Below are 57671 nucleotides of genomic sequence, written 5' to 3' on the forward strand. Positions count from 1 at the left end.
TATATAAATATTTATTTAAATTAAATGCTAAAGACTAAAAAATACCCGCGAAGCAGCAAATATAAATAACTTTGTACATCGTTTCCATCTTAAAAGACGTGATATCAATCAAATCACAAAGACTTTTTATAGCTATATTACCCAGTATTATTTGCTTTCGACGATTGAACTGACTGTATGAGGCCTTCATTTTGGTAGGGTCGACTAATGATTCAGTGGTCGCCAAAGCTTAATTTTTAATCTAGGGTTTAGTGTTTAGTTAAGAGTATATTTTGCTATACCATTTAATTTTACGAGCACCATGTTTTTAAAATGCTGTTTAAAATGTAAACAAATCTAAAAGAATACGTTTAATTATGTTGTCATAGGGCATGCTTCAATCCTAATGATCGAAATAGATCACAAATATAAGTAAAACCTAGCCACAGTTCGGTTTTGACTCAATCATTCTAGCGTTTTATAGTGATTATTATTGATTAAAAAGTAGGTAATTTAAGCAATTCTGAGATGAAATCGTTCGATTATAAGTATGGTCATAACTTAGATTTTGAAGAAGACAAGCCGATCAACAAACAGAAGAGGACATAGTAGGATCAAAAAAATTAGAAAAATCGAAGTTTAATTGGTCATGTTGGGTAAGATGAAGGAGGTAAAGTTCTATTTTAATTAAAAATTTCTCTGGTCGTAATTTTAAAAATTTAACACATGAGTTCCTTATTATTGAATCACATTACTGTTTAAGAGGTTATGACAGAATGACCTCTTAAACATCAACTTAAGGAGTTGATTATGAGACGATATGTATTTTCTTCAAAGATTTTAGTATTTGAAATCAGTAGGGTGAGGGTCTTCCCATGGGAACAACATTAACACTGAATTCAAGATTACTCGCAATCATTGCACAGCGAAACCCAACCATTTATGACATCGTTATACCACGTTTTACTTGCCCATCTGCTGAAACTTGGATTATTGGCAAACATTCTCCAGTTGCAGTGAGTCCACAACAATTACCACCTTCAGAATTGGGTGCACTTGTTGCTTCTGAATTTATACAGATGGTTTGGTTTGCAAACCGTTTTGGATTAGATTCCAGTTCTATTTTGGATGATCTAGATGATTGGTGTCCGACCTATCCAAAATGGCCCAAAAGGATACCTTGGTTAACTCCTCAGATCGATATTTCAAGACAACCATTGCCTGAGCCTCCTACAAATTGGCTTTTAGATTTTCATCTGGGATTTGCTGCGAGGTTAGCCACAGCCCAACTAGAAGAGAGCATCATCGGTGAGATCGTGACTAAAGCATTCGAGCGATCCGCTGTGTTGATTGAGTCTGAAAAATACATATAAATACTTTGGCAATTTTTTGATGAGGTTCATTCAGCATGGATAGGCATTTAAAAGTCTAAGACTTGAAAGGACTGCCTAACTCTTTCATTCAAGAAATCCTGTTGGGGTACAGGGTCGCTTGAATGAGAGGCTTAATTGAGCATAGATGGTCATGATATTTTTTATTTTTGATATTTAATCAGTTTTTCTAATATTTGCTTTAATCCATCGATTTCAAACTGATTGGCTTCAAAGTTCTCTTCTTTATTACGTTTAAAGATGTCGCGAATTTCTAATATTGCATTCGCGTCTACCATATTCAAACTTGAGCTTACTTGACGGATCTGACTGATGCCGCGAGAGCCATTGGTCGTACCATAACCAATAAATGCGGCAGGTTTGCCTTGCCACTCTTTGCCCAGATAATCTAAGGCATTTTTAAGGGCAGGGCTATAACCATGATTATATTCAGGGCTAATAAAAATAAAGGCATCTGCTAAGGCAATTTTATTTGCCCATAGTTGTTGTTTGGGTTGATCATAAATACCCGTCGCAGGAGGATGTGAACCTGAAAACAATGGTAAATCCCACTGTTTTAAATCAATCAGTTCGATATTAATGTCATGCAGGGAAAAATTAGAAATACAATCCATGATCCAGTGCGCAACTTTAATGGCTGTGCGGCCTTCTCGGATACTACCAACAATAAGATATATAAGCATGAGAGTTCCATTTTTTATTCTTGTATTTAAATTAACCATTTATGGCATGCATTCCCAGTCAAACTTTGTTAAGACCTTGTCAAGGTTTCACATACTTATATCTTAAAGATAATAAAAGCATGAATAATGAAGTAATTGCATACCTTTGTGGCATATCTATATATGCAATCGGTTTTGGACAATAAAGCAGCTTTACCGCATTGTGTAAGTCTATTTTGGGATGACTTCACAAGTTGGAGGTGAAGCGTGAGTACACAAACTTTAAATATAAATACTGTGGTAGATGAAGCCAAATTTACGCCTTTCCATTGGAGTGTTTTAATTTGGTGTTTATTGATTATTATTTTTGATGGTTATGATTTGGTCATTTATGGCGTTGCTTTACCTTTGTTAATGCAAGAGTGGGGCCTGAGTGCGGTACAAGCTGGATTACTTGCCAGTACAGCATTGTTTGGAATGATGTTCGGTGCCATGAGTTTTGGAACCTTGTCTGATAAATTAGGCCGTAAAAAAACCATTATGATTTGTGTGGCCATCTTTAGTGGTTTTACTTTTTTAGGTGCCTTTGCTTCTTCACCCGTTGAATTTGGTATTTTAAGATTTCTGGCAGGGCTGGGCATTGGAGGTGTGATGCCGAACGTGGTTGCCTTGATGACCGAATATGCACCGAAACGTATCCGTAGCACTTTGGTTGCCATCATGTTTAGTGGTTATGCCATTGGTGGTATGGCTTCAGCTTTATTGGGGGCATGGCTGGTTGCAGATCACGGCTGGAAAATCATGTTCTTTATTGCAGGAATTCCGTTTGTAGCTTTGCCGATTATCTGGAAGTTTTTACCTGAATCATTAATGTTTCTGACCAAAAAAGGCGAAACAGCGCAAGTGGCTGAGATTGTGCAAAAAATTAGCCCTGAGCAAAAATTAAATGCAGAGACACGATTTGTATTAAATGATGTTATTGCAGGTGACGAAGCACCTTTACGTGCCTTATTTCAGCAAGGACGAATGTTCAGTACCTTGATGTTCTGGGTTGCATTTTTCATGTGTTTACTGATGGTCTATGCGCTGGGTAGCTGGTTACCAAAATTGATGATTCAAGCAGGTTATTCGTTAGGTGCCAGTATGTTGTTCCTGTTTGCTTTGAATATTGGTGGTATGGTCGGTGCAATTGGGGGGGGAGCTTTGGCAGATCGTTTTCACCTGAAACCAGTACTCAGTATTATGTTTACTGTAGGTGCTTTAGCCTTGATTTTACTTGGTTTTAATAGCCCGCAGGCAGTGCTATATACCTTGATTGCTGTGGCAGGTGCTGCAACTATTGGCTCACAAATTTTACTCTACACTTTTGTAGCACAGTTCTACCCAACCGCAGTACGCTCTACAGGCATGGGCTGGGCATCAGGAATTGGACGGATTGGCGCGATTGTAGGTCCAATTTTGACAGGAGCATTATTAACCTTGCAGTTGCCCCATCAGATGAATTTTTTGGTGATTGCGATTCCTGGCATTATTGCAGCCTTGGCGGTATTTATGGTGAATTTAAAAGTTTCGGTTGAGGGGACGCAACAAGAGCAATTACCTTCAAAGCGCATTAAAGATTCCGTACTCAGTTGATAAAGTTTGAACTGATTGAAATGTATAACTCTAAAACCATCTGTTTGATGCTACAGCATTAAGCGGATGGTTTTTTGTATATGGATGGATATGAAATAGATAAATGTAATGCAGGTGCAGGGTTTTGATTTTAGAGTAAAGAGTAATTTTTAGATGCTTGTTTTTGTATATATTTTAATCAAGCAAGATGAATCTAATTCATGGTAAAATGATCGGCTTTCATCTTTGATCTATTTTGGATCTTCCATCTGCCAGCCGAGAATTGCTAGCCATGTCTACTGCTTATACCATGCAGACTGCGCCAACAGCGTTGTTTGATTACGACAAATATTGGGCGTCATGCTTTGAACCTGCGCCATTTTTGCCGATGTCGCGTGAGGAAATGGATCAACTCGGTTGGGATAGTTGCGACTTTATCTTGGTTTGTGGTGATGCTTATATCGATCATCCTTCATTCTGTTCGGGCATTATTGGTCGTACTTTAGAAGCGCAAGGTTTCCGTGTTGGTATTATCGCACAACCTGATTGGACCAATGTTGAAGCCTTCCGCGTTTTGGGTAAGCCAAATATTGCTTGGGGTGTAACCGCGGGTAATATGGACTCTATGATTAACCGTTATACGGCAGATCGTAAGATTCGTTCAGATGATGCTTATTCACCAGACAATGTTCCGAATAAACGCCCAGACCGTGCGGCGACAGTCTATTGCCAACGTGTGCGTGAAGCATTTCCAGATGTGCCAGTATTATTAGGTGGGATTGAAGCCTCTTTACGTCGTATCGCCCATTACGATTATTGGTCAGATAAAGTCCGTCGTTCAGTACTAATGGATTCAAAAGCGGATTTATTGATGTATGGTAATGGTGAGCGTTCGATCACTGAAGTGATGCATCGTTTAGCCAAAGGTGAAAAAATCCACGAAATTACTGATGTACGTGGTACGGCATTTATTATTAATAAGCATAATCGTGCATCGAAAGCCAAATTTGTTGAAATTGCATCTAATGATGTAGATACCGTGGGGCGTGTTGATCCCATCATCAATCCTTATGTGATGACCGAAGATTTAGACGGCTGTGAAATTGAAAAAGATAAGGGTAATTCTTTAACCCAATACCAAAATTTCCAAAAAGAATTGGTTGCCAACCCGATTGTTCGTGAAGGCGATCAATTGGATGCAGACACACAAATTGTACAGCTACAGCCATCGTCAAAAGCAATTAAACATAAATTACCGCCACGTGAGTTGGCAGTGATTCGTCTACCTGCATTTGAAGAAGTGGCAAATGATCCAGTTTTATATGCCCATGCCAACCGTATTTTGCACCTTGAAACCAACCCTGGAAATGCGCGTGCTTTGGTACAAAAACATGGTGAGCGTGATGTTTGGTTAAATCCACCACCGATTCCATTAACGACGGAAGAAATGGACTATGTGTTTGATTTGCCGTATGCACGTCTACCACATCCTGTGTATGGTGAAGCCCGTTTCCCTGCATTTGATATGATTAAATTCTCTGTGAACATCATGCGTGGCTGTTTTGGGGGCTGTACCTTCTGCTCGATTACAGAACATGAAGGGCGAATTATTCAAAACCGTTCGGAAGAGTCAATTCTGCGTGAAGTTGAGAAAATTCGTGATACGGCTCCGGGCTTTACAGGCATTATTTCAGACTTAGGTGGTCCAACGGCAAACATGTACCGTTTGCACTGTAAAGACCCTGAAATTGAAAAGAACTGTCGTAAACCCTCTTGTGTGTATCCAGGCGTATGTCAAAACTTACATACGGATCATGCTCCATTAACGCAGTTATATCGTAAAGCACGCGCCATTAAAGGCATCAAAAAGATTCTGATTGGTTCAGGCTTGCGTTATGACTTAGCAGTGCTGAATCCTGAATACGTGAAAGAGTTAGTTACCCATCACGTGGGTGGTTACTTAAAGATTGCGCCTGAGCATACTGAGAAAGGTCCATTGTCTAAGATGATGAAACCTGGAATCGGGACCTATGATCGTTTCAAGCAAATGTTTGATCGTTTTAGTAAGGAAGCAGGCAAAGAGCAGTATTTAATTCCATACTTTATCGCGGCGCATCCAGGAACCACGGATTACGACATGATGAACTTGGCAATTTGGTTGAAAAAGAATGGCTTCCGTGCCGATCAGGTACAGACCTTCTATCCATCGCCAATGGCAACAGCGACAACAATGTATTACACGGCTAAAAATCCTTTGGCCAAAGTGGCACGTTATACTGAAAATGTTGATATTGTAAAAGGGGAAAAGCGTCGTCGTCTGCATAAAGCCTTCCTGCGTTATCATGATCCAAATAACTGGCCATTGCTACGTGAGGCTTTAAAGGAGATGGGGCGCCAAGACTTAATTGGTAATTCTAAGCAACATTTAATTCCAACCTATCAACCGCAAGGAACTGAAGGCCAATATCAGTCTGCGCGTAAGAAAAACTCGACTGTTGCGGGTGATTCTCAGAAACGTACTGGTTCGGCGGGCGCGCGTGGACAACAGACCCAAGGACAAAATCACCGTCCGAAAAAAGGTCAAGTGCTGACCCAACATACGGGTTTGCCACCGCGTGAAACGGGTGAGAAGCGACCTTTTAATGCCAATGCAGCAAAGAAAAGAAAAAATCCAAAAGCACGGGCCTAAAATGAACGAAAAGACGCTACGGCGTCTTTTTTTATCCTTCTATTCGTCGGAATTGTTCTGCGCTAGACTTAAGATGAATTGCAACATGTAGGGAGATTGAGCTAAAGTAATTTTATTCAATCATTTTGCATATAAAAAATATGCAATTTAATTGGCTCTCGTCAAGTGACGTGTGGTCATTTTTTATAATAATTTCGTCAAGATGAATGTAGTTTTTTAACTTGAACGTTTGAATAAAAATAGAGGCGCTATAATCGATTTTTCGGCATAAAAAATCGGTATAAAGCCGCAGGATTATAAAAATAGATTAAAGGAATAAATTTATGAGTATGTATTTACTGATAGGACTCCTATTGTTGTTCAGTTGCATGATTTTTAAAAGTTTTAATAATCAATCAAAACAACAGGATAGTGTACTTAAGCGGCGTGCAGTTTTTAGTTTAAATCAGCAGTTGACCTTTGCTCGCTTAAAAGAAATTCTTCCAAGCTATACTATCTTGGCGCAGGTTTCTTATGATGCCTTAATGACGACAAAATATAGCCGTACTCGAAATAAGTATCGTAATTTATTGGCTGATTTTGTGGTGCTCGATGCATCCCATCAGATTGTAGCGATTATTGGTTTAGATGATCCGAATGTGTTAAAGCGTTTTCAGCAAACACAGTATAAAGATGCACTATTGGCGATGGCAGGCTATCGTGTGATTCGTTACGATGAAGTGCCGAGTTATCAGCAAATTCGACGAGACTTTTTAGGTGAACTCCGTAAAGAGTGGCATGAACCTGATACACAAGAACTAGATACATCTTTGAAAAAGTATAATTTTTATCACAATCATGAAAAACGTAAGTTGAAACTATGGGGTTAAAATCAGCCTGAATGCTTGTTCAAGCTGATTTAAGTTCAGATTATTCTGGACGCACTGCGGTTACGGTCATTTCAACCAGTACATCAGGGGCGTACATTTTGGCTTCAACGCAGGTGCGAGGCAGTGCTTGCATATCTGCACACCATGCATCCCAAACTTCATTCATGCCTGCATAATCATTTTCTATATCTTTCAAAAAAATCATGACCGACAAAATATGACGTTTATCTGTGCCTGCATCGGCAAGAAAACGATCAATAATGCCTAAAGTCTGTTGGGTTTGTCCTTTAATATCGAGCGTTGTATCTGCTGCAAGCTGACCTGCAAGATGAACCAAGTTACCTGAAATGGCAATTTCAGAAAAACGCTTTTCGACATGTAAACGTTGAACCGTCATGTGATTTCCATGATGTAAAGAGAACGGTCAGTTTACGTGATCCGTGATGATCTGCAAATGGTGTTTTGTATGACCTGTACTGTAGGAGGTGAAGATAATTATTTTGGGTAAGCGTTGGAAATAGGGCTTAAAAATATGAATCAATGAGAGCTATAAAATGTTGATGCGGTTTTAAAATGAGGAAGCATTGTTTTTTGGATGAGAAGAACAAAACCCATGTAATATGTTCAGAATTGCCCTGTAATACTCGGATTGGATCGTCGCGTTCACCACAGGACAACATGCTAAAAGTAAAGGTGATTTTTAGCATTTCAGCGTTTACATGGATAATGTATCGCGTGAAATAGGTTAACCTAAAAATAAAAAAAGTGTAGGGTTAATTGTTGTATTTTTATTCTTTTGTCTAAAAAAGATACAAGAAGAGCTTACCAGAGACTCAGTTGGGGTAGATCATCGGCAGGGGCTAATTGGTAGACACCTACGCCAATCAGGCGGAATTGGTATTCGGCAGGAATATACATTTCACTGAGTAACAATTCTAACACTTGCGTCAGCTCGGTATGATTATGAAGAGGAATTTTAAAACTTTTGCTGTGCTGAAGCACCTGAAAGTTTTTTAATTTGAGTTTGACCGTTACTCCGCGTGCCATAAGCTGCTTTTTATTTAAACTTTCCCAGACCTGTGTCGTGAGTTTTGCCCAATAGGGCTGACATTGTTGTAAAGTAAAATCATCATCAAATGTGGTTTCTTTGGAAATTTGCTGCCGTTCACGTTCAGCCTGTACAGGACGTTCATCAATGCCTTGAGCATATAAAAACAGTTGGTGACCATATTTGCCAAAGTGATGAATTAGTGTACTTTCCTCAATTTTTTGTAAATCCCCTAGAGTTTCCAATTGCAGTTGTTTTAATTTTTCTTGAGTGACTTTACCGACGCCTGGAATTTTTTTAAGGGGCAAATGCTGAATAAAATTTTGTACTTGGCTGGGTTTAATTACACAAAGACCATCGGGTTTATTCCAATCCGAAGCCACTTTTGCCAGAAACTTATTCGGTGCCACCCCAGCCGAAGCAGTTAAACCTGTGTTTTGGAAAATTTCTGCGCGAATACGCTGTGCCACTTCAGTTGCACTGGCCAAACCATATAAATTTTCGGTGACATCCAGATAGGCTTCATCTAAAGATAGTGGTTCGATCAGTGGCGTGTAGCGTTGAAAAATTTGGTGAATTTGTGCGGAAACTTCACGATACTGATTAAAGTTGGGTTCAATGACCACGACTTGAGGGCAAAGTTTTTTCGCTTGAGCCATCGACATGGCGGAACGTAGCCCAAATTTCCGTGCGGGATAAGAGGCTGCGGCAATGACCGCGCGAGGATGATGCGATGAAATCACTACAGGTAAGTGTTGCAGATCGGGACGACCACGTAATTCTACTGATGCAAAAAACGCATCCATATCAATATGTATGATTTTTCTCATATCGCCCAAAATTCACTAACCTCTACTTGCGAGTATGGCATGCTCCAACAAAGTTGTGTAGCTCGACATGCATCAGCGCGACAGAACATGACGGCTAATAGAGCTAATCCGTGAATGGAGTCATAAAAAAGTCTTTAAGGTGTGGTGGGGGTAAGCGGTTGAATCCCGTTCTTTTGTAAGAAAATACTCCAGTCATACACAGAACCATGAAAGACGTTCATATCGACGGGTTTGCTGATGCCCTGAATTGTGCCTTGATTGGTATGTTGCCAAAAGGTCCATTGGGGATTGCCTTTAAGTTCAGGTTGCCCTTGATATTCACGCACCCAAAGCGGTGTATTTTTGAATTCACCGGCCAAAACTATGTTATAGAAAGTTTTTGAAATATAAAAAATCGGTTGTTTGCCATAATGCTGTTGTAGCTGATCATGCATAATTTGAATTTCAGCCAATAACTGCTCTTTGGTATAGGCATTGATACAGTTACTGTCGTATTCCAAATCAATGACTGGCGGCAAGGCATCAGGTTTATTCGGTACGGTTTCAATAAAATTTTGTGCTTGAATTTTGCCGTCGCGGCAGAGACGATAAAAATGATAAGCCCCAACCAAAAAACCATGTTCACGGGCTTTTAGCCAATTATCTTGGAATTTTCGGTCTTTAAAATCGCCCCCTTCAGTTGCTTTCAAATAGATAAACTGGAATTTTTGATGTGGTACCTGTTCCCAGTTAATGTCCCCTTGATGATGTGAGACATCGAAGCCCTGCACTGGAAATTCCTGCGCAGCAGCGGGATTTTGATGAAAAATAAAAACATACAGCATCACTGCAAGACAAACGGTCCCGACACCAATGCAGGAAGCAATGAAGGAACTGGATTTTGTTATGCGTGTTGATTTGGTCATGCGTGTTTTAATCTCATCAAGTGGCGCTATGATAACGCGAGCATAAAATTGACTCCATGTGCATTTTGCAAAAGTACTATATGCTGCTGTTTTTGGGAATTTTCCAGAAAATTGCAGCAGTGATGATATTGATGGCACCCAGACAGATAAAGGTCATTTGAAAAGCCGTCGTGACTTGTGCAACACCATAATGTGCGGTAAAGAGGTTAATTAATGTACCTGCGAGTGCGACCCCAATACTCATAGAGAGCATCATGATCATGGACAGGAAACTATTCCCGCTACTGGCATTTTGCTGAGACAGATCTTTCAATGTAAAGGTATTCATAGCGACAAATTGGGTCGAGTTCAACATGCCACAAATGAAAAAGTGTAGTGTTCTTAGCCATAGTGGTGTATCCGCCGTGGTCAAGGCAAAACTGGCGAGGGCACTCCCGACGAGAATCGTATTGACGACCAGTACGGTGCGGTAGCCAAATCTTTGAATCACAGGGCGCACAATCGGCTTAGAAACCAATGAACCTAAGACCAAAGGAATCATCATCAATCCAGTGATGAAGGGTTCAAAATGGAAAGCTACTTGCAACATTAAAGGCAGCAAAAAGGGAAAGGCATTGCCACCCAGTCGTGCAAAGAAATTGCCTAAAATCCCAATCGCATAGATGTTGTTTTTAAATAATCGACTACGAAACAGGGCATTTTGATGCGTATGGGCATGATAGGCATAAATAGCGGAGCTGAATAATCCTAGGCCAATTAAAGCGAGTCCTTGCCAATGACTATGAGCTGTACTGGCAAAGCTTTCAATGCCTAAAGACAGCCCCACCATAGCGATGACTAACCACAGGAAGCCACTAAAATCGAAAGCTTGAACGCTGGGTTCAGTGGCGTTTGGTAAGGCTTTTAAGGTCACTAAAATACCTAAAACACCCATCGGTAAATTAATCAGAAAAATCCAGTGCCAAGTGGCAACTTCAACCAGCCATCCCCCCAGAGTTGGTCCAATTAAGGGCCCAATCAACCCCGCCAGACTCATTAAACTCATGGCAGATAAAAATTGATCTCGTGGAATCAGTTTTAGCATGGCTAAACGACCGACAGGCAACAGCAATGCTCCCCCGATGCCTTGAATAATACGAAATACCAGCAATTGATTGAGGCTCTGCGATAAACCACAACCCAGTGAAGCCAGTGTAAAAATGATAATCGCCGCTAGATAGGTATTGCGTACGCCAAACCGATCGGCAAGCCAACCACTTAAAGGAATACATGCGGCGACAGCCAAGACATACGCCACCACCACACTGTGCATATTCAGGGGGTCTTCATGTAAGTGTTTAGCCATTGCAGGAATGGCGGTGTTGACAATCGTGGTATCTAAAGCCTGCATAAAAAAGCCAATCGACACCAAGAAAACCAAGAGTCGGTATTCAGGTTGTAAGGCGCGATGTGAAATGGCTTGGCTCATAGATTAGAAATGGAATGGATCAAGATAATGTTAAAAGTCATGATAGCAAAGCACAGAGAAACAGTGCTCAATAAATCACATAAATTAGCAATCAAACGAACGTACTTAGGGGGAAGCTATGGGTTTAGAGCATTTAGAAATTGCTCACCTATAGATGAGTAAATAATCTAATTAAATTCAACAATAAAGCGCTTACTTATTCAGAGAAGTGTGCTGCCCGTCACACCAGTGTCATTAAAATGAAATAAAAATGTCATAATTTAAATGCCACCCCATAAGGGTAGATTTTTCTGATAAAGGCTTAGGTGTTATGACAATTGAAATTTTGATGATTGTGGGTTTCTGTTTAGCAGCATACTCAATTGTCGGAAATGATGTGCCACAAACTTTAGGAACCTTTATTTCCTCCAATGCGCACCGACCTTGGTGGGTCCTTTGGCTGTATACCAGCAGTATTCTAGTTGTGGTGTTGCTATATGGCTGGTTTGCTTCAGGGACAGGAGACGCCTCTTATGGACGTTTAGAAACCATTCCTTTCCCAGAGACAGGCATTACTTGGCTGTATATTGTTCCCCCAATTTTATTGATTATTTTGACCAAATATGGGATTCCAGTCAGTACCACCTTTTTAGTGCTCACGATTTTTTCTCCGAGCAGCTTAAGCGCTATGTTGACCAAATCGATGATGGGTTATGCCGTTGCGTTTGTGGTCGCGATTTTGGTTTATCGCTTTGTGATGAAAGGGATTAGCATCTATTTAAGTAAAACCCGTCATAAGGAACCTTCACATATTTGGATTGGCTTGCAATGGGTGTCGACGGCATTTTTGTGGAGCCAGTGGCTAATTCAAGATTTAGCCAATATCTTTGTTTATGTCCCGCGCCAAGTGCCATTTGAATTCTTAATTTTTGGCATTTTGGTGTTTGTGGTATTGCTCGGTTGGATTTTTTACCGCCGTGGTGGAGCAATTCAAAACATTATCGATACCAAAACTGGGGTCGCAGATATTCGCGCAGCCACGATTATCGACTTTATGTATGCCATCATTTTGCTGGTGTTTAAAGAGTGGAGTAATATCCCAATGAGTACCACATGGGTATTCTTGGGCTTGCTGGCAGGACGTGAGTTTGCGTTGTCCATGCATTTGGCGGAAGTCAATAAATATCGGACTTCACGTAATGTTAGTAAAGATGCCATGAAATTAATGTTTGGCTTGGCTATCAGTGTACTGTTGGCAACTGGATTACCTTGGTTGTATCAACACATTTCAGGTTGAAATTTCGGGTAAACGTTCAATCAAGTCAAAAAAAGCGAGCATGAAGGGCTCGCTTTTTTTATAAGTAAATTTGACTAAATCACGAAATGTACAGGTGCTTGCAGGTTCTTCAGTGCATTTAAAATTTGTTCGGCATGATTACACACAATTAGTTTGGCACGATGTTGCGGCGGTAAAAAGCCTTCTTGTACAGCATGATCCAGTTGAGCAATTAAGGCATCATAAAAATTGTTGACGTTATACAGTATCATGGGTTTCTGATGTTGATTGAGTTGCCCCCAAGTGGCTATTTCTAAAATTTCTTCAAATGTGCCTAAGCCACCAGGTAAGGCAACAAAAGCGCTGGCACGCTCTGCCATCATGGCTTTACGTTCATGCATGGTTTTGACCACATGTAATTCTGTCAGTTGATTATGCGCAATTTCATAATCCAACATAAATTCAGGGATCACCCCTACGGTATCACCGCCATGTTCAATTACAGTATCGGCAACTTGACCCATTAATCCTATGCTCGCACCGCCATACACGAGACCGAAACCTTGTTCTGCAATGGCGCTTGCCAGTGCAATCGCCTTTTCTTTATAAATGGGATGATTACCAGAACGTGAACCGCAGTAGAGCGCAATGAGGGCTTGAGAAGTTTTCGTTGTTACTTTTTCATGTTTTACAGTCATTTTTAATACGCTATTCATCATTCTCTATTTTACCTTATCACTTTCTTGTTGGCTGCTCTAGCTTATGTAAGAAATATGACAAGGCGATGTTGCGTATTATTGTTGTGGCTATTTTTATGTTGTTGCTTGGTGACGCAAAATATGCATTGTCTAAAAAAAGATGAATTTAGTACTGATCTTGCCTATACTGAGCTTCTGTTTTACAACAAATGAATCAACATGAGTCGTGACTGTTGTCGCACTAAACGAACACACATTTTTGCCATAATAAGAGAGAAGATGCAGAGCCAATTTGCACTTAAACCTCGCCCTATTGATCCTGAATTCCTGATGAAGGAGAGCATTCAATGATTTTTGAGTGGATGTCTGATCCTTCTGCATGGGTAGGCTTAGCGACCTTAGTAGTGCTTGAAATTGTATTGGGGATTGATAACCTCGTTTTTATTGCAATTTTGGCAGAAAAATTACCACCAGAACAACGCAATACCGCGCGTATTCTCGGGCTGATTTTAGCTTTAGGTATGCGATTAATTTTATTGGCGTCCATTGCATGGGTGGTGACGCTCACCAATCCGTTATTCCACATTTTTGAACATCCATTTTCTGGGCGAGACTTAATCTTGCTGCTGGGTGGGGTTTTCTTGCTGTTTAAAGGCACCATGGAATTACGTGAGCGGATTGAAGGAAAGCCTGCCTTAAAGGAAGAAAATCCTGTACATGCGACTTTCTGGATGGTGATTGTCCAAATTGTGATTTTAGATGCAGTGTTCTCCTTAGACAGCGTAATTACCGCCGTGGGCATGGTGAAGCATCTGTCGGTGATGATGATTGCGGTCATTATTGCTGTGGGCATTATGTTGTGGGCATCTAAGCCACTCATGGATTTTGTGAACAGACATCCGACTGTAGTGATTCTGTGTTTGTGTTTCTTGATGATGATCGGTTTCTCTTTGGTGGTCGAAGGTTTTGGCTACCATATTCCGAAGGGTTACTTATATGCCGCAATTGGTTTCTCGGTCATGATCGAGTTCCTGAACCAAACGGTGAAGAAAAATCAGGAAAAAATGGTCACCACCAACGATTTACGTTATCGCACAGCTTCAGCAGTACTGCGTATGTTGGGGGGGAAAAATGCCAGTGATGCACCTGAACATCAAAACGAAGATGTCTTGGCAACCCGCGCTTTTGCTGATGAAGTCTTTGATCAGGAAAATGGGGTGTATCACAGTGTTATGGTGCAAGGGGTATTAGGGCTTTCCGAGCGTCCAGTCAAATCTGTCATGACTCCACGTCCTGAACTGGAATGGCTAGATTTAGATGAAGATGAAGCAGCGATCAAACAACAATTGTTGAGCATGACCCATTCTCGTTTGATTGTGGCACATGGTGAGCTGGATAATATTGCAGGTGTAGTTCTGACGCATAAAGTCATGAATGAATACATCGAAACTGGGGTATTGAATTTCGAGAAGCATTTACGTGACCCAGTGATCGTCCATGAAAATGCACAAGTGTTGATGGTGATGGAACAATTGCGTCAAGCGCCATTACAGTTGGCGATTGTATTGAATGAATATGGCTCGATTGAAGGGATTGCCACACCGATTGATGTCCTTGAAGCGATTGCAGGTGAATTCCCTGATGAAGATGAATTGGAAACCGCGGCAGAAAGCCTAGAAGATGGCAGTTTGATTCTGGATGGTTCGACCGATATTCGCCATGTTTCCCTGTTATTGGGCAAAAACTTGGTGGATGACTCAGAACAGTATTCAACTTTATCGGGTTATTTATTGTTCCATTTAGGCCGTTTGCCTGAAAATGGTTCTAGTATCGAAGCTGATGGCTTTATTTTTGAAGTCGTGACGATGGATGGTCATAAAATTGAGAAAGTTCATGTGATTCCAAAACACATCGTGGAAAAAGATGATTAACGCTGTAGAAACCCGCGTTTAAACTTCAGTTAAAATAGCCCGCAATGTTCGGGCTATTTTATTGGGAAAATGTATGTCAGAAGAACAATGCCCTTGTGGCTTAGGATTATATGCCGAGTGTTGTCAGCCTTTGCATTTAGGGCAACGTATTGCGCTCAGTGCGGAACAGTTGATGCGTTCGCGTTATAGCGCATTTGCCAAACAGCAGATTGACTATATTGTGCAGACCACGGCGATTGGGCAGCAATCTGCTTTAGATATCCCAGCGATTAAGGCATGGAGTGAATCTAATCAATGGTTAGGTCTAGAAGTGGTACAAGCGCAGGAAAAACTGGACAAGGCCCATGCCCAAGTGGAATTCAAAGCACATTATCATGATGGGCAACAGGCCCAAACACATCATGAAGTTTCACATTTTGTGAAACAGGCAGGGCACTGGTATTTCCTTGATCCAACCACAGAGCAAGTGATCACCATGAAACAGCCCTGTATTTGTGGCTCGGGTAAAAAATTTAAGCAATGTTGTGCACAATTTTTATAACGTTCAGTTTGGATTTGGCTTAGAATAGCCCGCATCTTAACCCTTCAATGGAAGCGCAGGGCGATGTTACTGACCATAATTTATATTATTGCGATTACGGCTGAGGCCATGACTGGGGCACTGTCTGCTGGTCGACGTAGTATGGATTGGTTTGGGGTAATTCTGATTGCCTGTGTGACCGCTTTAGGTGGTGGGTCGGTCCGTGATGTATTGCTTGGACATTATCCTTTGACTTGGGTCAAGCATCCTGAATATTTGGTCCTTACTTGCTGTGCAGCGTTGTTTACCATTTTGATTGCCAAGTGGATGCGCCATTTACACAATATTTTCTTGGTGTTAGATGCATTAGGTTTAATCGGCTTTACCATTATTGGTTGCCAAATTGCCTTGTCGATGGAACATGGTTTTGTGGTTTCCGCAGTGGCAGGCATTATGACAGGGGTTTCGGGTGGGATTTTGCGTGACATTTTGTGTAACGATGTCCCATTAGTATTCCGTCGTGAGCTCTATGCCAGTATTTCTTTTGTCGCAGTGATTTGTTATTGGGTCTGTCTGGAAATTGGACTATCTCTAGAGTTGACGGTGATTTCAACCCTGATTTTTGGATTTTCTTTACGTCTGATTGCGATTTATTTTGGTCTGGAAATGCCGAAATTTATTTATAAAGATGATGATGCCGATTCTGCCTCTTCAACCGATACGCATTAATCAACGATTGCAATTTTGCCAAAATTTAAAATGATAATGCCCAAAGCCAAATTTGGGCATATACTTAAAATATAAAATAAATTTCATTTCCCCATCGCTCAACAAAATTTATTAAAATAGACTGCGTGGTATTTTTTCTTCTGTAACAACATAAAATTGCATAGCAGTTCTTTTCAATGTTGTTATTTTCCTCATCTTAACTTGAGTCATCACTATGGATTTAGTTTCACGTGTACAACGTTTACCTGTTGGAAAGTTCCACTATACCTTGCTGTGGGTGATTGGCTTGGGCTGGATGTTTGATGCCATGGATACTGGGTTGATTTCCTTCATTCTAACCAAGATGGCAACCGAGTGGAGTATGAGTCCCGCAGAAAAAGGCTGGGTGGTGTCGATTGGTTTTGTCGGTATGGCGATAGGTGCGGTCTGTTCAGGAGCATTAGCTGACCGTTGGGGGCGACGCAATGTTTTTGCGGTGACTCTGGTCACTTATAGTATTGCCACAGCGTTGTGTGCCTTTGCGCCAAATCTGACTTGGTTGTTGGTATTTCGTTTTATTGTCGGCTTAGGGCTTGGTGGACAACTCCCTGTTGCGGTGACTTTGGTCAGTGAATACATTCCTGCACAGGTACGTGGGCGATTTATTGTATTGCTGGAAAGTTTTTGGGGACTGGGTTGGTTAGTCGCCGCTTTGGTGTCTTATTTTGTGATTCCGAGTTATGGCTGGCATGTCGCGTTCTTAATTGGCGGTTTGCCTGCGCTATATGTATTTATGATTTTAAAGAAAGTCCCTGAATCAGTACCATATTTAATTAACCGTGGGCGGATTGAAGAAGCCCATGCTTTGGTGCAAAAACTGGAGCGTGAATGTGGCGTGGAAGTCATACAGCAGATTGAAGTAAAACCAGTTGCTGCCAAGCAAAGCGTATCTTTTTCACAACTGTGGTCAAACCCTTTTGCAAAACGTACTTTAATGCTGTGGCTGATCTGGTTTGGCATTGTCTATTCTTATTATGGCATTTTCACGTGGTTACCCAGCCTGTTAGTCAAACAAGGTTATAGCATTGTGCAGTCATTTGAATATGTACTGGTGATGATTTTGGCACAACTTCCAGGCTATATCGCAGCCGCTTGGCTGGTCGAGAAACTAGGACGTAAATGGACATTGGCCGGTTTTATTGGCTTATGTGCTGTTTCGGCTTACTTCTTTGGACAGGCAAATACCGTCACTTTGATTATGTTTTGGGGCTGTCTGATGTCGTTCTTTAATTTAGGGGCATGGGGCGTACTCTATACTTATACCCCAGAACAATATCCGACCAATATTCGTGCCTTTGGTTCGGGTTGGGCCTCTGCGATTGGGCGTATGGGCGGCATCGTGGCGCCGTTGGTAGTGACGCAAATGATGGTGCAGAGCAATGGCTTTCATCATGTATTTATGATGTTTACCGCAGTCTTGTTTGCTGTAGCATTGGTCATTTTGGTTTTAGGTGAAGAAACCAAAGGCAAAACATTAGAATCGATTGGTATGTAGAATTTGCAGAGAGTTTGGGCGGCAAAATTGTCGCCATTCTATATTTTGGCTTATTAGCTGAACGTGTGTTAAACCCATTGCTGTGAAAATAAAAAATTATAAGTTGATCATTTATTTAAAAGTGGATAATTTTACGACATCAGAGACCCATTAAGACACAAATTGTCGTGGTAGTAGATGGCACACCCTTGTGCAGTCACAGTCTGAGACTTAGCATAAGAACTTAGATAAAAAAACGATTTGATTAGGATGAAAGGTTGTTATGACGAACCTTGCGCATCACGCAACTGAAAACCGCTCCGTCGCAGAATTTACTGAACGCGCCTACCTCAATTATGCCATGTACGTGATTATGGACCGTGCTTTGCCTCACATCAGTGATGGTTTAAAGCCTGTTCAACGCCGTATTGTGTACGCCATGAGTGAGCTTGGACTCAAACCAAGTGGTAAACCGAAAAAATCTGCACGTACTGTGGGTGATGTATTGGGTAAATACCATCCACATGGTGATTCGGCATGTTATGAAGCCATGGTGTTGATGGCACAACCGTTTAGCTATCGTTATCCATTTATCGAAGGTCAGGGCAACTGGGGTTCACCTGATGATCCTAAGTCCTTTGCTGCCATGCGTTATACCGAAGCCAAATTGTCACAGTACAGTGAGGTATTGTTGGCAGAATTGGGACAGGGCACCTGTGACTGGCAAGATAACTTTGATGGTTCAATGAAAGAACCTGTCAATTTGCCTGCTCGTGTGCCGAATATTCTGTTAAATGGTACAACAGGTATTGCGGTCGGTATGGCCACTGACATTCCACCGCATAACTTGCGTGAAGTGGTCAAAGGCACAATCGCTTTGATTCGCAACCCAAATTTAAGCGATGAGAAAGTCGCAGAATATATTCCTGCTCCTGATTTACCGACCAAAGCTGAAATTATTACCCCTCCGAGTGAATTACTTAAAATTCAAACCACAGGTCGTGGTAGTTACCGTATGCGTGCGGTGTACAGCATTGAAAAAAATGAAATTGTGATTACCGACTTGCCTTACCAAGTGTCAGGATCAAAAGTGATCACACAAATTGCTGATCAGATGCAAGCGAAAAAATTGCCATTGGTTAGCGATGTTCGTGATGAATCGGATCATCAAAACCCAACTCGATTGGTTATTGTCCTGCGCTCGAACCGGATTGATGCAGAAGCGGTGATGAGTCATTTATTTGCCACAACCGATTTAGAATCTAGCTATCGCGTCAATATGAATATGATTGGTGCAGATGGTCGTCCGCAAGTGAAATCGATTCGTCGTATTTTATTGGAATGGATTGAAATTCGGAAAGAAACAGTCACGCGTCGTCTGCAATATCATTTAAATAAAATTGAAAAACGCCTGCACATTTTGGCAGGTTTGCTCATCGCATATCTAGATATCGATACCGTGATTCGCATCATCCGAGAAGAAGAGCATCCGAAAGCGGAATTGATGTCACATTTTGGCATTGATGAGATTCAAGCCGAAGCCATTTTGGAATTGAAATTACGCCACTTGGCGAAATTAGAAGAAATGGAAATTCGCCGTGAACAAGAAGAACTGGAAGCCAAAGCTGCTATTATTCGTGAACAATTGGCGAATCCAGAATCTTTAAAATCACTGATTATTAACGAACTAAAAGAAGATGCGAAACGTTTTGGTGATGATCGTCGTTCGCCAATTGTACAACGTGCGGAAGCAACAGCCATTAGCGAGCAAGATTTGATGCCTGCTGATCCTGTAACAGTGGTGTTGTCAGAAGCAGGTTGGATTCGCAGTGCGAAAGGGCATGATATTGATGCCGAGAACCTGAATTTCCGTGCGGGCGATCAGTACCGCAGTCACGCACAAGGCAAGTCTAATCAAAAAGTTTATATTTTAGATCAGACGGGGCGCAGTTATGCGCTGGCAATTAATAGTTTGCCTTCTGCCCGTGGTCTAGGTGAACCTTTGAGTTCCAAGCTTGCGCCTGTCAGTGGGGTAGGTTTCCTTCAAGTGCTGATTGAAGAAGATGAAGCAGAAATTTTAGCAATGAGTACGAAAGGCTACGGCTTTAAGACTCAAGCCAAACAGCTTGATACCAATGCCAAAGCAGGTAAAGCTTTCCTGACAATTCCAGAGGATGCCAAACCATTACCGTTATATCCTTTAAAGGGCGCGACCCATTTGGCATTATTAAGTACGGCTGGACGGTTACTCATTATCGATTTGTCAGAATTACCAATCCTGAATAAAGGTAAAGGTAATAAATTGATACAACTTGAAGATAAAGATCAAATTATATCTATGACAACCTTAAATTTAGATGAAATAATTCAAGTGGTTGCAGGCCAGCAACAACTTAAAATAAAAGGCGATGATTTACAAAAATACATGGGCAAGCGTGCGACAAAAGGGCAACTGTTACCACGTGGATATCAAAAAGCAAATAGACTGTTGGTTCAGAGATAAAACTAGCATGTATTTGTCGAAATAAGTTATATATGTGGCTGTGTTCGTGAAAATGGATACGGGAATGTGCATCAACAAGCTAAATAAACACACACAAACCCGAAAAAAAAGCTGCATATTTTAAGGACTATAGATTGGAGAGATTGGGATTATGGAAAAGATTTGGTTCGCTGAATACCGCAAGACAGGAATTCCTGAAACTGTAGAATTACCGCCAGAGAACACCTCTTTGGTTGATGTATTTGAGCGTAATTTCCAAAAATTTGGTTCACGTGATGCTTTTATCTTTATGAATAAAGCGCTTACATTCAGTGAACTTGACGAAGCGAGTCGTAAATTTGCTGTTTATCTACAAAGTTTAGGTTTGGCGAAAGGTTCTCGTGTAGCAGTCATGATGCCAAACGTTCTCCAATATCCAGTGGTTGCTCTTGGTGTATTGCGTGCAGGTCTGGTGCTTGTGAACGTTAATCCGCTATACACTGCGCGTGAGCTTGAACATCAATTAAATGATTCAGGTTCTGAAGTTTTAGTCATTATTGAAAACTTTGCTTCGGTTTATCAGAGCATTATTGGTAAAACGCCAGTAAAACATGTCGTGGTTGCCTCTGTCGGTGACATGTTGGGTACTTTAAAAGGGACTCTAGTGAATTTTGTGTTGCGTTCAGTACGTAAGCAAATTCCTGCGTGGAATATTCCAGGTCATATCCGTTTTAACGCGGCTATGTCAAAAGTAAGCCCAAGCAACTATAAACGTCCAAATCTAACCCTCAGTGATACGGCTGTTTTACAGTACACTGGTGGTACTACGGGTGTTTCTAAAGGTGCTGAGTTAACCCATCGTAACCTTGTGGCTAACTTATTACAGTGTGATGGTATTTTCCAAAGTAAATTTGGTGCTCAAGATGGTCAGCCAGATGACCGTATTTTCTGTGCTTTGCCGCTGTATCATATTTTCGCGTTTATGGTTTGTGCTATGTACGGTATGTATAAAGGTCAAGCCAATGTTTTAATTCCGAACCCGCGTGATTTACCTGCGGTGATGAAAGAATTACGCAAATATCAACCAACATTCTTCCCAGCAGTAAATACCTTATTTAATGCTTTGGTCAATAATGAAGAGTTTAAACAGCTCGACCACAGCAAACTTAAAATGGCTATGGGCGGTGGTATGGCCGTACTTCCATCGACTGCAGAAGCGTGGAAGAAAGTCACAGGTACGAACATTATTGAAGGTTATGGCTTATCTGAAACTTCACCTGTAGCAACAGCAAACCCACCTGCTTCGGATGAATTCAGTGGCACGATTGGTATTCCATTACCATTAACTGACATTGCAATTTTAGATGATGATGGCAATCCAGTTGCATTGGGCGAGCAAGGTGAAATCTGTATTCGTGGTCCTCAGGTGATGAAAGGTTACTGGAATCGTCCAGATGAAACTGCCAAAGTGATGGTGAATGGTTTCTTCCGTACAGGTGACATCGGTGTAATGGATGATCGCGGCTACACCAAAATTGTTGACCGTAAGAAAGATATGATTTTAGTGTCTGGCTTCAACGTTTATCCTTCTGAAATTGAAGAAGTGATTGCCAAGCATCCAAAAGTGCTTGAAGTTGCTGCAATTGGTGTACCTGATGAAAAATCAGGCGAAGTACCAAAATTGTTTGTTGTGAAAAAAGATGCCTCTTTAACCACTGAAGAAGTTCTTGAATTTGCAAAAGAGAACTTAACAGGCTATAAACGCCCACGTTATGTAGAGTTTATGGAAGAATTACCAAAATCAAATGTAGGTAAAATTTTACGTAAAGATTTACGTAAGACTGCATAGAATTTTGTATAAAAAAGCGCCTCAGGGCGCTTTTTTTTGCTATGGCTTATTTTTTCTTCATCAGCCAGCGGTCAAAATAAGGGCGGCCTACACCTGCAATACCAATAAAAATAAAGATGGTGCCGAACTGACGGCTAAAGCCAGAACGATTAAAAGTGCCGTAGCTCAAGAAATTATCCACCAAGCAGTAAATCAGGGTAATCAGCACCCAATGCCAGAGGGGCAGGCGACGAATGCCTACAGCCCAAAATGCAACCCAGAGCAAAATAAAGGTACAGACAGTAGACCAAATGTTCATATTGGCGCAAATGACTGTGAGTAAAAAAGCAACAATAGGGAACACAATAGCGAGTACACGATCCATCTGCCGTTGATGTTGGCGTTGTTTTTCCAGTTCATCGAACAGTTTGTGTTGCTCCGCATTAAATGACATAGATATTCCCGAATGGCTTGGTAATCAAAACACTATATTTAACAAAAAATATTCTAGAATTGCCATGCTATGATAAGGCTAATTAATACTCTTACGAGAACTCAATTGATGCACAGTATTAGCGGTATTGTCTATCTCATCTTATTTGCATGTTTATTACCTTATGTTTTTAGTTTTATTGCCAGACTTACGAGTGGTTTTCAGGCCAAAGACAATCAATATCCGCGTGAGTTTTTGAACAATTCAACAGGTATTGCTGCACGTGCCAATGCCGCACAACAAAATAGTTTTGAAGGATTACCTTTATTTATTGCTGCTGTTTTAATGGCGGAATATATGGTTGTGTCACAATCTGTGATTATGACTTTTGGTATTGCTTATTTGGTCTTACGTGTGATCTATGGGGTGTGTTATTTGGCCAATTGGGCGACATTGCGTTCAATTGTCTGGTGTCTATCTTTATTGTGTCCAATTTCACTGCTGATTTTGGTGATCAAACTCAGCTAATGAACGTGCATATTCCCTATTTTTGCGGGGCAGATGTATAATCGCTCCGTGATTAAACCGAAGACTTTAATTTCGGTCTCAATATAATTTAAATCGTTAAAGAGTGATGCTATGAGTTACAGCAATATCCCTGCGGGTAAAGATGCACCAAATGACATTTATGTCATCATTGAAATTCCTGCAAATGCAGCGCCAATCAAATATGAAATTGATAAAGATTCTGACGCTTTATTTGTAGACCGTTTCATGGGTACAGCAATGTTCTACCCAGCGAACTACGGTTATGTACCAAATACTTTGTCTGAAGATGGTGACCCGCTTGACGTGCTTGTTGTAACACCGCATCCAGTTGAGCCAGGTTCAGTCATTCGTTGCCGTCCTGTGGGCAAATTGAACATGGAAGATGACGGTGGTATCGATGCGAAACTTATCGCGGTTCCACACGAAAAATTAACGCCAATCTATAAAGATGTTCAGGAATATACTGATCTTCCTCCGCTTTTAATTCAGCAAGTGGAGCATTTCTTTGCTCACTACAAAGATTTAGAGCCAGGCAAATGGGTGAAGTTAACAGGTTGGGAAGGTGCTGAAGTTGCTAAGCAAGAAGTGCTTAAAGCAATTGAAGCTGCAAAATAATTTCTCAATAAAATAAGGATTTGGATAAATTAATTTTTCTGAATCCATAAAAAAACCTGCACATTGTGCAGGTTTTTTTTAGATCTCTGAAAACGTCTTCAAATTAGAAGAATTTTACAGGGATATCTAACCAGATACGCCATTCGTTGGTGTCACCGATGTATGCAGATTGGTAAGCATCGCTTGCGCGGTAGTATGAGTGACGTAAACGTAAGCTTGCATCTTTCGCGAAACCAGATTGAACTGTATATTTGACTTGGTTAAAGAATTCACGTTCTTGTTCATTATCACTGATCATAGTGCCTTTATTGTCAGTTGCTTTAATGTCCCAACCATAAACAAATGCAGTAGTCCACGTTAAACCAGGTACACCATAATTCGCAAAATCTAGGCTATATTGAAGTTGAAGTGATTTTTCATCATTACCAATGAAGTCAGAAAGGTAAGAGTTTGGTAAGTAAACTGTTTGATGGCCATCACCAACACCTTTACCTAAGCCATAGTCATAACCAGTATTACCACTGTTTTGTTGGTACGCAACCATTACATTGTGTGGACCAGTGTTGTAGGTCGTAGAAAATGCAAAAATGGTGTTGTCAAAAGAATCGTTTGCTGAACCAATTTGAGAATACAAATATTTATTCGCGCCCTTATCCCATTCAGTGTGGTAACCACTGAAGTCATAAGTTAATGAGCTATTGTTTGCCAACGCTTGCTTGTAATTGGTATTGATATAATGACGCTCTAAACGGTCTTTAATGTCAGTACCATAGTAAGATGCATTTAATTGATCATTAAATTTATATTTTGCACCCCAAACCACTGCGCGATCTAATTCATTGCCATCAGTGGTTACTTGGTCTGAATATTGGTTTTTAGTGAATTTACCAGCAGTAAGCTCTAAACCTTTAATTTCACGGCTAGTCGCTAAAACACCTTCAAAATATTCAGGAACTAGACGCGCAGTATTACTTGCAAGTACTGGCAAGTCGAGTACTTGAGTACCATAACGAACTTCAGTATTAGAGATACGTGCTTTTACGATACCGCCACCACGAGCCCAGTGGTCATAAGCATCAACATGACCATTTGCATCTTTTGCACCATCATTGTGTAATGGAATCATCCCATTGCCAGCGTGGTTATTTTCGCCAAGTTTGAATGAACCATCACCAATTACACCTACACCAAAACCAACAAGGCCTTTGGTATAACCAGATTCAATTTTAACCATTGCAGTTTGAGCAGCTGAACTCGTATCTGCTGTACCATGTTTTTTGTCACGAGATAAATAACCAGTGCGGAACAACACTGATCCTTCAGCATCTTCTACAAATCCTTTTGCTTCACTTTGTTCGCTTGCATAAGCTGTAGTAATAAGGGCAGCCTGAATTAATACTGCTAATGTAAGTTTTTGCGCCTTTGGCATAAGAAACAACCTCAAAAAAAGATAGATTCAGAATTTCGTTTTTTGGCATAACTCGAAATTTTAATAAATTGTATAATTAATCTATAAAAAAGATAGATTTTTATTAATTTTATTTCATTCTTGTTACGAGCTACTTGACGAAATTGCTTTCTTGTTGTTTTGCTAGTGATAAACATTATTTATGTTTAAGCCTTTAATTCATAATAAAAATATATTTTATTAAATGGAAAATTTCCACTGTTTTTGTTTCGATCAAACACAGAAAAATCACATATTCTTTTGTTTATTTTTTCTTCATTATCGACTTAATTGATCGTTTTATATTCAGATTGTGTCTTGCTTTTATGAATCAATTCAATTTCTAAATGAAAATGAGAAATGTTTCATTTAGGTGCAGAGCAATTTGCGCTGAATGCGTAGCATGGAATGTTGGATTATATTGTGATTCGCATTAAATTCTAAATTCGGACATGGTCAGTTATAGTGCATGTATTTTGTACAATTTAGGGTGTGAAAATTAACTTGTGAACAAAAATAAAGCATTTTCATGCTCAGTTAGCGCTGTTGATTTAAATTTTGCCAATCCAATGTGTTCTTCATTGTAAAAGCCAAACAGAAATGTACCTCATCACCCCAGTCTCTTTTTTTGCTACAAATACCATGATAAATGTGAATTTAATGATATTGAGAACAATATAAATGTCATACGGGGCTTACACGACTTTATTGATTGGTAAGCTTAAAATAAATTTTATACTGTTTATTTAGCGAGTTATGCCGTTTTCAACGGAACAATATAAGAACTATGAATGGTCTGAGTGATGTATCCAACGCTTTTTCGATAGGGGGTGATGCTGATCATTTGAGCTGTCCCGATGAGAAATATTGATCAGCCTTATTAAGAAGTTTTGATAACAAGCAAAAGAATAATTTTTTTAAGTATTTATTATTTATTGTTTTATATGAAATTTACGGTCTTTTTACGTTACAGATATGTTGAGTCATTTTATGGTATGGCCGATCAAGTTCAGAACTTTTTAGACACAGCGTATGGTTTATAAAACGCTATCACTATGGAAATTGATAGTTCAGCCTGAAGTTTCTCAATATTTGACAGCGAACAGCAATGTACAAATATTTTTTAAAGTTGGCATAGCGCTTGCTAATACATTTCTGAGTTTATTAATTACAGCAAAACGTCGTAATTCGATGTGGGGGAACCTCAGAATGAAATTCACATTAAAAGTATTATCTATGGCGGTTGTTGCAGCGGCTTCAACATTTACCTTTGCGGATGATCAAGCAGCATCACCATTTGGTCTTTCTTTTAGCGGCAATGCAGCAGTAACAACAGACTACCGTTTTCGTGGACTGTCTCAAACTCAAAATGATCCAGCAGTACAAGCAGGTTTCACACTTGCACATGATTCAGGCGTGTATTTTGGGCTTTGGGGTTCGAATATAAACTTTGGTTCAGGGACGCCAAATCTAGAGCTAGATCCATCGCTTGGTTTTGCAACCACCTTGGATAGCTTTGCCAGCAAACCTTTATTGGATGTGGGTGTCCTGTATTACAACTATCCAAGCGCATCTGACTTAAGTTGGGTTGAATTTTATGGCAAATTGACTTTCGCAAGTGTGTTGGCTGAAGGAGATAGCATTCTGACCAATGTGAACTTTACCAATGACTATGCAGGTGCTGATACAAATAGCTGGAATGTGAATGCAGGTTATTCTGTTCCATTTGGTTCAACAGGTTTTGGTGGTGTAGCAAGTGTGGGCTATACCGTTGTGGATGATGAAGATAAATATTCATTCGGCGGCGACGATAACTATGTAGATTGGAAAGTCGGTGTTAACTATGCATTTAAATCAATTTCTGGGGCAACTGCTGAATTAGCAGCAGTAGGTACAAATATAGATACAGATGCTATGGATGATGCAACAGCTCGTGGTGTAGAAACAGGCGCAGTGTTTACCTTAACCAAAACATTCTAAATTTAAGGGTGTTAAAAAACCTCTAGTTCTTAGGACTAGAGGTTTTTTATTTGGAATTTAACCCTATTAAAGGCTTTGCTGCCGATACGATAGAGCTTCACTTAAATGTCCAGTTTGAATTTCAACAGAATTTGCTAGGTCAGCAATGGTTCTGGCAACTCTTAATACCCGATGATAGGCCCGTGCAGATAAATTTAAACGTTGTTGAGCCAATTCAAGCATTTTTTTGGTTTGTTCATTCAATCCTGCAAATTGTTCCAGTTGTTGTGGATTCAAAGCATGATTTAAACAATTTTGTCGTTGAATTTGTTGCTCATAGGCTTGAGTCACACGATGACGCACTTGATCAGAGTTTTCAGCAGGTGCATGTTCTTGTAATTCATGTACCGTAAGCGGTGGTACATCAATATGCAAATCTATCCGATCTAATAGGGGACCAGAAATTCGATTTTGATAACGTTTGATGGCCTCTGTGGAACATTGACAACGCTGATCCTGATTAAATGCATAGCCACATGGACAAGGATTCATTGCAGCGATTAACTGAAAATTGGCAGGATAAGTCATTTGACGGGATGCCCGAGAAATCACAATTTCTTTAGATTCTAAAGGCTGTCTAAGTACTTCCAAGACTTTACGATCAAACTCAGGAAGTTCATCTAAAAATAGAACGCCTAAATGGGCTAAAGTAATTTCGCCTGGTTTAGGATGTGAACCTCCACCCACCAAGGCAATGGCTGAAGCGGTATGATGTGGCGCGCGAAAGGGGCGGTGTCCAAAATGATGCTGCGTATTGGCAACAGAATAAATACTGGCTACTTCTAAATTCTCACTAGAACTGAGCGGTGGCAGAATACTAGGTAGACGCGATGCCAATAAGGTTTTGCCTGTGCCAGGGGGGCCGCGAAACAGTAAGGAGTGACCACCTGCTGCTGCAATTTCTAAAGCACGCCGTGGACGAAGTTGTCCTTTCACATCAGCCAGATCAAATTTATAGCGATGTAAAGGCGAGTCGACAGGCTTTTGCACTGGAGATAACGGTTTGTGTTGGCTTAAGTGTTCACAAACTTCTTTGAGATTTTTTGCTGCATACACATCAAAATGGGGTAGTTGTGCTGCTTCAAATGCATTTTGTTCGGGCAAAAACCAATTGGTGCTGAGCTTGCTGACATGCGATGGCAATACTTAAAGTCCCAGTGGTTGGACGTAATTGACCATCTAGTGCCAATTCTCCAATAAATTCAAGATGATCGATATTTTGTTCTGGGAGTTGCCCAGATGCAATTAAAATACCCAACGCTATCGGTAAATCTAGGCGTGAACCATCTTTGGGCAAATCTGCGGGTGCGAGATTAATCGTGAGTCGCTTACTTGGGAATTGAAAGCCACTATTAATAATGGCTGAACGAACCCGATCTTTACTTTCCCGAACAGCAGCTTCTGCTAATCCTACAATAGTAAGTGATGGTAATCCTTGACTTAAATGAACTTCGACTTCAATCAGTGGGGCGTGCAGACCCAATAGCCCTCGCGTATTTATTTTGGCAAAAGACATGTTATTGTTCCATTTTGGTGCATTATTTTTGATCGTTATTGGTTTTCTATTGCACTAATAATGTGCTTATTTTTTGTTCTGAATTTTTTGTTCAAGAGCTTCGACTTGCAGGAGTAATTCGGTTAAGCGTTGATTGGCATTGTTAAGCGCAGTTTTCTGACGTTCAATTTCGTCACGAGAAACCAAATCCATTTTCGTCACGGCCTCATTTAATAGGGCTCTTAAATTATGTTCCAAATCGGTTTTTGGTTGTTCTATTTGTTCTAGAATGGCTTGTAATAAAGTTTCAATCATTGTTGTATCCACATTGCTGAAGAAGAGCGGGAGCAGTGTAGCACTGCTTCGACAGAGACTATAGTGCTATCTCAATAATCCTGAACATGATCTGGCGAAAATAGCCGACTTTTGGCTAAAAATCTCGAATATTAAAGACCTAAGCTTCGATTAAAAGATAAAAATAAGGTATAAATAGAGTTGTGTATCAGGTTTTTATTTCCCTCAACCTTAGAAATCTTGGCACGAAAATTGAACATAAAACCTTACTGGTGAAAAAAGCCGAAGGAAAAACAAACATGAAGCTAGTAACTGCAATTGTAAAACCCTTTAAATTAGATGATGTGCGTGAAGCATTGTCAGAAATTGGTGTCCAAGGGATCACTGTGACAGAGGTCAAAGGTTTTGGCCGTCAAAAAGGTCATACTGAGCTGTATCGTGGTGCAGAGTATGTCGTTGATTTTCTTCCAAAAGTTAAAATTGAAATCGCGATTAGCGATGAAATGGTTGATGCAGTGATTGAATCGGTCACTCGTGTTGCGAGCACTGGAAAAATTGGTGACGGAAAAATCTTTGTAACTAACTTAGAGCAAGTAATCCGTATTCGTACAGGTGAAACAGGTCCAGATGCTGTTTAATTTGGCATAAAGTTTGCAGAGTATCGAGTAACTCGCAAAATTAGGTTGGGGGACACGAATGAAAAAAATGCTACTCGCGCTGAGTCTATCAGGCGCACTTTTAGGTGGTTCTGTTGCTTGGGCTGAAGACGTAACCGCATCTGCTCCATCAGAAGAAGTCACAACAACAGTTGAAACGACTGCAGCGGCATCGCCAGATGTACAAGCAGTTGCGACACCTGCTCCAGTTGAAGAAGCTGCAGCTCCTGTGGCTGAAGAACCAACCCTCGATACGGGTGATACAGCTTGGATTCTAGTTTCCACAGCATTGGTCTTGTTAATGACCATTCCTGGCTTGGCGCTTTTCTACGGCGGGATGGTTCGTAAGAAAAACGTATTAAGCACCATGGCACATAGTTTTGTTGCAGCAGCAGTAGTGAGCCTTGCTTGGGTAATTGTAGGTTATACACTTGCATTTACTGAAGGAAATGCCTTTATTGGTGGGTTTGACAAGATCATGTTGTCAGGGATTACCACAACCGCATTAACAGGCACAATTCCTGAAATTCTGTTTGTTATTTTCCAAATGACTTTTGCGATTATTACAGTTGCTATTATCAGTGGTTCAATTGCAGAACGAATGAAATTTGGAGCCTTTGTCGCATTTATCGCGATCTGGGTGGTTGTGGTGTATGCACCAATTACCCACTGGGTCTGGGGTGGTGGCTGGTTATTTAACGATGGTGCACTTGATTTTGCGGGTGGTACAGTCGTACATATTAACTCAGGTGTTGCGGGTCTAGTTGCAGCATATATGTTAGGTAAACGTATGGGGCTAGGTCGTGAATCTATGGCACCGCATAACCTGACGTTAACGGTGATTGGTGCAAGCCTTGTTTGGGTTGGCTGGTTTGGTTTTAACGGCGGTTCAGCATTGGGTGCAAATGGTTCCGCAGGTTATGCACTGGTCACCACACAAGTTGCAGCGGCAGCAGCGGCAATTGCATGGTTAATTACTGAAAAAGTGGTACGCGGTAAAGCATCTGTACTGGGTGGCGCATCTGGTGCGGTAGCTGGTCTGGTTGTGATTACTCCTGCGGCTGGTTTCGTGACCGTTGGTGGTGCCTTGGCGATGGGTCTAATTGGTGGTGTGGTCTGCTTCTGGGGGATTACAGGTCTGAAACGTGCCCTTAAAGCAGATGACTCATTAGATGCTTTCGGCTTACACGGTGTTGGCGGTATTGTTGGCGCGATTCTCACAGCAGTCTTTGCCAGTGAATTCATCATGGGAGATAAAGCACCTGCAAATATGATGAGCCAATTGTGGGTTCAAATTGAAGGTGTACTTGCGACTATTGCTTACTCTGCAGTGTTAACTTTCATAATCCTAAAAGTAATTGATGTTGTGATTGGTATCCGTGTTGAAGCTGATGATGAACGTATGGGTCTTGACTTAAGTCAACATGGCGAACGCATTGAATAATTTTCTTACGATATAATCAATATATTGTGTAAAACAGCCCGAAAGGGCTGTTTTTTTTCCATATCTAGCGTAATGCTCTACAAAAACCAGAATTTTTGCTACACTCAGAATTCAAGAATGTTATGTTTAATTCAACCGCCATGCATTGTCCTTTTTGCAACGCCGCAGACAGTAAAGTTATTGACTCGCGCTTAGCCGCTGAAGGCTGTCAAATTAGACGTCGCCGTGAATGTATTAGTTGCGGTGAGCGTTTTACCACATTTGAAAGTTTTGAAGTAGTCATGCCACGTGTGATTAAATCAGACGGTAAAAATGAGCCTTTTGACGAAGCAAAGCTACGTCGTTCGTTAATGCATGCTTTACAAAAGCGTCCCGTCACACAAGAACAAATTGAAGCTGTGTTGAGCGATATTCAACTGCATATTCGTCGTTTAGGAGAACGTGATGTGAAGTCACGCACCATCGGTGAAATTGTCATGCAAGCTTTATTTGCTTTGGATCATGTCGCTTATGTGCGTTTTGCTTCGGTCTATCAGGACTTTCAGGATGTAGAAGCTTTTCGTCGTCAAATTGAACAGATGCAGCAACGTGAACATGAATGAGTATGCCCATGTCTGAGTTAAACCAAGACCAAATGTGGATGCAACGTGCTATCCGTTTGGCACAACAGGGGCAGTATTCCACTAAGCCAAATCCAAATGTGGGTTGTGTGATTGTCAAAGATGGACAGTTAGTGGGTGAGGGGTTTCATCCACGTGCGGGACAACCTCACGCAGAAGTATTTGCCATGCGGCAAGCAGGTGATTTAACACATGGTGCAACGGCTTATGTTACTTTAGAACCTTGTGCACATTATGGTCGGACTCCGCCTTGTGCCAAAGGCTTGGTTGAAGCGGGAATAGCCCAAGTTGTCGTTGCTTGTTCCGACCCTAATCCTTTAGTGGCAGGTAAAGGTATTCATATTCTTCAGGAAGCCGGTATTCAAGTCAGGACTGGGGTGTGTGAGGCTGAAGCTGCGACATTGAACCGTGGCTTTCTTAAGGCGATGGCAATAGGTTTGCCTTATGTGCGCTTGAAAGTTGCTTCCAGTTTAGATGGTCGAACTGCAATGGCATCAGGGGAATCGAAATGGATTACTGGCGCAGAGGCTCGATTGGATGTTCAGCATTGGCGTGCCATTTCAGGCGCAGTGATTACAGGCATTGATACGGTTTTAGCAGATGACTGTTTATTAAATGTGCGTCAACTGCCAGATGTTGAAGATATCAATACCGTGGTTCAGCCCAAACGCGTTATTTTAGATCGACAAGGCCGACTACCTTTAGATGCCCAAATTTTACAACAACCCGATACGGTCATGGTCATGGGACCCTTCCGTCCTGAACTGGCGCAGTTGGGTGTGATACAGTTAGAAATTCAATCTTTAGAAAGTTTATTAAGAACCTTAAAAGATTTTCAAATTTACGATGTGTTGGTAGAAGCAGGTGCGACTTTATCCAGTGCTTTCCTACAGCAGGGTTTGGTGGATGAGCTGATCAGTTATGTTGCACCCACCTTATTAGGTCAATCCGCACGCGCGATGTTTAATGCAGAGTTTGAGCATTTGGCAGAGCAACTTCGATTTAAGCTCATCGATGTTTCCCAAGTTGGAAATGATGTGCGCTTAAGACTAACTCCCCTTCAAGAGTCTATATGAATCAAGAGTCTACGGTTTATCATAAACGACGTCACGCGGCACGGACCACAGACGAATACTTATTCCATCAATTGGTTCCTTACTTAGGAAACAAGCGTCGTTTATTACATCTGATTTTAGAGGCACTTGAACAGACGGGAACCTTGAATGCCAAAGGTCGTTCGCCTATTTTTGCTGACTTTTTTGCGGGTAGTGGTGTGGTCTCCCGTTTGGCCCGTCAAAATGGTTATCGTGTGATTGCCAATGACTGGGAACCTTATAGTCATGCCTTGAACCATGCCATTTTGGCCTGTGTGGATGCACCTGCATTTAAAGAATTGGGTGGCTATCAAAAGGCAATTGACTATTTAAACCGCCTGCCAGAAGTCAAGGGTTGGGTGACACATAACCTATGCCCACGTAACGATGAAATTTACGACCCTGCCCGTGACCGATTGTTCTTTAAACGTCGCAATGGCATGCGGATAGATGCAATTCGTCAGCAAATTGCCACTTGGCAAGCGCAAGGTGCGATTGATGATGTGGAAATGAGTGCTTTATTGGCGCCATTATTGTATTCAGCCAGTTTTGTCAGCAATACCAGTGGTGTCTTTAAAAGTTTTCATCATGGTTGGGGTGGTAAAACCCAAACAGCCCTGGAGCGTATTGAATCCTTGCTTTGGCTGACCCCAAGCCGTTTTTGTGAAATAGGCGATCCAAAACGGCCTGCCGCAGAAATGTGGTGTGTCGATGCACAGCATTTGGCCAATCAGATGAGTGGTTTTGAAGTGGATGTAGCGTATTTAGATCCACCTTATAACCAACATGCTTATAGCAGTAACTATCATGTATTAAATGCCTTGACCTTATGGGATCAAGTAGATTTGCCTAGTCCAGACACCAAAGGTTTTAAGAGTGGAATTGACCGCGCATGGCGTAAAGAGCGCCCGAGTCCGTACAATTCTTCTAAGTATGCTAAGGAAGCCTATGAAAAGTTATTGTCGACCATCAATGCACGTTATATTCTGACCAGTTATTCAACCGATGGTAATATTGAAGCGGCCGATTTACTTAAAGCCAATCTTGAGCGTGGACGTGTCACGTTGTTAACCCAAGATGTTCCGCGTTATCGCGTGAGTAAGCAACGCCAGTCGGAACGTGCACGTGTATTGGAATTTATTGTGATTACCGATACTCATGCGAAGCCAGGTCCGCCATTACGTCAGTTACTCGGTCAACTGTATCATTTCGCAGAATTGGGTGGCGTCGATACCTCAGGTGTGAGTACCCAATTGGCATTGTGGTAAGTCCAAATTCAAAAAAGAGAAAGATTATGTTTACAGGAATTATTGAAAGCCTTGGTCGAGTCGAAAGCTTGCAAAGTGTGGGTGGTGATGTACGTTTACGTATTCAAACAGATTTGGACATGTCAGATGTTCACTTAGGTGACTCAATTGCAACCAATGGGATTTGCTTAACAGTAATTGAATGGGGCGACAATTGGTACGCCGCAGATGTGTCACGTGAAAGTTTGAATCGAACGACGTTAGGGCAATGGAAAGTAGGACAACCTGTCAATGTAGAAAAAGCCATGTTGCCGACCACACGGTTTGGTGGACATATTGTCAGTGGTCATGTTGATGCTGTCGGTGAGATTACCTTGGTCCGTGAGGATGCGCGTTCACTTTATTTTGAAGTGACGGCACCTGTAGAAATTGCCAAATATTTGGCCGAGAAAGGGTCGGTGACAGTAGATGGTATCAGTTTAACGATTAACCATTTGCGCGGTAATATTATTAGCCTGAACTTAATTCCACATACGGCAGAACGTACCAATATTGGCACGTGGAAAGCGGGTTCGAAAGTGAATTTGGAAGTCGATGTTTTAGCACGTTATATCGAACGTTTATTGCTAGGTGATAAAGCAGCAGAGACTCAAGCACAGTCTAAAATCAGTATGGATTTCTTGGCGGCAAATGGCTTTTTAAAATAAAAATACATATCAGATGCAAAAACAGCCTAAAATAAAGGGCTGTTTTCTTTTTATTCGAGTGAAACAAAGCACGTGATACTTAAATTGATTAGCCTAGATTTATGTAATGCTTGATTTTTTTCTAAATCTAGAACAAATGCTGCCTCTTTTGCTGTCGCAGTATGGAACATGGATTTATGCCATTTTGTTTCTGATTATTTTTGCAGAAACGGGCTTTGTCTTTATGTTTTTTCTGCCTGGCGACAGTTTATTGATCGCCGTAGGTGCTTTATGCTCATCCTCTGCGATTATTCAGCTGCATAGCATGGGAATATTACTCATAATTGCCGCGATATTAGGTTATACCGTAAATTATTATACGGGTAAAAAATTAGGCTTTAAGTATTTACATCGTCATTCACGTTGGATGAAGCCCGAATATCTGAGTAAAACCAACCATTACTTTGTTAAACATGGCGGTAAAACCATTATTCTGGCGCGTTTTATCCCTTTTGTGCGCTCATTTGCCCCTTTTGCGGCGGGTGCAGGAGAGATGAAGTTTTCTAGTTTTATGTGGTACAACACCATCGGAAGTGTAATCTGGATTGGTGTTCTACTCAGTATTGGTTATGGCGCGGGCAATATCTTTTTCGCAACCCTTGAGTTTATCGAGTGACTTGCTCAACAAGTCACTCAACTTTGCAGAGCGAATATTTAAAGATTCATGGTCAATAATTAATGTTTAATAATCGTCACAACGGGTTCAGCATGGTAGCTTGCGTTGAGTCCTTGTGGGGAAATACTGAAATGGCCTTTTTCTGACTCGCGGGAAAGAAAGATCGAAAGTGATTGAAAATCGGTGCGGCTGATCAGTAGTTTTTGAGCAGACACAATCCATTGTTCGCCTGAATCGAGAGCAGCAATGCGGTGAGAAACGTGGTTCAGTAGGTCCATTTTTTCTTCCTAATTTATTGATATGTCAATTTTTGGCGTCAACACTTTAAAGTGTTTATTTTAAAGTGATGACTATATTGTGACATTTATGTGTCATTTTCATGACACCCATCAAATTGAAGTAGAAAAATTAAACGGTTGGTTTTACATCAGAAAAATTAGAATTATGTAATATGTATTCAATTTCTTCTTGCGCTGCGGAACGTAATTTATTACGGAATTTACTCACAGCTTGTTCAATGTGAGCTTCGGCCTCGAGTTCTAAGCGTAAGCGCACAGTTTCTAATTCAGACAAAATTTGTTGATCTGAAACATGCACCATGCCTGGGGCAAAGTTCAGATTTTGGTGACTATCATTGACATGATAGCGTTCGGTATAGCGTAGCGTTTCTTGTTCAATATGCTGGCGCAAGCTGTCTAAAGTATGTGTTTGTTCAGCATATTGACGTTTTTCATCCTCAAATAATTGTTGGGCATATTGTTCAGTTGCAGCCCGCTTATTGGCTAAGGATTGTTCTAAAGCCAATTGACGACGAATTCGTGCTTCTTCTATCAGACGTGCTTTTAAATCTGCATAAGCTTGTTCTATAACCTGCTGTGCTCGTGCTTGAGCTTTCTGATCTGCTGCAAGCCAGAGTTGAGTCTGTGTCTCGGGTTGTAATAAATCACAAATATGATTCAGATCATCCATAAATGTCTGACGTACAGCTTCAGGCGCTTCTAGCCAGCGCTGTTTAAAATCTGGACCGACATTTAATGCCACCATATTTCTCCCTAAGGTTGAACAGTTAAAGCTTGAAAGTTTGAGGTTCAATGCCTAAACGTCGATATTGTTTAAATTTTTCACGACCGAGCTGTTTAGCAGAATCATTATTTTCAATAATTTCTATAATTTGGCTAAATTCATGAAATTGATCAAGTGCCTGATTGTTAAAATTAAACACAATCCAATCATTTTCTGTGGGTAAGCGTGCCGAGATGCAGACATTTGCATGTTCTTGGTCAATACCATGTCCAATAAAGCTGGCTGCATCGAAACTCCATAAGCGTTCATCCAATTGCTGCTGTAATGCAGCATCGGGGCAATAGAGCCAAATCCGTTTGGGTTGACGCAGAATTTTACGACACAAACGGCAAGTACTTTCGACTTGCCGTTCTGGACTTTTTTCAAACAGATAAAAGCTAACTTTAGCCATTCGTATTAACACGGTTGGCTAAGAATTGCATTAACAACGGTACTGGACGGCCTGTTGCACCTTTGCTGCTGCCTGAAAGCCATGCAGTGCCTGCAATATCTAAATGTGCCCAACGGTATTCACGGGTAAAGCGTTGCAAGAAGCATGCAGCGGTTACTGCACCTGCTTTTGGACCACCAATGTTACCAATGTCAGCAAAAGGTGAATCAAGCTGCTCTTGATAATCATCAATCACAGGCATACGCCATACACGGTCAAAGCTGGTCTGACCTGCGGCATTTAATTCAGCAGCGAGTTCATCGTCTGGGGTAAACATGCCTGTTAAGACAGAACCTAAAGCCACCACACATGCACCTGTTAAGGTCGCAATATCAATCACCAATTCAGGGTTAAAACGTTTGATGTAGGTCAGGGTATCACAGAGCACCAAACGGCCTTCAGCATCGGTATTCAAAATTTCAACCGTTTGACCACTCATACTGGTGACAATATCCCCTGGGCGGGTTGCATGACCAGAAGGCATATTTTCTGCGGCGGCAATTGCACCTACCACATGAATTGGTAACTTAGCTTCACATAAAGCACGTAAGGTGCCAAGTACAGAGGCGGCACCACACATATCGAATTTCATTTCGTCCATGCCTAGACCTGGTTTCAGTGAAATGCCACCTGTGTCGAAAGTGATGCCTTTGCCAACCAAAACGATAGGTGCTTGATCTGGCTGACCTTTATATTCGAGAGTAATAATACGACCTGGGCGGTCTGAACCACGGCTGACCGCTAAAAAGGCAAACATGCCCAGATCTGCCATTTCCTGTTCATTAATGATGGTGACTTTGAGTTGTTCTGGGTATTGTTGTGCCAAAGCCAAAGCTTGATCGGCTAAATATTCAGGGAAACAGATATTGCCCGGACGGTTGCCTAAGTCACGTGCATAATCCTGACCCGATTGAATGGCTTGAATCAGGCTTAATTGTGAATTATTTAAAGGACTTTGCGCAGCAATGAGTCCGATTTCATTGAGTAAAAATTCGTTCTTTTTCGATTTAAACTCATCATAACCATAAGCCGCTTGGGTCAGGCTTAAGGCAAATAAATAATGCAAGGCTTCAGGCAAAGCATTCAGATCAACTTGAATCTGCTGATATTTTTTTTGTGAAGATTTGATAATAGTTTGTGCAATTTTTGCTAATTTTGCAGGTTGCAAATCTTCAACTTTGTCGAGTCCAATCAGAGTGGCATGGGCAAATTCAGGAATCTTTGCCAAGAGTGGTAAAGTTTCGTTGAATCCAGCTTTAAATTGCGTAGCTTGTGCAATTTGCTCTAAGTCATTGATTTGATATGTTGATGCGATCTGAGCAAGCTGAGTATTGTCGGCTAAAATGAATAAAGCCTGATTGTTAGCGGGAGCGGGTAGAGCGGTATTCAAGCTGAGTTTCATAGGGGGTCTTCACGCCTTTGAGGGTTTTAAGTCATTCAGCCATTGAAACATTTTTATGGTTCGAGTTTCAATGCAGAAGCAGGGGAATAGGTTTTATATTTTTAACATTCGGGTAAACTAACGGTAGTTTTTACTCTTTTTGAAATTGGAAGAATCAATTTGATTATTCGGCGTTATTTAGTCAAGCAAGTGGTGTCTAATTCATTGGTTGTGATTGGCTTGTTGACCTTAATCATGATGGGTGGCCGATTAATCAAGTATTTCGGCGTAGCTGCTCAAGGTCGTTTAGATGCAGGCATTTTATTCAGCATCATCGGTTATCGTTTGCCTGAGTTTTTAACGCTGATTTTTCCCTTGGGTTTCTTCATTGGTCTCATGCTGGTGTTTGGTCGTTTATATGTCGACCATGAAATGGCTGTGCTAAATGGCAGTGGCGTTAGTAGACATCAATTGGCACGTATGCTTATTCCCTTGACCTTGGTGTTTATGCTGTTACAGGGTGTGTTAATGCTGTGGATGTCGCCTTGGGGCTTACGTCAATTTGAACAGCTCACCACCAGTCAGGCAGTTCGTACAGGTTTTGATTTGGTGCGCCCGAAAGAATTCATTTCTTCAGGCCCTTATACTATCTACGCTGGCGATTTATCAGAAGATCGGCGAAATCTAAAAGATATTTTCTTTTATCAGCGTGCAGAAAAAGAAGGTAAGCCTGATGTCATGATTTTGGCCAAAGAGGCAACACGGGTTGAAGTCGCGAATGACACTGCCAATGTGGTCGATTTGGTACAAGGTCGTCGTTATGAAATTTATCCAGGTCAGCCAAAATATACCCAAGCCGAATTTCAAAGTTATCGCTTACGTTTAGAAAATGATAAAGAAGCTAAATTCGAAAGCTCAGAAGTTGAGGCCTTAACCACGGGTAAGTTATGGCAAAACCGTAATGATCCAATTGTGGCCAGCGAGTTGGGTTGGCGGATGTTCGTTCCACTGGTCATGATTGTAGCATTAGGATTAGCCGTAGCTTTATCTGAAGTGAGTCCACGTCAGGGACGTTATTTAAAACTATTTCCTGCACTGTTAATTTTTGCCAGTTTAATTGTCGCGATGATGGCGATTAAAACGCGTGTCAGCAAACAGGAAATTGGAATTTGGGCCTACCCATTGGTGCTTTTTGTCTATGCAATGGCAGCCGCGATTTTCTCGCGTAAGCAAAAACTAGCTCCAAAAATTAAGAAGCAGATTCAGCGAGTGAGGTCTTAAAATGTTTGCACGTCGTATTGTCGCGAAACATGTGACTAAGACCACAGCCTATGCCATGTTGGGGGCGACAGCGGTCTTGTCGGTATTACAGATTCTATTTACCTATTTAGGCGAATTGAGTGAACTGAACGATACCTATACTGCTTGGCAGGCGCTGATTTATGTCTTATGGGGCGCACCGCGGTACTTGTATGAGATTTTGCCGATTGCTGCTTTAATTGGGGCGGTATTAGGCTTGGGAACAATGGCATCCAACAGTGAATTGATTGTGATGCGTTCCATCGGGATTAGCCTGTGGCGTATTGTCGGCTGGGTGATTCGTTCGGCTTTAATTTTAGTGATTTTATCCTTCGTCTTAAGTGAGTGGGTGATTCCTTATACCAATGAACAGGCCAAGAGTGTGAAAAGTCACCGTAGCGTTGCGGCGTTAGGTGAGGTCAAAGGCTATTGGACTCGAGAAGGGCAGCGCTTTATTTATATTGATTATGCCAACTCACAAGGTCAATTGCGGAATATTCAAGTGGTTGATTTTGACCAAGAATATCGTTTGAATAGCGTACTGAATGCTGAACAGGGACAATTTGTTCAGGATGGTCGTTGGAATTTGCAAGATACCGAACAAATGGCAATTCAGGATGCGGGCAATGCAATCAAACGTGATGCAGCGCAACAACCTTTGGCTTTGGCATTGCAACCGAAATATGTCCACATGGTGACCATTGATCCTGAAGATTTATCACCAAGCCAACTGGTGAGTTTTATGCGGTATATGCATGAATATAGCCAAGTCCCAAAAACCTATCAGTTGGCATTCTGGCAAAAAGTCGGTTCGCCATTTGCTTTAATTGCACTGGTTTTAATCGCCTGTTCTTTTATTTTCGGACCTTTGCGCCAACAATCCATGGGTTTCCGTTTGGTGATTGCCTTATTTATTGGCTTAGGATTCTTCTATTTACAAGATTTTCTGGGTTATGCCAGTTTGGTCTATAGTCCATCGCCCGCTTGGTTCGTCTTTGTCCCGATTGTCATTATGTTTGTGGTTGGTGGTTATTTATTGCGCCGTGCTCGCTAGGAATTTGTACAGATTGACGAAAACAATCTGTACAAGTGAGTTTAAGCCTGTTGCATACATGGAGTCTTGCACGAAAATTCGGTAAGATATAGCGACCAATTTATAGACAAGAGTGTAAATCATGACGGATGCAATTGCTGGCAAAGTCCCCCACGTATTGGTAATTATGGATGGTATTGGACACCGTGAAGCGGTTAAAGATAATGCCTTCCTTGCAGCACAACGACCAAACTTGACTGCTATGCAACAAAAACATCCGCATGGATTAATCTCTGGTTCTGGTGAAGACGTTGGCTTGCCAGATGGACAAATGGGTAACTCTGAAGTCGGTCATATGAATTTGGGTGCTGGTCGTGTGTTGTATCAGGACTTTACTCGAATTACCAAAGATATTCGTACAGGCGCTTTCTTTGAACAGCAAGTTTTGATTGATGCGGTTGAAAAAGCCAAAGCCGCTCAAGGTGCAGTCCATATTATGGGTTTGCTCTCAGAAGGTGGTGTACATTCACACGAAGACCATATTGTCGCGATGGCAGAGCTTGCACTGAAACGTGGTGCGAAGGTGTATTTACACGCCTTCTTAGATGGTCGTGACACACCACCAAAAAGTGCACAACCTTCATTAGAAAAACTCGATGCTTTATTTGCGCAATATCCAAATCAAGGACGTATTGCCACCCTGATTGGTCGTTACTATGCCATGGACCGTGACAATCGCTGGGATCGCGTGGAACAAGCTTATCGTTTATTGACAGAAGGTGAGGCAGTTCGTACAGCAGCAACGGCAGTTGAAGGCTTAGAGCAAGCATATGCAGCCGATGAATCTGATGAATTTGTCAAAGCAACCCGCATTGGTGATGTGGCTAAAGTTCAAGACGGTGACAGCATTGTCTTTATGAACTTCCGTGCTGACCGTGCGCGTGAAATTACCAAAGCTTTTGTAGAGCAAGATTTTGCTGGCTTCGAACGTAAAGTTGTGCCGAACTTGTCGATGTTCGTCATGTTGACACGTTATCAAGCAACTATTGATGCTCCTGTGGCTTATATGCCTGAGGCATTGCATAATTCATTGGGTGAATACCTTTCGACTTTGGGTAAAACACAGTTGCGTATTGCGGAAACTGAGAAATACGCGCATGTGACGTTCTTCTTTAGTGGTGGCCGTGAAGATGAATATCCAGGTGAAAAACGTATCCTAATTCCATCACCGAATGTGGCAACCTATGATTTAAAACCAGAAATGAGCGCTTATGAAGTGACTGATGAGTTGGTCGCGGCGATTAATTCGGGTGAATATGATCTGTTGGTGGTGAACTATGCCAATGGTGACATGGTCGGACATACAGGTGTATTCCAAGCAGCAGTGAAAGCTGTAGAAGCTGTGGATACCTGTTTAGGTCGTGTCTACGATGCAGTTATGGCTAAAAAAGGCCATATGTTGATTACTGCCGATCACGGTAATGTAGAGCAAATGCAGGACTACGTGAGTGGTCAAGTGCATACTCAACATACAACGGAATTGGTGCCGTTTATTTATGTGGGGCCAACGCAAGCTACAATCGCGGAAGGTGGTGTATTGGCTGACGTAGCGCCAACCTTGTTAAACTTGATGCACTTACCCGTTCCAGCAGAAATGCAAGGTCGTAACCTTATTACCCTACAAGCCTAATTTGGCTTTTTATAGGTGAATCAATGACACAACACTTGAAATGTGCTATTTCCTTAACAGCGGTATTCATGTGTTGTGGACCTGCAATTGGGGCAGTGAATGAGACTGACACTGCTCCAGATTTTGATGAAGTCGAACAAAGTTATCCCGAAGTCCCTGTTGAATCGATTCAGCAGTTTGTCCAGATTTATGGCATTGTCAAAGACAATTACGTCGATAATAAAAATGATGAACAACTTTTCCAACAAGCCATTCAAGGTTTGGTGAGTGGTTTAGATCGCTATTCTCGTTATTTATCACCCGAAGATTATAAGCAGTTGGTGCAATATACCGATGGTGACTTGGCTTCAGTCGATTTTAATTTAAATTACGACAATCAGCGACAATGGACGATTCAAGGACTCAAGCCAGAAGCCGATGCCTATAAGCAAGGCTTGCGTAATGGCGTTTCCGTTTTCAAAATTGATGATCAAGAATTAAGAAAGTTGAACCGTGAACAGGTCAATGCGTTGTTGTATGGTTCGATTGGCTCGACTTTGAGTGTGCAATTGGGGCAGACCACCAAGCCAATTAGCTTGGTTCGGACCAAGAAAATTGAAACAGACATTGAGGCACAACTGCTACATAACCAAGTGCTACTGCTTAAAGTTCGGGTATTCCAACAAGATACCGCCAATGAAATTAAGCGTTTAATTGAAGAAAATAATCCATCTCGTCTTAAGGCCGTGCTGATTGATTTGCGAAATAACCCTGGTGGTTTATTGTCCGCAGCAGTGGAAACAGCAGACCTATTTTTAAATCAGGGCATTATTGTCACTACCAAAAGCCGTTCTGAAGGTAATCAGCAATTTCAAGCTCTACCAAGCTCAGAGTTTCAGAATCTTAAAGTCGGTATATTAATTAATACTCGTTCGGCATCAGCGGCAGAAGTTTTTACGGCTGCGATGAAAGAGCATCGTCGTGCTTGGGTGGTTGGAGAAAAAAGTTATGGTAAAGGTGTGGTGCAGAAACTGTTCCCATTGTCGAATGGCGCTGCACTACAAATGACGGTATCGCATTATTACACCCCATCAGGCAAAATGATTGAAGGGGTTGGCATTCAGCCTGATCAGCTATATCCCTTGCAACATGATATGAAAGAAGAGACTTATCTAGAGCATGTTGCAGAGATTGTTGCGAATCGCCGTTAATTATTCATCTGTATCCAGTCCAAACTTTTTCAGGCGATAACGCAAAGAACGGAAGGACATCCCTAGTTTTTTGGCCGCTAAAGTACGATTCCAATGGGTAATATTCAATGCATTGAGCAGAATCTCTTTTTCAATATTTTCTAGATAAAGTTCCAAACCTTCATCAGGCAGTTTCCGTGGCGCGAGCGTTAATTCTGAAGGTGCTGTCAACATTTGGTCAATTGATAATACTGGGGTGTTGACGCTACGGCGGAACGGGGCACTTTGTAAATGCTGTACATCAATATAGTCATCATCACTTAAAGTAATGGCCCGCTCGATAATATTACGCAGTTCACGAACATTGCCTGGATAGTACTGTGCCAGTAAGAATTCTTTGCCACGTGTAGTTAATGCTTTGACTTCAATTTCCCATTCACGGCAGACTTTCTGAATAAAATGCTGCGCGAGAATTAAAATATCCTGACCACGCTCGCGTAAAGGGGGGAGAACCAGATCCATCACATGGATGCGGAAAAACAGGTCTTGTCGGAATTTACCCTGTTGCACCAGTGATTCTAAGTCTTGATGGCTGGCACTGATCACTCGAAAATCGACATCAATTTCAGTATCTGAGCCAATTGGACGAATGGCTTTTTCCTGAACTGCACGGAGTAATTTGACCTGCATATTCAGTGGTAGTTCGGCAATTTCATCTAGAAATAAACTTCCGCCATGTGCCGATTGAATCAAACCTTGTTTGTCTTGAGTTGCACCTGTAAAGCTGCCTTTTTTGTGTCCAAACAACTCGCTTTCGAGTAGGTCAGAAGGAATCGCACCACAGTTAATGGCAATAAAAGGGCCTTCGTTGCGATTACTGAGGCGATGTACCAAGTTTGCAACAACTTCTTTGCCTGTACCAGATTCACCTGTAATAAACACGGGAGCTTGTGAGCGAGCGATCTTTTTTAAAGTCACGCGGAGTTGTTCGATAGGTGCAGACTGACCAATCAACATTCGTTGTTCAAGTGCATCTTCACTAGAAGCTTGTGGCTGTACAGGATTGTTCAGAGCCTTTTGCAAGAGTTGCTCAAGATGAGTTTGTTTAATCGGTTTACTGACAAAGTCAAAAGCTCCCGCTTTGAGTGCGGCAATCGCAATATCCATATTGCCGTAGGCTGTCAGCACTGCGACAGGTAACTGCGGATATTGTTGAGAAATTTCTTCAACCAATTCCAAGCCACTTCCGTCAGGAAGATTTAAATCGGTAAAACAGACATCATAATGATGTTCAGACAACATTTTTTTGGCCTGTGCTATACGATAAGCTACATGCGTTTCGATCCCCATACGGCTGAGCATCATTTGCATCAGCGTACATAGGTCTTCTTCGTCATCTACAAATAAAACGAGTGGTTGTTGCGCCACTATAACACCCCAGTAAAAATTGAATTATTAAGTCAGCTGTCGGCATTGAATGCGAAAGCAAGCTCCCTGTTGTTGTTCTACATAGCTTAAGAGGGCTTGATTGGCCTCACAAAAGCTATGTGATAGATATAATCCTAAACCTGTTCCTGTAATTGCAGTACTAAAGAACGGTTGAAACAGGTGGGCTTGATCCTGAATCGCCACGCCTTCCCCAAAATCACACACATCAATGTGAATGTTTTTATCCTGCGTATAGCAGTGGAGTTCTATTGTACTGCGTTCAGGTGAATTATGTCGGATTGCATTGCGAATTAAATTAATTAATACCTGTCTAAATTGTGCCTCATCAAAATTTAAGCTGAGTTGAGGAGCAATGTGACATAAGATTTTGGTTTTAAGATCTGGTAGATCTTCCTGAATAAAAAGAGGAATAAAATGATCAAGCTGAATGGTAATGGGTTGAGTGGCTTGATTACGCACCATACTTAAGGTGTCTTGCACAATTTTATCAATGCGTTTGGTCTGCTTGCTAATCATTTGGCTCAGCGTTTGCTGCTGATCAATCGTACTATGTGGCAAGAGTTCATTGGCCTGAACAATAGCGGCTAATGGATTACGAATTTCATGTGCAATACTGGCTGAGAGTTGTCCCAGAGCAGCCAATTTTAATTGTTGTACCTGCTGATTCATTTTCTGCCCATCTTGAATCACCAAAAGTGTCAGTACCTGCTGTGGTACAATCAGTTTCTGCACTTCAATATGCAAATGGTAGCGGCTAAGCTGAGATTCAAACTGAAATTTCTCTCCGTTTTGTACCTGATCAAAGTTCAGTAACTCAAACAAATCAGGTTGTAATTTATACAGTGGATATTTATCAAAGGCATAAAATGGCGCAATGCCCAATAAAGCACAGGCGGCAGGGTTACTTAAAACAATATGGCAGTTTTCATCTAAGACCAGATAGCCTGTTTCAATTTGCTCTAAGATATAGCGATTAATATTTTGCAGGCGTTTTAATTCCTGCGATTGGGAAAAGTTGACATGATCGAGCAGCTGAAAACGTCGAACTGCAATTTGCCCACAAGCATAAAAGACAAAAAATAAAACCGCCAAGATGACACTATTACCCAAATTATGAAACGAGTGTTGGGTTAGAAAGCTGATCAAGAATTGTTGATAGATAACAGCAATCACCGCAATGAGGGTAATAATTAAGGCTTTTTGTGTCTTGAGGAGTAATGAAGCGGCAAAAATGGTGGTTAAGAACAGAATACTGATACTTAAACTTGGACCATTGGTGGCGATGGTGAGTAGGCTTAAGGCAATAACATCGACAATAAAAATGAATGCAAACTGCTGCGGAATATGCTGTTTAAAATGTTTGAGATTAAAAAACTGTACGCAGTTAATGAAAAAATAACCCCAGAGTACATAAAAATACAGTTGAGGAAATTCGTAGTTGTTTGCTAGTTCATCTTGGGTCAGAATAAAAATCAGGACCAGACAACTGGTGATTAATAAGCGGTAAGCGGCATACCACAGCCCAAAAAAGTATTGATTTAATTCGAAATATTGGGAATGTTGCATGCTGCAAACCGATTATGATATTGAAAGTTATAGTTTTATTTTAAGGTTTGATGAGACCGTAACGAATCGCTAGATGTGTGAGTTTTACATCGCTATCGATATTTAGTTTTTCAAAAATACGGTAACGATAGGTATTGACTGTTTTTACACTCACGAAAAGTTTATCTGCAATTTCTTGCGCGCTAATACAGTTTACCACCATCATGGCGACTTGCATTTCACGCTCAGACAGAGCGTCAAACGGTGATTGTTGCGTGTCGGATAAATAAGAGCTTGCGAGTTGCTCTGCAATATCGGCGCTGAAGTATTTGCCACCTTGCATGACTTTATTAATGGCACGAACCATTTCACTGACAGGAGCACCTTTGGTGATATAGCCTTTAGCACCAGCTTTAAGGAGTAAAGAAGGATAAGGTTCTTCGGCTAGACCGCTCACGGCCAAAACTTTGGTCTCAGGCGCAGTTTGTAACAAACGGCGAGTAGTTTCTACGCCACCAATGCCAGGCATATTAACATCGAGTAAGACAACGTTGGGGTGATGTTGGCGAACGAGATTAATAGCTTCTTCACCAGATTCCGCCTGACCAATCACTTGTACATCAGCATGATCTTCTAGCATACGGCAAATACCAGTACGGACTAATTCATGGTCATCCACCACTAAAACTGTAATCACCGATTTCTCCCTCTGGCTAAAAAAATTACATCATTTTTGTTACATAAAGCAAAATAAGCTTGCAATGAAACGACAAAATTAGCAATCCTATTCTTATTCCGAAATTAAAAGTTTTGCACAATAGCGCGAACAGAAAATTCCCGTTGCTGTGTAAATGTAAGGCATATTTGAGGTAATACGCAAATGTATCTTACCTCCCTGAGTTGAGTAAACGATTGTGAAAAATTCTAAGAAGTCATTCATGCATGTGTTGAGTATGTCTATTCTACTCAGCCTGAGTTCAACCAGCTTTGCTGAACTCGTCATTAATCCTTCCTCGGGGAGTGTTGGTCAGGCTTCAATGAACTGGTCTTCAGAGGAAGCGAGTCAATTATTAAATAGTGATGTTTCTTCACTTGCTGAGGAAGTGTCTCCGCAAGGATCAACCAAAGTCACCACGACGGTTCGCAGCTCAAAAGGGGTACCAACCTATTCTGCGCCGAAAACGGTTCATATTATTGATACCTCTGCGGGTTATAGTAGTCAACCTTCTGTAAGTGCCCGTGCAGCGCTGGTCATGGATGCACAAACAGGTGAGGTGCTTTATAGTAAAAATACCAATGCTGCATTACCAATTGCTTCAATTACTAAATTAATGACAGCAGTTGTTATTGCTGATGCACGTTTAGACATGTCTGAGGAAATTACCTTACAGTCGGTCGATTTTGCAGGAGCAGGTGGTAAAAATTCGAGTTCAACGCTACGTGCAGGGGATAGCATGAACCGTGCAGAAGCGTTGCTTTTTGCTTTAATGAAATCGGAAAATCCAGCGGCAGCAGCGTTAGCGCGAACGTATCCAGGAGGACGTAGTGCTTTCATTGCGGCAATGAATGCCAAAGCGCGTGCATTGGGCATGAATTCAACCCATTATGTTGAATCTACAGGACTTGATCCACACAATGTCGCATCAGCACGTGATTTGGGAATTTTGGTGAGTACTGCATCGCAATATGGTTTAATTCGTCAATTTTCAACCACGGCAAGTTACGATTTTAACTTGGGGTATCGAGTATTAAAATCAAACAATACCAATGCTTTAGTGCGTAACGGTGGTTGGAATATCAACCTGTCCAAAACAGGTTATATCAATGAGGCAGGGCGTTGTGTCGTGATGCATACCACCTTGAATTCTCGTCCAGCAGTTGTGGTGATTTTAGGCGCAAGTACATCTCAAAGTCGAACTGAAGATGCGACCCGTTTAATGACGTGGGCAAGTCAGTTACCAAAACGAATTTAATTTCTATCTTATAAAACTCTTCTTAATGAAGAGTTTTTTTATGCCTATGAACTGCGACACAGCTTGTCTTAAAGATGAGTTTTTGACTATTTTTTGTGTGTAGAATACGTATGATAGCGAAATAACAAGATCATGACTGAGTCTGACTATGAATGCGATGCAACATGCTCGAATTTCAGCGAAACGTTGGGGAGGCGAGCCAGAAGATTATTATGAATTACATGCATTTATTGATAGTACCAAAAGCTTGTGCAGTGATGCTCGACATCGAATTTTACATACCCTGTGGGGAATAAATTCAGTTGTGATCCCGATATTTGGTCATAGTGTTCAGAACAGTGCTGGCAAATCGATTGATATAAAAGACCTATGTGAACGTGATCATTTATTGGTAGATTATCAGCAGCGCTTTATTCCTACTTTAAGTGACTTTGTTCACGCCATTGATACAAGCCGATTACCTCAAAATTTAGAACGACATTTAGAACAATTACATCAAGTCTACGCCCAAAACCCAATTGCATCCCAATTAATGCTTTCACCTTTGGCACAAACAGGGAAGTTGCATTCTTTACTTTTTACCCATAACAGTTGGTTTATTTACGATATTTTACCGCGAATAGGCGTATTACCGAATTTACAGAATATTGTCTATAGTCCAGATGACATCTTCCACGCGATGCACTTTGAACTGTGGATGGATAATGGCATGGCAATTCCGCAAAGTGCGCAAGCATTACATCAAAGAAAACAACAAAGCTTCGTTTAAGCGTAGCTAAAAATCAGGAGATGGCTATGACCACCTACGTTATTCGTGCAAAATACTTCGGCTATAACGATGAAGTTTTTTATGTTGCAGGCAATCGTATTAGCAATGTTTTTCAAGATCAGGCTGAAGCCGAAGCGGCTTATCAGAAGCTGGAGGTTGAGGGTGCACGAGATTTTGCGCTATACGAAGTAGAATCTTTATTTGATGCAGATGAAGCCACGTTAAAAAAATTGGATGAATTTGTTTTTTCACGTTGTGGTGAGCACATTTACCAAGATGGAGAGATTTCTCGAGATGTGCTACCAAGCAGTTTGAGTGATGCTGATACTTTTAGCTTTGTACAAATGGCTGAAATGCAAAAATTTCAATTGGTTCATTTTGATCATGAAGTGAAGTTTTATGGTTTGTGGTCGACCAAGAAACAGCAATGGCTTGAAGAGCATGACGAGTTTTTTGCAGGGCTCATTTATGCTGAAAGCCCAGAATTACTCAAGGATAAAATTGAATCTATCTTTAAGGATTACGATTATTCAGATATTGAATTAGAAGGTTCATTGGAGTCCTTATCGGATCAGCCTATTTTGTTAAAAGCACTCATTCGGACAGATTATGCTTTAAGCTATGATGAAGATAAACAAATTTTAAATATTGGCCTGTGGCAGAATGAAGCTTTATATGCAGTGAATGCATTGCTCAAACAACCTTTATTTGAGGTTAAGCAAATTGAGTTAGAAGAAATTCAGCGTTTGGAAAAAGAACTCGCAAAAATGCATAGTTATGATGAAGATTATGAATATGATGAAGAATAATCTTTGACATGAAATAAAAAAACCAGTTGCTCGCAACTGGTTTTTTTAGTGCAAGTGGAAACTTACATATTTGAAAGAATCGAATCTTTTACTTGGCTCATTGTTGCATCAATTGACAACATAACTGCATCAGCACATTGTTTGATGGCTGTATCTGGGTCTTTTAGACCATTACCCGTTACTGTACATACAATGACTGAACCTTCAGCAATTTTACCCGCTTTAATATCACGAATTGCACCACCGATAGAAGCAGCAGAAGCAGGCTCTACAAATACGCCCTCATACATAGAAAGCAAACGTTGTGCTTCTAGAATTTCAGCATCTTGTAGCTCATCGAACCAGCCTTTAGAGTCACGTACTACAGCTTTCGCATGGTTCCAGCTTTGTGGGTTACCAATACGAATTGCGGTTGCAACTGTTTCAGGATGTTCAACTGGCGCACCACGCAAGAATGGAGCAGCCCCCGCAGCTTGATAACCCACCATGGTTGGTAGGCCTTCAGGTTTTGGACCTGTGAATTGATCTGTGGCAGCATCATAAACGACCTGTTCAAACTGATCAGCAGGTTGGTTTGCTACGGCTTCGGTATAACCCATCCAGTGTGCAGTAATGTTGCCCGCGTTACCTACAGGTAAGCAGTGATAGTCTGGCGCACGGCCTAAAGCTTCAACGATTTCGTAAGCAATAGTTTTTTGACCTTGTAAACGATACGGGTTGATTGAGTTAACAATCGTCACAGGTGCTTGATCCGCAACTTCTTTCACTAGGCGCATACCATCGTCAAAGTTTCCGCGAATTTGCATGGTGATTGCACCATACATCATTGCTTGCGCCATTTTACCCATGGCAATTTTGCCTTCAGGAATTAACACAAATGCTTTAATGCCAGCACGCGCTGCATAGGCAGCCGCCGCAGCAGAAGTATTACCTGTAGATGCACAGATAATTGCTTTTGAACCGTCTTCAACCGCTTTGGTCACAGCCATAGTCATGCCGCGGTCTTTGAATGAGCCTGTCGGGTTCAAGCCTTCGTACTTCACATAAATTTCAACATCTTTACCAATAATACGTGGAATATTCTCCAACTTAATGAGCGGGGTATTACCTTCGCCTAAAGAGATTCCACGAGTAGTAGCAGACACTGGTAAACGGTCACGATAACGGTCAACTAAACCAGTATAACGATTGGCATTCGACATGATGATGTTCCAATTATGGGTAGAGCTTGGCAAGGGGGAATCGCCCCCTTGACCCGATTAATTATCAAGCGATTCTAAACGAATTCGCACAATTTCGCCATGAATAGCTGGCAAGGCTTGGATTTGCTTTAATGCTTCATCCATCTTCGATTCAACCACTGGATCGGTCAGAATCACGATTGGAATCAGGTCTTTTAAGCGTGATTGCTGCATGATGGCATCAATGCTGATACCTGCACGACTTAAAATGGTGGTGACGTCAGCGAGCACACCAGTTTGATCTTCGGCATTCAAACGAATGTAGTATCCTGTGGTCATTTCTTCACGGCTTAAGATTGGCATATCGGTTAATGCTTCAAATGCCAATTGAGGAATAGTTCCTGCACCATCTTCGGTATAGGAAATATCGCGAACGATATCTACTACATCGGCAACAACAGCAGACGCTGTTGGACCTGCACCTGCACCCGCACCGTAATACAAGGTTGGACCTACGGCATTGGCTTGAACCAGAACGGCATTTTTTACACCATTCACATTGGCAATCAGTTCTTCGGCTGGAATAAGGGTCGGATGAACGCGTAGTTCAATGCCTTTTTCTGCACGACGTGCAATCCCCAAATGTTTGATGCGGAAACCGAGTTCTTCAGCATATTTGACATCTTGTGCTGTGACTTTACTGATGCCTTCGGTATAGACCTTGTCAAACTGTAAAGGAATACCAAATGCACAAGAAGCTAAAATAGTCAATTTATGTGCAGCATCAATCCCTTCAACGTCGAAGGTTGGATCAGCTTCTGCATAACCTAATTCTTGCGCTTCTTGTAATACATCTTCAAAGGCACGACCTTTGTCACGCATTTCAGTCAGGATGAAGTTGCCTGTACCGTTAATGATGCCTGCCAACCAATCAATTTTATTGGCAGCCAAACCTTCACGAATAACTTTGATAATTGGAATACCGCCTGCAACGGCAGCTTCATAGGCGATTTGTACGGCATTGTCTTCTGCCGCTTTAAATAATTCATTGCCATGTTCAGCCAATAAAGCCTTGTTGGCGGTTACGACTTGTTTGCCATGCTTGATGGCTTCCATGATGACTTCATAGGCAGGATGAATCCCGCCCATAACCTCTACAACAACATCGACATCGGGTTGACGTACGATGTCCATCAGGTCTGCACTTTGTTTTACAGAAGCTGGAAGATCAAGGTCTGGACGCGGACGACGAGTACCGACATGGGTAATTTCAATTCCTCGACCGGTGCGACGTTTAATTTCAGCAGCGTTTTCTTTTAGTAGTTTAAGGGCACCACCACCCACAGTTCCAAGACCGAGGATTGCCAGACGAACTGGTTTCACGTCACACTCCATTTATTTCTTCAATTTTACGCGAATCTAGATCATAGCTAAAAAAACGCTCAGACTCTAGGGTGGAGAGAAGATAATCTCCACCTATAACTAATAGTAAAATAACAAATAAAAATTAGTTATTTAAGCGCTGCTCTAATTCTTCAGGGCTGAGGTATCCGCCTAAATAAACACCTTCAGTATTATAGATCGCAGGTGTACCATTCACGCCCATATTCAGGCCCAGTTGATATTGATCGCGGACAGGGTTTTTACAGGTAGCAGCAGGTAATTGAGCACCTGCAATCGCTTGGTCAAATGCCGCACGACGATCTGCACTACACCATACGCTTTCCATGGCAGGCATAAACTGTTCGCCACGTGGCCAAGCAATGTAACGAACTTCGATACCCTTAGCGGTAATTTCAGGAATATGTTCGTGCAATTTGTGGCAATACGGGCAGCTTGCATCGGTAAACACATAAACCACATGTTTCGTTTTACCTTGCGCTGGATAAACCAAGAGATCTTCTGTTTTTAAGTTGGCTAAATGCTTTTTATTGGCTGCAGCTTGCAAGTTCTCACTGACATTATGTAGCTTTTTATCACCTAAGCGAATGACATCGCCTTGAATTAAGAATTTACCGTCACTGGTGGCATAGACTGAACTCATGCCTTCCAAGTTCACCCAATACAGATTAGGGACTTCGGTGGGTTTGATATCAATAATTTTGGCCTGAATACCCGCAGTTTTAAAATGTTGCTCTAAAGTTTTAATCAGGCGTTGTTGTGCATTGCGTTCAGAGAGATTTGATGCTTCTCCAGTGGCAGGTGCACTCGCTGTGAGCGTATTTTGCTTTTTGTCATCATTATTTGAATTTGAACATGCCGTGAGAGCTAAACTGCCTGCCAAGGTACATGCAATAAATAATTTTGTGCGGGTAAATGACATATAAAACCCTTTCTTTTAGGTATAAAAACAGGAAGCTAGCATAACAAAAAAATCTTTGTAGCGTGGTATTTCTTGGTGTGGACTCTGTGAGCGTATTTAATTTATGGTCTAGGCTCGTGGATGGAACTCGGCATGTAGTTGCTGCATACGAACTTGTGCCACATGAGTATAAATTTGTGTGGTCGATAAATCACTATGTCCCAATAATACTTGTACCACACGTAAATCCGCACCATGGTTGAGTAAATGGGTGGCAAATGCATGACGCATGGTATGCGGTGAAAGTTCTGCTTGAATGCCAGCCTGTAGGGCATAGCGCTTAATGGCATACCAGAAATTTTGCCGACTCATAATCCCACCTTGTTGGGTGAGGAACACATAGTCAGTTGCCGATTTATACAGACTTGGTCGGGCTTGTGCCAGATAGCGTTCAATCCATTCAGAAGCCACTTGTCCTAAAGGCACCAAACGTTCTTTGTTGCCTTTACCGACAATCCGTAGATAACCTTGTTTTAAATTGATCAGTTCTAAACGTAAATTTAACAATTCTGATACACGTAAGCCACAGGCGTATAAGACTTCAAACATAGCACGGTCGCGTAAGCCCAATGCAGTACTGGTATCTGGTGCAAGAATTAGGGCTTCTACGTCTTGTTCTGAAAGATCTTTAGGTAAGGCACGTCCAATTTTCGGGGTGCGATGACTAGCAACAGGGTTGTCACTTCGTAGTTTTTGTTCTCTTAAAAATTTAAAAAAAGAACGTAGGGCTGAAAGGCAACGGGCGATAGAACGCGGGCTTTTTCCTTGTTGAGTGAGGCTCAGCAATACATCTGCAATGTCTTCACTTTGCCAATCAATCAAGGCTTTGTTGTGGCATTCGCTGCATTGAATCAGGTCGGAAAGATAGGCATTGCGTGTATGGGGGCTAACGGTTTGTGCAATTAAATAGTCACGGAAACCCTGAAGAAAGCTGAGTTTTTCTGGAATTTGGATAGGTGTAGGTATTCTAGGTTTTTTATTTAACATTCGTGCTTAGAATTCAGGAAACCGATTTAGATTGTTTATCTTAACTAATTTTACAACATTTTTCTGAGTGGACCTTGTGGTATAAAGTGAATGCGAATAGGAATCTAACCTTATTTGGTAATTATTCTCATTTGCGTGTATACTACAGTAAAATATTTTAGGGTTTAGTGCGGTGCTTTTATCTGATTTGAAAGTCAAGCAAACGGCCATCATCCGGAATGTTAAACGTCATGTGGATGGCGATGCAGTTCAGACTGACCTGATAGCAAGTCGTTTAGAGACTTTAGGTTTTGTGCCTGGTACTTCCGTTCAGGTGGTGACAAAAGGTATTTTTGGTGGCGATCCGATTTTAATTCAGGTTGGATTTACCCGTTTCGCACTAAGAAAAGTTGAAGCTGCAAAAATTGAAGTTGAAATGGAAGGAGCACCTGCATGAGTGATGCGTTGCGTATTGCCCTTGTCGGGAATCCTAACTGTGGTAAAACCTCATTATTTAACCATTTAACAGGAACTCGTCAAAAGGTCGCGAACTATGCGGGCGTGACGGTTGAACGTAAAATGGGTCAGTTCTCTTTACCTTCAGGGAAAGCCGTTCGAGTCTTGGACTTGCCTGGAACTTACAGCTTAGATGCAACTAGCCCCGACGAAGCCATCACCCGTGATGTAGTACAAGGTAAAATTGTAGAAGAAGGGCATCAGGATGCATTTTTATGTGTGGTAGATGCCACCAACTTAAAACTGCATTTAGGTCTAGTTCTAGAAATGATTGAATTGGGCCGTCCAATTCTACTAGTTCTAAACATGATGGATGAAGCACGCCGTCGTGGCATGCAGATCAATACCCAGAAATTGTCTGAACGTTTGGGGATTCCTGTTGCTGAAACCGTTGCGGTGCGTAATGCAGGCATCGAAAACTTATTGAATGCTTTAGATCAGGCCAAATATGCCGTACCTCATACAGAATTGAGTGGTCTAAAAGGTTCACATCACCAAAAAATCGCCACAATTTTGCATGACGTCGTTCAGTATGCGGACCAAGAAGATAAACGTTCTGATTTCCTTGATCGTATTTTTTTACATCCCGTACTTGGCTTAGTCACACTTGCGGTGATGATGTTTGTGGTTTTCCAAGCGGTTTTTGCTTGGGCCGCTCCGTTTATGGATGGGATTGAAAGTTTATTTGGCTGGCTAGGTGAAGTGATTGGGGCATCCATCTCGCAACCTTTATTGCATAGTTTAGTGGTTGACGGAATTATTGCGGGTGCTGGCGGTGTTGTAGTGTTTTTGCCTCAGATTATTATTCTGTTCTTCTTTATTTTGGTCTTGGAAGAATCGGGCTATCTACCGCGTGCTGCATTTTTACTGGATAAATTAATGTTTAAAGCAGGCTTGAGTGGACGTGCATTTATTCCATTGCTGTCTAGCTTTGCCTGTGCGGTTCCTGGAATTATGGCAACCCGTAGTATCAGTGACCCACGTGATCGTTTAACCACAATTTTTGTGGCCCCACTAATGACCTGTTCGGCACGTCTACCTGTATATGCTTTATTAATTGCGGCATTTATTCCTGCGCAAACCGTGTGGGGAATTTTTAATTTGCAAGGCTTGGTGCTATTTGCTTTGTATATGGCAGGCATTTTCAGTGCGTTAATTGTTTCATTTGTATTGAAATTTTTCCAAAAAGATAAATCGCAACATGCGTTGCTGATGGAGCTGCCAAGTTACCGTTTTCCTGACCTAAAAAGTGTCGGTATTGGTTTGTTGGATCGTACCAAAATCTTTATGAAACGTGTTGGTGGCATTATTTTCGCGCTTTCTATTTTGCTGTGGTTCTTGTGTACTTTCCCTCAGCCGCCTGCGGGCGCAACTCTGCCGGATATCGATTATTCCTTCGCAGGAATGTTGGGGCATATCATGCAGCCTATCTTTGCCCCCTTGGGTTTTAACTGGCAGATTTGTATTGCCTTGATTCCAGCTATGGCGGCACGTGAGGTTGTCGTTGCGGCTTTGGGCACAGTCTATGCTTTATCTGCGGTGGATGATGATGCTATGTCGCAAGGATTGGCGGCAATCATTGGTGGTAATAGTGACTTAGGGTGGTCTTTGGCAACAGGTTTGTCTTTATTGGTCTGGTTTGTTTATGCGCCACATTGTTTAGCGACTTTAGCAACTGTACGTCGTGAAACAGGTTCATGGAAAACCGTGAGCTTTATGACCGCGTATTTATTTGGTTTAGCGTATTTGATGTCATTCCTGACTTTTCAAATTGCGTCGCACTATTTAGGTTAATCTGCAAGGAGACTCTGAACATGGTTGAAATTCTGATTGTTGCAGCCTTGGTGCTGTGGAGTACACTGGTAGTGTTTAAGAAAGTGTTTCCGAAAACGTCCAATAAAACCTTTGGCGTATTGGCAGAATTTACGCAAAAGCAGGGTTGGAACACGCTATCTAAATGGCTGAAGCCTGTGCCTGTTGCAGGTTGTGGTGGCGGTTGTGGCTGTAGCCAAGAGGATGCACCCAACGCGAATAAAACTGCTGAGATTCAAGCAGTGAAGTGGAAATAATCCATTTTGCTTAATTCACAAAAAAGCCGTCAAATTTGACGGCTTTTTTACGCGCTGACACAAAAAAACAGAGAGAAAGTCAAAACAGAAAAAGCATTCAAAACAGCAAAGTGCTAACATTTTGTCAGTTTTACCAATCAACCAAAACATGGGGCAAAAATGTTAATACAGCGTGGTGGATTAAAAGTCGTTGCAGGACTTGGAATTTCAGGTATTGCAGCAGTAAATTTCTTACATGAGAAGGGCTACCGCGTTGCAGTA

At 41.5% G+C, this 57671-nt stretch carries 52 protein-coding genes and 1 pseudogene (1 of these 53 running past the window's edge); 32 read left to right on the top strand and 21 right to left on the bottom strand.

What is annotated here, in order from left to right:
* The first annotated feature begins 854 nt into the window (after positions 1-854).
* Entirely contained in the window at positions 855-1352 is a 498-nt protein-coding gene (locus tag F4W09_RS13580) for a hypothetical protein (RefSeq protein WP_016168537.1), read from the top strand.
* 161 nt (positions 1353-1513) lie between these two features.
* Here F4W09_RS13580 and F4W09_RS13585 read toward each other — a convergent pair whose 3' ends face one another.
* Positions 1514-2053 carry an NADPH-dependent FMN reductase gene (locus F4W09_RS13585; RefSeq protein ID WP_016168536.1) on the bottom strand — a complete coding sequence of 180 codons (540 nt, stop codon included), beginning with the start codon at positions 2051-2053 and terminating at the stop codon, positions 1514-1516.
* A gap of 246 nt (positions 2054-2299) precedes the next feature.
* On the opposite strand from F4W09_RS13585, the gene F4W09_RS13590 reads away from it, so the two are divergent.
* The 3 genes from F4W09_RS13590 (at position 2300) to F4W09_RS13600 (ending at position 7204) form a co-directional block, all read left to right on the top strand.
* Positions 2300-3667, top strand: a complete 1368-nt coding sequence (locus F4W09_RS13590) for an MFS transporter (protein ID WP_016168535.1) — start codon at positions 2300-2302, stop codon at positions 3665-3667.
* Positions 3668-3938: 271 nt separating this feature from the next.
* A complete protein-coding gene (locus F4W09_RS13595) occupies positions 3939-6335 on the top strand; it encodes a YgiQ family radical SAM protein (protein ID WP_016168534.1) in 2397 nt (798 codons plus the stop codon).
* Positions 6336-6658: 323 nt separating this feature from the next.
* On the top strand, positions 6659-7204 hold the full coding sequence (locus F4W09_RS13600) for a DUF2726 domain-containing protein (RefSeq protein WP_044738754.1): 546 nt from the start codon (positions 6659-6661) through the stop codon (positions 7202-7204).
* Between the two features lie 40 nt (positions 7205-7244).
* On the opposite strand, the gene F4W09_RS13605 is transcribed toward F4W09_RS13600, so the two are convergent.
* The 4 genes from F4W09_RS13605 to mdtD form a co-directional block, all read right to left on the bottom strand.
* Entirely contained in the window at positions 7245-7601 is a 357-nt protein-coding gene (locus F4W09_RS13605; protein ID WP_016168532.1) for a RidA family protein, read from the bottom strand.
* A 425-nt stretch (positions 7602-8026) separates the two neighbouring features.
* A complete protein-coding gene (dinB, locus tag F4W09_RS13610) occupies positions 8027-9082 on the bottom strand; it encodes a DNA polymerase IV (protein WP_016168531.1) in 1056 nt (351 codons plus the stop codon).
* Between the two features lie 134 nt (positions 9083-9216).
* Positions 9217-9987: a glycoside hydrolase family 25 protein gene (locus tag F4W09_RS13615; protein ID WP_016168530.1), complete on the bottom strand. Its 771-nt coding sequence runs from the start codon at positions 9985-9987 to the stop codon at positions 9217-9219.
* 76 nt (positions 9988-10063) lie between these two features.
* A complete protein-coding gene (gene mdtD, locus F4W09_RS13620; protein ID WP_016168529.1) occupies positions 10064-11455 on the bottom strand; it encodes a multidrug transporter subunit MdtD in 1392 nt (463 codons plus the stop codon).
* Between the two features lie 310 nt (positions 11456-11765).
* On the opposite strand from mdtD, the gene F4W09_RS13625 reads away from it, so the two are divergent.
* A complete protein-coding gene (locus F4W09_RS13625) occupies positions 11766-12731 on the top strand; it encodes a hypothetical protein (protein ID WP_016168528.1) in 966 nt (321 codons plus the stop codon).
* Positions 12732-12805: 74 nt separating this feature from the next.
* On the opposite strand, the gene F4W09_RS13630 is transcribed toward F4W09_RS13625, so the two are convergent.
* Positions 12806-13426, bottom strand: a complete 621-nt coding sequence (locus tag F4W09_RS13630) for an LOG family protein (RefSeq protein WP_026441098.1) — start codon at positions 13424-13426, stop codon at positions 12806-12808.
* 329 nt (positions 13427-13755) lie between these two features.
* Between F4W09_RS13630 and F4W09_RS13635 the strand changes: the two genes are divergently transcribed.
* The 6 genes from F4W09_RS13635 to F4W09_RS13660 all read left to right on the top strand — a co-directional run bounded on the left by F4W09_RS13635 (position 13756) and on the right by F4W09_RS13660 (position 22432).
* Entirely contained in the window at positions 13756-15339 is a 1584-nt protein-coding gene (locus tag F4W09_RS13635; RefSeq protein WP_016168526.1) for a TerC family protein, read from the top strand.
* Positions 15340-15412: 73 nt separating this feature from the next.
* Positions 15413-15880 carry a YchJ family protein gene (locus F4W09_RS13640; protein WP_016168525.1) on the top strand — a complete coding sequence of 156 codons (468 nt, stop codon included), beginning with the start codon at positions 15413-15415 and terminating at the stop codon, positions 15878-15880.
* A gap of 63 nt (positions 15881-15943) precedes the next feature.
* Entirely contained in the window at positions 15944-16588 is a 645-nt protein-coding gene (locus tag F4W09_RS13645; RefSeq protein ID WP_151505100.1) for a trimeric intracellular cation channel family protein, read from the top strand.
* A gap of 214 nt (positions 16589-16802) precedes the next feature.
* Entirely contained in the window at positions 16803-18122 is a 1320-nt protein-coding gene (niaP, locus tag F4W09_RS13650; protein WP_016168523.1) for a niacin transporter NiaP, read from the top strand.
* A gap of 262 nt (positions 18123-18384) precedes the next feature.
* Positions 18385-20604, top strand: a complete 2220-nt coding sequence (parC, locus tag F4W09_RS13655) for a DNA topoisomerase IV subunit A (protein WP_016168522.1) — start codon at positions 18385-18387, stop codon at positions 20602-20604.
* A 151-nt stretch (positions 20605-20755) separates the two neighbouring features.
* The gene (locus F4W09_RS13660; protein ID WP_151505101.1) at positions 20756-22432 is read left to right on the top strand and encodes an AMP-binding protein; all 1677 of its coding nucleotides are present in this window, start codon (positions 20756-20758) and stop codon (positions 22430-22432) included.
* Positions 22433-22478: 46 nt separating this feature from the next.
* On the opposite strand, the gene F4W09_RS13665 is transcribed toward F4W09_RS13660, so the two are convergent.
* Complete coding sequence (locus F4W09_RS13665; RefSeq protein WP_016168520.1) at positions 22479-22865, bottom strand: hypothetical protein; 387 nt, start codon at positions 22863-22865, stop codon at positions 22479-22481.
* A gap of 108 nt (positions 22866-22973) precedes the next feature.
* Between F4W09_RS13665 and F4W09_RS13670 the strand changes: the two genes are divergently transcribed.
* Both F4W09_RS13670 and ppa read left to right on the top strand, forming a co-directional pair.
* Positions 22974-23372 (top strand): MAPEG family protein, encoded by a 399-nt coding sequence (locus F4W09_RS13670; RefSeq protein ID WP_016168519.1) that lies wholly within the window; start codon positions 22974-22976, stop codon positions 23370-23372.
* 111 nt (positions 23373-23483) lie between these two features.
* Positions 23484-24008, top strand: coding sequence for an inorganic diphosphatase (gene ppa, locus F4W09_RS13675; protein ID WP_016168518.1), 525 nt, complete (start codon positions 23484-23486; stop codon positions 24006-24008).
* A gap of 103 nt (positions 24009-24111) precedes the next feature.
* Here the strand turns inward: ppa and F4W09_RS13680 are convergent, their stop codons facing one another.
* Entirely contained in the window at positions 24112-25437 is a 1326-nt protein-coding gene (locus F4W09_RS13680) for an OprD family outer membrane porin (protein ID WP_016168517.1), read from the bottom strand.
* A 1227-nt stretch (positions 25438-26664) separates the two neighbouring features.
* On the opposite strand from F4W09_RS13680, the gene F4W09_RS13685 reads away from it, so the two are divergent.
* Positions 26665-27435 carry a TorF family putative porin gene (locus tag F4W09_RS13685; RefSeq protein ID WP_026441100.1) on the top strand — a complete coding sequence of 257 codons (771 nt, stop codon included), beginning with the start codon at positions 26665-26667 and terminating at the stop codon, positions 27433-27435.
* A 66-nt stretch (positions 27436-27501) separates the two neighbouring features.
* Here F4W09_RS13685 and F4W09_RS13690 read toward each other — a convergent pair.
* Together F4W09_RS13690 and F4W09_RS13695 are read right to left on the bottom strand one after the other, a co-directional pair.
* Positions 27502-28990, bottom strand: a pseudogene (locus F4W09_RS13690) (YifB family Mg chelatase-like AAA ATPase).
* A gap of 66 nt (positions 28991-29056) precedes the next feature.
* On the bottom strand, positions 29057-29284 hold the full coding sequence (locus F4W09_RS13695) for an accessory factor UbiK family protein (protein ID WP_016168503.1): 228 nt from the start codon (positions 29282-29284) through the stop codon (positions 29057-29059).
* Positions 29285-29562: 278 nt separating this feature from the next.
* On the opposite strand from F4W09_RS13695, the gene glnK reads away from it, so the two are divergent.
* From glnK to F4W09_RS13730, 7 genes are all read left to right on the top strand, one after another.
* A complete protein-coding gene (gene glnK, locus F4W09_RS13700) occupies positions 29563-29901 on the top strand; it encodes a P-II family nitrogen regulator (protein ID WP_016168502.1) in 339 nt (112 codons plus the stop codon).
* A 58-nt stretch (positions 29902-29959) separates the two neighbouring features.
* Entirely contained in the window at positions 29960-31363 is a 1404-nt protein-coding gene (locus F4W09_RS13705; RefSeq protein WP_016168501.1) for an ammonium transporter, read from the top strand.
* A 140-nt stretch (positions 31364-31503) separates the two neighbouring features.
* Positions 31504-31965 (top strand): transcriptional regulator NrdR, encoded by a 462-nt coding sequence (gene nrdR / locus F4W09_RS13710; protein WP_026441105.1) that lies wholly within the window; start codon positions 31504-31506, stop codon positions 31963-31965.
* A gap of 8 nt (positions 31966-31973) precedes the next feature.
* A complete protein-coding gene (ribD, locus tag F4W09_RS13715) occupies positions 31974-33059 on the top strand; it encodes a bifunctional diaminohydroxyphosphoribosylaminopyrimidine deaminase/5-amino-6-(5-phosphoribosylamino)uracil reductase RibD (protein ID WP_016168499.1) in 1086 nt (361 codons plus the stop codon).
* On the top strand, positions 33056-34345 hold the full coding sequence (locus F4W09_RS13720) for a DNA adenine methylase (protein WP_016168498.1): 1290 nt from the start codon (positions 33056-33058) through the stop codon (positions 34343-34345). Before ribD ends, F4W09_RS13720 begins: the two co-directional genes overlap by 4 nt.
* A gap of 26 nt (positions 34346-34371) precedes the next feature.
* Positions 34372-35031, top strand: coding sequence for a riboflavin synthase (locus F4W09_RS13725; RefSeq protein ID WP_151505102.1), 660 nt, complete (start codon positions 34372-34374; stop codon positions 35029-35031).
* Between the two features lie 106 nt (positions 35032-35137).
* The gene (locus F4W09_RS13730; RefSeq protein WP_151505103.1) at positions 35138-35686 is read left to right on the top strand and encodes a VTT domain-containing protein; all 549 of its coding nucleotides are present in this window, start codon (positions 35138-35140) and stop codon (positions 35684-35686) included.
* A 59-nt stretch (positions 35687-35745) separates the two neighbouring features.
* Here the strand turns inward: F4W09_RS13730 and F4W09_RS13735 are convergent, their stop codons facing one another.
* The 4 genes from F4W09_RS13735 to F4W09_RS13750 all read right to left on the bottom strand — a co-directional run bounded on the left by F4W09_RS13735 (position 35746) and on the right by F4W09_RS13750 (position 38601).
* Entirely contained in the window at positions 35746-35964 is a 219-nt protein-coding gene (locus F4W09_RS13735) for a hypothetical protein (protein ID WP_016168495.1), read from the bottom strand.
* A gap of 130 nt (positions 35965-36094) precedes the next feature.
* On the bottom strand, positions 36095-36730 hold the full coding sequence (gene blhA / locus F4W09_RS13740) for a cell division protein BlhA (RefSeq protein WP_016168494.1): 636 nt from the start codon (positions 36728-36730) through the stop codon (positions 36095-36097).
* Positions 36731-36752: 22 nt separating this feature from the next.
* Positions 36753-37160 (bottom strand): DNA polymerase III subunit chi, encoded by a 408-nt coding sequence (locus F4W09_RS13745; RefSeq protein WP_016168493.1) that lies wholly within the window; start codon positions 37158-37160, stop codon positions 36753-36755.
* On the bottom strand, positions 37153-38601 hold the full coding sequence (locus F4W09_RS13750; protein ID WP_016168492.1) for a leucyl aminopeptidase: 1449 nt from the start codon (positions 38599-38601) through the stop codon (positions 37153-37155). The genes F4W09_RS13745 and F4W09_RS13750 overlap by 8 nt, the downstream gene beginning before the upstream one ends.
* A gap of 159 nt (positions 38602-38760) precedes the next feature.
* Between F4W09_RS13750 and lptF the strand changes: the two genes are divergently transcribed.
* From lptF to F4W09_RS13770, 4 genes are all read left to right on the top strand, one after another.
* Positions 38761-39861, top strand: a complete 1101-nt coding sequence (gene lptF / locus F4W09_RS13755; protein WP_016168491.1) for an LPS export ABC transporter permease LptF — start codon at positions 38761-38763, stop codon at positions 39859-39861.
* A 1-nt stretch (position 39862) separates the two neighbouring features.
* Positions 39863-40933 carry an LPS export ABC transporter permease LptG gene (gene lptG, locus F4W09_RS13760; RefSeq protein ID WP_016168490.1) on the top strand — a complete coding sequence of 357 codons (1071 nt, stop codon included), beginning with the start codon at positions 39863-39865 and terminating at the stop codon, positions 40931-40933.
* A gap of 121 nt (positions 40934-41054) precedes the next feature.
* On the top strand, positions 41055-42602 hold the full coding sequence (gene gpmI, locus F4W09_RS13765; protein ID WP_016168489.1) for a 2,3-bisphosphoglycerate-independent phosphoglycerate mutase: 1548 nt from the start codon (positions 41055-41057) through the stop codon (positions 42600-42602).
* A gap of 23 nt (positions 42603-42625) precedes the next feature.
* Positions 42626-43792: a S41 family peptidase gene (locus tag F4W09_RS13770; RefSeq protein ID WP_016168488.1), complete on the top strand. Its 1167-nt coding sequence runs from the start codon at positions 42626-42628 to the stop codon at positions 43790-43792.
* On the opposite strand, the gene F4W09_RS13775 is transcribed toward F4W09_RS13770, so the two are convergent.
* From F4W09_RS13775 to gacA, 3 genes are read right to left on the bottom strand one after another with little or no spacing between them, the layout of a single operon-like run.
* Positions 43793-45202: a sigma-54-dependent transcriptional regulator gene (locus F4W09_RS13775; RefSeq protein WP_035302248.1), complete on the bottom strand. Its 1410-nt coding sequence runs from the start codon at positions 45200-45202 to the stop codon at positions 43793-43795.
* A 24-nt stretch (positions 45203-45226) separates the two neighbouring features.
* Positions 45227-46786 carry a sensor histidine kinase gene (locus tag F4W09_RS13780; protein ID WP_016168486.1) on the bottom strand — a complete coding sequence of 520 codons (1560 nt, stop codon included), beginning with the start codon at positions 46784-46786 and terminating at the stop codon, positions 45227-45229.
* A 40-nt stretch (positions 46787-46826) separates the two neighbouring features.
* Positions 46827-47462, bottom strand: coding sequence for a response regulator transcription factor GacA (gacA, locus tag F4W09_RS13785; RefSeq protein WP_016168485.1), 636 nt, complete (start codon positions 47460-47462; stop codon positions 46827-46829).
* A gap of 217 nt (positions 47463-47679) precedes the next feature.
* Here gacA and pbpG point away from each other — a divergent pair, with 217 nt between their 5' ends.
* From pbpG to F4W09_RS13800, 3 genes are all read left to right on the top strand, one after another.
* On the top strand, positions 47680-48738 hold the full coding sequence (gene pbpG, locus F4W09_RS13790) for a D-alanyl-D-alanine endopeptidase PBP7/8 (protein WP_026441107.1): 1059 nt from the start codon (positions 47680-47682) through the stop codon (positions 48736-48738).
* Positions 48739-48886: 148 nt separating this feature from the next.
* Entirely contained in the window at positions 48887-49507 is a 621-nt protein-coding gene (locus F4W09_RS13795; protein ID WP_016168483.1) for a DUF6915 family protein, read from the top strand.
* Between the two features lie 26 nt (positions 49508-49533).
* A complete protein-coding gene (locus F4W09_RS13800; RefSeq protein ID WP_151505104.1) occupies positions 49534-50316 on the top strand; it encodes a hypothetical protein in 783 nt (260 codons plus the stop codon).
* Between the two features lie 62 nt (positions 50317-50378).
* Here the strand turns inward: F4W09_RS13800 and thrC are convergent, their stop codons facing one another.
* From thrC to xerD, 4 genes are all read right to left on the bottom strand, one after another.
* Entirely contained in the window at positions 50379-51518 is a 1140-nt protein-coding gene (gene thrC, locus F4W09_RS13805; RefSeq protein ID WP_016168481.1) for a threonine synthase, read from the bottom strand.
* A gap of 57 nt (positions 51519-51575) precedes the next feature.
* On the bottom strand, positions 51576-52880 hold the full coding sequence (locus F4W09_RS13810) for a homoserine dehydrogenase (protein ID WP_016168480.1): 1305 nt from the start codon (positions 52878-52880) through the stop codon (positions 51576-51578).
* A 124-nt stretch (positions 52881-53004) separates the two neighbouring features.
* Entirely contained in the window at positions 53005-53820 is an 816-nt protein-coding gene (locus F4W09_RS13815) for a DsbC family protein (RefSeq protein ID WP_016168479.1), read from the bottom strand.
* A 108-nt stretch (positions 53821-53928) separates the two neighbouring features.
* Positions 53929-54846, bottom strand: coding sequence for a site-specific tyrosine recombinase XerD (gene xerD / locus F4W09_RS13820; protein ID WP_016168478.1), 918 nt, complete (start codon positions 54844-54846; stop codon positions 53929-53931).
* A gap of 172 nt (positions 54847-55018) precedes the next feature.
* On the opposite strand from xerD, the gene F4W09_RS13825 reads away from it, so the two are divergent.
* The 4 genes from F4W09_RS13825 to murD all read left to right on the top strand — a co-directional run.
* Positions 55019-55282 carry a FeoA family protein gene (locus tag F4W09_RS13825; protein WP_016168477.1) on the top strand — a complete coding sequence of 88 codons (264 nt, stop codon included), beginning with the start codon at positions 55019-55021 and terminating at the stop codon, positions 55280-55282.
* A complete protein-coding gene (gene feoB / locus F4W09_RS13830; protein WP_016168476.1) occupies positions 55279-57135 on the top strand; it encodes a ferrous iron transporter B in 1857 nt (618 codons plus the stop codon). The genes F4W09_RS13825 and feoB overlap by 4 nt, the downstream gene beginning before the upstream one ends.
* A 20-nt stretch (positions 57136-57155) precedes the next feature.
* Positions 57156-57410 (top strand): DUF6587 family protein, encoded by a 255-nt coding sequence (locus F4W09_RS13835; RefSeq protein ID WP_016168475.1) that lies wholly within the window; start codon positions 57156-57158, stop codon positions 57408-57410.
* 159 nt (positions 57411-57569) lie between these two features.
* A protein-coding gene (murD, locus tag F4W09_RS13840; RefSeq protein WP_016168474.1) for a UDP-N-acetylmuramoyl-L-alanine--D-glutamate ligase crosses the window boundary here: on the top strand, positions 57570-57671 show its 5' end (the start). 1245 nt of this gene lie beyond the right edge of the window; only the first 102 of its 1347 coding nucleotides appear in the window; it begins with the start codon at positions 57570-57572; its stop codon lies off the right edge, out of view.

Source organism: Acinetobacter tandoii (assembly GCF_008867985.1).
In the GTDB taxonomy this organism is placed as follows: Bacteria; Pseudomonadota; Gammaproteobacteria; order Pseudomonadales; family Moraxellaceae; genus Acinetobacter; species Acinetobacter tandoii.

Bases quoted from the DNA above. Each gene is read 5' to 3' on its own strand.
- F4W09_RS13800 (WP_151505104.1), top strand. From the start codon at position 49,534: ATGACCACCTACGTTATTCGTGCAAAATACTTCGGCTATAACGATGAA.
- F4W09_RS13725 (WP_151505102.1), top strand. From the start codon at position 34,372: ATGTTTACAGGAATTATTGAAAGCCTTGGTCGAGTCGAAAGCTTGCAA.
- F4W09_RS13745 (WP_016168493.1), bottom strand. From the start codon at position 37,160: ATGGCTAAAGTTAGCTTTTATCTGTTTGAAAAAAGTCCAGAACGGCAA.
- F4W09_RS13645 (WP_151505100.1), top strand. From the start codon at position 15,944: ATGTTACTGACCATAATTTATATTATTGCGATTACGGCTGAGGCCATG.
- ppa (WP_016168518.1), top strand. From the start codon at position 23,484: ATGAGTTACAGCAATATCCCTGCGGGTAAAGATGCACCAAATGACATT.
- nrdR (WP_026441105.1), top strand. From the start codon at position 31,504: ATGCATTGTCCTTTTTGCAACGCCGCAGACAGTAAAGTTATTGACTCG.
- F4W09_RS13595 (WP_016168534.1), top strand. From the start codon at position 3,939: ATGTCTACTGCTTATACCATGCAGACTGCGCCAACAGCGTTGTTTGAT.
- F4W09_RS13835 (WP_016168475.1), top strand. From the start codon at position 57,156: ATGGTTGAAATTCTGATTGTTGCAGCCTTGGTGCTGTGGAGTACACTG.
- xerD (WP_016168478.1), bottom strand. From the start codon at position 54,846: ATGTTAAATAAAAAACCTAGAATACCTACACCTATCCAAATTCCAGAA.
- F4W09_RS13720 (WP_016168498.1), top strand. From the start codon at position 33,056: ATGAATCAAGAGTCTACGGTTTATCATAAACGACGTCACGCGGCACGG.
- lptG (WP_016168490.1), top strand. From the start codon at position 39,863: ATGTTTGCACGTCGTATTGTCGCGAAACATGTGACTAAGACCACAGCC.
- F4W09_RS13815 (WP_016168479.1), bottom strand. From the start codon at position 53,820: ATGTCATTTACCCGCACAAAATTATTTATTGCATGTACCTTGGCAGGC.
- niaP (WP_016168523.1), top strand. From the start codon at position 16,803: ATGGATTTAGTTTCACGTGTACAACGTTTACCTGTTGGAAAGTTCCAC.
- blhA (WP_016168494.1), bottom strand. From the start codon at position 36,730: ATGGTGGCATTAAATGTCGGTCCAGATTTTAAACAGCGCTGGCTAGAA.
- F4W09_RS13580 (WP_016168537.1), top strand. From the start codon at position 855: ATGGGAACAACATTAACACTGAATTCAAGATTACTCGCAATCATTGCA.
- F4W09_RS13640 (WP_016168525.1), top strand. From the start codon at position 15,413: ATGTCAGAAGAACAATGCCCTTGTGGCTTAGGATTATATGCCGAGTGT.
- mdtD (WP_016168529.1), bottom strand. From the start codon at position 11,455: ATGAGCCAAGCCATTTCACATCGCGCCTTACAACCTGAATACCGACTC.
- F4W09_RS13615 (WP_016168530.1), bottom strand. From the start codon at position 9,987: ATGACCAAATCAACACGCATAACAAAATCCAGTTCCTTCATTGCTTCC.
- feoB (WP_016168476.1), top strand. From the start codon at position 55,279: ATGAGTGATGCGTTGCGTATTGCCCTTGTCGGGAATCCTAACTGTGGT.
- F4W09_RS13795 (WP_016168483.1), top strand. From the start codon at position 48,887: ATGAATGCGATGCAACATGCTCGAATTTCAGCGAAACGTTGGGGAGGC.
- F4W09_RS13635 (WP_016168526.1), top strand. From the start codon at position 13,756: ATGATTTTTGAGTGGATGTCTGATCCTTCTGCATGGGTAGGCTTAGCG.
- F4W09_RS13665 (WP_016168520.1), bottom strand. From the start codon at position 22,865: ATGTCATTTAATGCGGAGCAACACAAACTGTTCGATGAACTGGAAAAA.
- F4W09_RS13625 (WP_016168528.1), top strand. From the start codon at position 11,766: ATGACAATTGAAATTTTGATGATTGTGGGTTTCTGTTTAGCAGCATAC.
- F4W09_RS13750 (WP_016168492.1), bottom strand. From the start codon at position 38,601: ATGAAACTCAGCTTGAATACCGCTCTACCCGCTCCCGCTAACAATCAG.
- parC (WP_016168522.1), top strand. From the start codon at position 18,385: ATGACGAACCTTGCGCATCACGCAACTGAAAACCGCTCCGTCGCAGAA.
- F4W09_RS13680 (WP_016168517.1), bottom strand. From the start codon at position 25,437: ATGCCAAAGGCGCAAAAACTTACATTAGCAGTATTAATTCAGGCTGCC.
- F4W09_RS13730 (WP_151505103.1), top strand. From the start codon at position 35,138: ATGCTTGATTTTTTTCTAAATCTAGAACAAATGCTGCCTCTTTTGCTG.
- F4W09_RS13695 (WP_016168503.1), bottom strand. From the start codon at position 29,284: ATGATTGAAACTTTATTACAAGCCATTCTAGAACAAATAGAACAACCA.
- ribD (WP_016168499.1), top strand. From the start codon at position 31,974: ATGTCTGAGTTAAACCAAGACCAAATGTGGATGCAACGTGCTATCCGT.
- F4W09_RS13660 (WP_151505101.1), top strand. From the start codon at position 20,756: ATGGAAAAGATTTGGTTCGCTGAATACCGCAAGACAGGAATTCCTGAA.
- F4W09_RS13705 (WP_016168501.1), top strand. From the start codon at position 29,960: ATGAAAAAAATGCTACTCGCGCTGAGTCTATCAGGCGCACTTTTAGGT.
- F4W09_RS13585 (WP_016168536.1), bottom strand. From the start codon at position 2,053: ATGCTTATATATCTTATTGTTGGTAGTATCCGAGAAGGCCGCACAGCC.
- gpmI (WP_016168489.1), top strand. From the start codon at position 41,055: ATGACGGATGCAATTGCTGGCAAAGTCCCCCACGTATTGGTAATTATG.
- F4W09_RS13605 (WP_016168532.1), bottom strand. From the start codon at position 7,601: ATGACGGTTCAACGTTTACATGTCGAAAAGCGTTTTTCTGAAATTGCC.
- F4W09_RS13770 (WP_016168488.1), top strand. From the start codon at position 42,626: ATGACACAACACTTGAAATGTGCTATTTCCTTAACAGCGGTATTCATG.
- F4W09_RS13670 (WP_016168519.1), top strand. From the start codon at position 22,974: ATGCACAGTATTAGCGGTATTGTCTATCTCATCTTATTTGCATGTTTA.
- F4W09_RS13630 (WP_026441098.1), bottom strand. From the start codon at position 13,426: ATGAATAGCGTATTAAAAATGACTGTAAAACATGAAAAAGTAACAACG.
- F4W09_RS13780 (WP_016168486.1), bottom strand. From the start codon at position 46,786: ATGCAACATTCCCAATATTTCGAATTAAATCAATACTTTTTTGGGCTG.
- F4W09_RS13735 (WP_016168495.1), bottom strand. From the start codon at position 35,964: ATGGACCTACTGAACCACGTTTCTCACCGCATTGCTGCTCTCGATTCA.
- glnK (WP_016168502.1), top strand. From the start codon at position 29,563: ATGAAGCTAGTAACTGCAATTGTAAAACCCTTTAAATTAGATGATGTG.
- dinB (WP_016168531.1), bottom strand. From the start codon at position 9,082: ATGAGAAAAATCATACATATTGATATGGATGCGTTTTTTGCATCAGTA.
- thrC (WP_016168481.1), bottom strand. From the start codon at position 51,518: ATGTCGAATGCCAATCGTTATACTGGTTTAGTTGACCGTTATCGTGAC.
- F4W09_RS13600 (WP_044738754.1), top strand. From the start codon at position 6,659: ATGAGTATGTATTTACTGATAGGACTCCTATTGTTGTTCAGTTGCATG.
- F4W09_RS13685 (WP_026441100.1), top strand. From the start codon at position 26,665: ATGAAATTCACATTAAAAGTATTATCTATGGCGGTTGTTGCAGCGGCT.